The organism is Acidobacteriota bacterium (assembly GCA_003225175.1).
Classification (GTDB): domain Bacteria; phylum Acidobacteriota; class Terriglobia; order Terriglobales; family Acidobacteriaceae; genus Gp1-AA112.
In genome coordinates, this window is sequence record QIBA01000047.1 from 1 (window position 1) to 57,671 (window position 57,671).

46 protein-coding genes and 1 other RNA gene (1 of these 47 running past the window's edge) are annotated in these 57,671 nt (G+C 55.3%); 18 read left to right on the forward strand and 29 right to left on the reverse strand.

Annotated elements, in window-relative coordinates:
* Both DMG62_12550 and DMG62_12555 read right to left on the reverse strand, forming a co-directional pair.
* Nucleotides 1-289: hypothetical protein (locus DMG62_12550; protein ID PYY22554.1), on the reverse strand; the 289-nt coding region annotated here is incomplete at its 3' end.
* Nucleotides 290-741: 452 nt separating this feature from the next.
* Nucleotides 742-1,791: a hypothetical protein gene (locus DMG62_12555; protein PYY22555.1), complete on the reverse strand. Its 1,050-nt coding sequence runs from the start codon at nucleotides 1,789-1,791 to the stop codon at nucleotides 742-744.
* Between DMG62_12555 and DMG62_12560 the strand changes: the two genes are divergently transcribed.
* Nucleotides 1,790-2,077, forward strand: a complete 288-nt coding sequence (locus DMG62_12560) for a hypothetical protein (GenBank protein ID PYY22556.1) — start codon at nucleotides 1,790-1,792, stop codon at nucleotides 2,075-2,077. The genes DMG62_12555 and DMG62_12560 overlap by 2 nt on opposite strands.
* Nucleotides 2,078-2,379: 302 nt before the next feature.
* Here DMG62_12560 and DMG62_12565 read toward each other — a convergent pair whose 3' ends face one another.
* The 14 genes from DMG62_12565 to DMG62_12630 all read right to left on the reverse strand — a co-directional run bounded on the left by DMG62_12565 (nucleotide 2,380) and on the right by DMG62_12630 (nucleotide 19,051).
* Nucleotides 2,380-3,282 (reverse strand): hypothetical protein, encoded by a 903-nt coding sequence (locus tag DMG62_12565; GenBank protein ID PYY22557.1) that lies wholly within the window; start codon nucleotides 3,280-3,282, stop codon nucleotides 2,380-2,382.
* 681 nt (nucleotides 3,283-3,963) lie between these two features.
* Nucleotides 3,964-6,129 carry an acylase gene (locus DMG62_12570; GenBank protein ID PYY22558.1) on the reverse strand — a complete coding sequence of 722 codons (2,166 nt, stop codon included), beginning with the start codon at nucleotides 6,127-6,129 and terminating at the stop codon, nucleotides 3,964-3,966.
* A gap of 78 nt (nucleotides 6,130-6,207) precedes the next feature.
* A complete protein-coding gene (locus tag DMG62_12575) occupies nucleotides 6,208-6,969 on the reverse strand; it encodes an ABC transporter permease (GenBank protein ID PYY22559.1) in 762 nt (253 codons plus the stop codon).
* Nucleotides 6,970-7,000: 31 nt separating this feature from the next.
* Nucleotides 7,001-7,948: a daunorubicin ABC transporter ATP-binding protein gene (locus tag DMG62_12580; protein ID PYY22560.1), complete on the reverse strand. Its 948-nt coding sequence runs from the start codon at nucleotides 7,946-7,948 to the stop codon at nucleotides 7,001-7,003.
* Nucleotides 7,949-8,079: 131 nt separating this feature from the next.
* A complete protein-coding gene (locus tag DMG62_12585; GenBank protein PYY22561.1) occupies nucleotides 8,080-9,846 on the reverse strand; it encodes a hypothetical protein in 1,767 nt (588 codons plus the stop codon).
* A 112-nt stretch (nucleotides 9,847-9,958) separates the two neighbouring features.
* On the reverse strand, nucleotides 9,959-10,954 hold the full coding sequence (locus DMG62_12590; protein PYY22562.1) for a glycerol-3-phosphate dehydrogenase: 996 nt from the start codon (nucleotides 10,952-10,954) through the stop codon (nucleotides 9,959-9,961).
* A gap of 37 nt (nucleotides 10,955-10,991) precedes the next feature.
* Entirely contained in the window at nucleotides 10,992-11,621 is a 630-nt protein-coding gene (gene plsY / locus DMG62_12595; GenBank protein PYY22563.1) for an acyl-phosphate glycerol 3-phosphate acyltransferase, read from the reverse strand.
* A 16-nt stretch (nucleotides 11,622-11,637) separates the two neighbouring features.
* Entirely contained in the window at nucleotides 11,638-12,183 is a 546-nt protein-coding gene (gene thpR, locus DMG62_12600; protein PYY22564.1) for an RNA 2',3'-cyclic phosphodiesterase, read from the reverse strand.
* Between the two features lies 1 nt (nucleotide 12,184).
* Nucleotides 12,185-13,426, reverse strand: a complete 1,242-nt coding sequence (locus DMG62_12605) for a competence/damage-inducible protein A (protein ID PYY22608.1) — start codon at nucleotides 13,424-13,426, stop codon at nucleotides 12,185-12,187.
* Nucleotides 13,427-13,461: 35 nt separating this feature from the next.
* Nucleotides 13,462-14,517, reverse strand: coding sequence for a gluconolaconase (locus DMG62_12610; GenBank protein PYY22565.1), 1,056 nt, complete (start codon nucleotides 14,515-14,517; stop codon nucleotides 13,462-13,464).
* A gap of 42 nt (nucleotides 14,518-14,559) precedes the next feature.
* Nucleotides 14,560-15,066 carry a phosphatidylglycerophosphatase A gene (locus DMG62_12615; protein ID PYY22566.1) on the reverse strand — a complete coding sequence of 169 codons (507 nt, stop codon included), beginning with the start codon at nucleotides 15,064-15,066 and terminating at the stop codon, nucleotides 14,560-14,562.
* Nucleotides 15,047-15,277, reverse strand: coding sequence for a DNA gyrase inhibitor YacG (locus tag DMG62_12620; protein PYY22567.1), 231 nt, complete (start codon nucleotides 15,275-15,277; stop codon nucleotides 15,047-15,049). Before DMG62_12620 ends, DMG62_12615 begins: the two co-directional genes overlap by 20 nt.
* Before the next feature lie 2 nt (nucleotides 15,278-15,279).
* The gene (gene rimO / locus DMG62_12625; GenBank protein ID PYY22609.1) at nucleotides 15,280-16,815 is read right to left on the reverse strand and encodes a 30S ribosomal protein S12 methylthiotransferase RimO; all 1,536 of its coding nucleotides are present in this window, start codon (nucleotides 16,813-16,815) and stop codon (nucleotides 15,280-15,282) included.
* Nucleotides 16,816-16,864: 49 nt separating this feature from the next.
* Entirely contained in the window at nucleotides 16,865-19,051 is a 2,187-nt protein-coding gene (locus DMG62_12630; protein PYY22568.1) for a hypothetical protein, read from the reverse strand.
* 193 nt (nucleotides 19,052-19,244) lie between these two features.
* Between DMG62_12630 and ffs the strand changes: the two genes are divergently transcribed.
* Nucleotides 19,245-19,342, forward strand: an RNA gene (gene ffs / locus DMG62_12635) — signal recognition particle sRNA small type.
* A gap of 66 nt (nucleotides 19,343-19,408) precedes the next feature.
* Nucleotides 19,409-20,410, forward strand: coding sequence for a 3-oxoacyl-ACP synthase (locus tag DMG62_12640; GenBank protein ID PYY22569.1), 1,002 nt, complete (start codon nucleotides 19,409-19,411; stop codon nucleotides 20,408-20,410).
* A gap of 14 nt (nucleotides 20,411-20,424) precedes the next feature.
* Here DMG62_12640 and DMG62_12645 read toward each other — a convergent pair whose 3' ends face one another.
* Both DMG62_12645 and DMG62_12650 read right to left on the reverse strand, forming a co-directional pair.
* Nucleotides 20,425-21,066 carry a membrane-associated protein gene (locus tag DMG62_12645; protein ID PYY22570.1) on the reverse strand — a complete coding sequence of 214 codons (642 nt, stop codon included), beginning with the start codon at nucleotides 21,064-21,066 and terminating at the stop codon, nucleotides 20,425-20,427.
* A gap of 17 nt (nucleotides 21,067-21,083) precedes the next feature.
* Complete coding sequence (locus tag DMG62_12650) at nucleotides 21,084-21,938, reverse strand: hypothetical protein (protein ID PYY22571.1); 855 nt, start codon at nucleotides 21,936-21,938, stop codon at nucleotides 21,084-21,086.
* 233 nt (nucleotides 21,939-22,171) lie between these two features.
* Between DMG62_12650 and dprA the strand changes: the two genes are divergently transcribed.
* From dprA to DMG62_12670, 4 genes are all read left to right on the forward strand, one after another.
* Nucleotides 22,172-23,344 carry a DNA-protecting protein DprA gene (gene dprA / locus DMG62_12655; protein ID PYY22572.1) on the forward strand — a complete coding sequence of 391 codons (1,173 nt, stop codon included), beginning with the start codon at nucleotides 22,172-22,174 and terminating at the stop codon, nucleotides 23,342-23,344.
* Nucleotides 23,345-23,409: 65 nt separating this feature from the next.
* Nucleotides 23,410-25,992: a type I DNA topoisomerase gene (locus DMG62_12660; GenBank protein ID PYY22573.1), complete on the forward strand. Its 2,583-nt coding sequence runs from the start codon at nucleotides 23,410-23,412 to the stop codon at nucleotides 25,990-25,992.
* Between the two features lie 496 nt (nucleotides 25,993-26,488).
* Nucleotides 26,489-26,965, forward strand: coding sequence for a hypothetical protein (locus tag DMG62_12665; GenBank protein ID PYY22574.1), 477 nt, complete (start codon nucleotides 26,489-26,491; stop codon nucleotides 26,963-26,965).
* Between the two features lie 181 nt (nucleotides 26,966-27,146).
* Nucleotides 27,147-28,634, forward strand: a complete 1,488-nt coding sequence (locus tag DMG62_12670; GenBank protein PYY22575.1) for a betaine-aldehyde dehydrogenase — start codon at nucleotides 27,147-27,149, stop codon at nucleotides 28,632-28,634.
* Nucleotides 28,635-28,698: 64 nt separating this feature from the next.
* On the opposite strand, the gene DMG62_12675 is transcribed toward DMG62_12670, so the two are convergent.
* The 3 genes from DMG62_12675 to DMG62_12685 form a co-directional block, all read right to left on the reverse strand.
* Entirely contained in the window at nucleotides 28,699-28,914 is a 216-nt protein-coding gene (locus DMG62_12675; protein ID PYY22576.1) for a hypothetical protein, read from the reverse strand.
* 189 nt (nucleotides 28,915-29,103) lie between these two features.
* Nucleotides 29,104-31,521 carry a hypothetical protein gene (locus DMG62_12680; GenBank protein PYY22577.1) on the reverse strand — a complete coding sequence of 806 codons (2,418 nt, stop codon included), beginning with the start codon at nucleotides 31,519-31,521 and terminating at the stop codon, nucleotides 29,104-29,106.
* Nucleotides 31,521-31,760 carry a hypothetical protein gene (locus tag DMG62_12685; protein ID PYY22578.1) on the reverse strand — a complete coding sequence of 80 codons (240 nt, stop codon included), beginning with the start codon at nucleotides 31,758-31,760 and terminating at the stop codon, nucleotides 31,521-31,523. The genes DMG62_12680 and DMG62_12685 overlap by 1 nt, the downstream gene beginning before the upstream one ends.
* 36 nt (nucleotides 31,761-31,796) lie before the next feature.
* Between DMG62_12685 and DMG62_12690 the strand changes: the two genes are divergently transcribed.
* The 9 genes from DMG62_12690 (at nucleotide 31,797) to DMG62_12730 (ending at nucleotide 44,027) form a co-directional block, all read left to right on the forward strand.
* Complete coding sequence (locus tag DMG62_12690) at nucleotides 31,797-32,669, forward strand: isoprenyl transferase (protein ID PYY22579.1); 873 nt, start codon at nucleotides 31,797-31,799, stop codon at nucleotides 32,667-32,669.
* A gap of 51 nt (nucleotides 32,670-32,720) precedes the next feature.
* Entirely contained in the window at nucleotides 32,721-33,659 is a 939-nt protein-coding gene (locus DMG62_12695; GenBank protein PYY22580.1) for a CDP-archaeol synthase, read from the forward strand.
* Between the two features lie 29 nt (nucleotides 33,660-33,688).
* The gene (locus tag DMG62_12700; protein PYY22610.1) at nucleotides 33,689-34,906 is read left to right on the forward strand and encodes a 1-deoxy-D-xylulose-5-phosphate reductoisomerase; all 1,218 of its coding nucleotides are present in this window, start codon (nucleotides 33,689-33,691) and stop codon (nucleotides 34,904-34,906) included.
* A 31-nt stretch (nucleotides 34,907-34,937) separates the two neighbouring features.
* Nucleotides 34,938-36,302, forward strand: coding sequence for an RIP metalloprotease RseP (gene rseP / locus DMG62_12705; protein ID PYY22581.1), 1,365 nt, complete (start codon nucleotides 34,938-34,940; stop codon nucleotides 36,300-36,302).
* A 425-nt stretch (nucleotides 36,303-36,727) separates the two neighbouring features.
* Nucleotides 36,728-38,443 carry a type IV-A pilus assembly ATPase PilB gene (gene pilB / locus DMG62_12710; GenBank protein ID PYY22582.1) on the forward strand — a complete coding sequence of 572 codons (1,716 nt, stop codon included), beginning with the start codon at nucleotides 36,728-36,730 and terminating at the stop codon, nucleotides 38,441-38,443.
* Between the two features lie 54 nt (nucleotides 38,444-38,497).
* Nucleotides 38,498-39,610 carry a type IV pili twitching motility protein PilT gene (locus DMG62_12715; protein PYY22583.1) on the forward strand — a complete coding sequence of 371 codons (1,113 nt, stop codon included), beginning with the start codon at nucleotides 38,498-38,500 and terminating at the stop codon, nucleotides 39,608-39,610.
* 47 nt (nucleotides 39,611-39,657) lie between these two features.
* The gene (locus DMG62_12720; GenBank protein PYY22584.1) at nucleotides 39,658-40,866 is read left to right on the forward strand and encodes a pilus assembly protein PilC; all 1,209 of its coding nucleotides are present in this window, start codon (nucleotides 39,658-39,660) and stop codon (nucleotides 40,864-40,866) included.
* 112 nt (nucleotides 40,867-40,978) lie between these two features.
* Nucleotides 40,979-42,649 (forward strand): hypothetical protein, encoded by a 1,671-nt coding sequence (locus tag DMG62_12725; protein PYY22585.1) that lies wholly within the window; start codon nucleotides 40,979-40,981, stop codon nucleotides 42,647-42,649.
* Nucleotides 42,642-44,027, forward strand: coding sequence for a Fis family transcriptional regulator (locus DMG62_12730; GenBank protein ID PYY22586.1), 1,386 nt, complete (start codon nucleotides 42,642-42,644; stop codon nucleotides 44,025-44,027). Before DMG62_12725 ends, DMG62_12730 begins: the two co-directional genes overlap by 8 nt.
* Before the next feature lie 43 nt (nucleotides 44,028-44,070).
* On the opposite strand, the gene DMG62_12735 is transcribed toward DMG62_12730, so the two are convergent.
* The 5 genes from DMG62_12735 to ilvD are packed head-to-tail and all read right to left on the reverse strand — an operon-like array spanning nucleotide 44,071 to nucleotide 49,517.
* Nucleotides 44,071-44,445, reverse strand: coding sequence for a cupin domain-containing protein (locus tag DMG62_12735; GenBank protein PYY22587.1), 375 nt, complete (start codon nucleotides 44,443-44,445; stop codon nucleotides 44,071-44,073).
* Between the two features lie 13 nt (nucleotides 44,446-44,458).
* On the reverse strand, nucleotides 44,459-45,532 hold the full coding sequence (locus tag DMG62_12740) for a ketol-acid reductoisomerase (GenBank protein ID PYY22588.1): 1,074 nt from the start codon (nucleotides 45,530-45,532) through the stop codon (nucleotides 44,459-44,461).
* A gap of 15 nt (nucleotides 45,533-45,547) precedes the next feature.
* The gene (locus DMG62_12745) at nucleotides 45,548-46,114 is read right to left on the reverse strand and encodes an acetolactate synthase small subunit (GenBank protein PYY22589.1); all 567 of its coding nucleotides are present in this window, start codon (nucleotides 46,112-46,114) and stop codon (nucleotides 45,548-45,550) included.
* Nucleotides 46,115-46,116: 2 nt separating this feature from the next.
* Nucleotides 46,117-47,826, reverse strand: a complete 1,710-nt coding sequence (gene ilvB, locus DMG62_12750; protein ID PYY22590.1) for a biosynthetic-type acetolactate synthase large subunit — start codon at nucleotides 47,824-47,826, stop codon at nucleotides 46,117-46,119.
* A gap of 20 nt (nucleotides 47,827-47,846) precedes the next feature.
* Nucleotides 47,847-49,517, reverse strand: a complete 1,671-nt coding sequence (gene ilvD / locus DMG62_12755) for a dihydroxy-acid dehydratase (GenBank protein ID PYY22591.1) — start codon at nucleotides 49,515-49,517, stop codon at nucleotides 47,847-47,849.
* A gap of 396 nt (nucleotides 49,518-49,913) precedes the next feature.
* On the opposite strand from ilvD, the gene DMG62_12760 reads away from it, so the two are divergent.
* Complete coding sequence (locus DMG62_12760; GenBank protein PYY22592.1) at nucleotides 49,914-54,314, forward strand: glutamate synthase large subunit; 4,401 nt, start codon at nucleotides 49,914-49,916, stop codon at nucleotides 54,312-54,314.
* Between the two features lie 41 nt (nucleotides 54,315-54,355).
* Here the strand turns inward: DMG62_12760 and DMG62_12765 are convergent, their stop codons facing one another.
* From DMG62_12765 to DMG62_12775, 3 genes are all read right to left on the reverse strand, one after another.
* Nucleotides 54,356-55,657 (reverse strand): glucose/galactose MFS transporter, encoded by a 1,302-nt coding sequence (locus DMG62_12765; protein PYY22593.1) that lies wholly within the window; start codon nucleotides 55,655-55,657, stop codon nucleotides 54,356-54,358.
* 92 nt (nucleotides 55,658-55,749) lie between these two features.
* On the reverse strand, nucleotides 55,750-56,022 hold the full coding sequence (locus tag DMG62_12770) for a hypothetical protein (GenBank protein PYY22594.1): 273 nt from the start codon (nucleotides 56,020-56,022) through the stop codon (nucleotides 55,750-55,752).
* 83 nt (nucleotides 56,023-56,105) lie between these two features.
* A complete protein-coding gene (locus tag DMG62_12775; protein ID PYY22595.1) occupies nucleotides 56,106-57,212 on the reverse strand; it encodes a hypothetical protein in 1,107 nt (368 codons plus the stop codon).
* A gap of 64 nt (nucleotides 57,213-57,276) precedes the next feature.
* Here DMG62_12775 and DMG62_12780 point away from each other — a divergent pair, with 64 nt between their 5' ends.
* A protein-coding gene (locus tag DMG62_12780) for a hypothetical protein (protein PYY22596.1) crosses the window boundary here: on the forward strand, nucleotides 57,277-57,671 show its 5' portion. Its footprint extends 229 nt past the window's final position; the window shows 395 of its 624 coding nt (coding positions 1-395); it begins with the start codon at nucleotides 57,277-57,279; its stop codon lies off the right edge, out of view.

A 57,671-nucleotide genomic window follows, 5' to 3' on the forward strand; every position in this document is an offset into this window, starting at 1 on the left:
CACATTTCGCAGGTAGATTACTCAGAATCGGCCTCCGGCTCTGTGTCAGAAATTGAATTGCAATGGCGAACGTTCCGTCCTCAATTGTCGTTTCGCCTGACTCGCCTGACTTTGCCTTCGGATAATGAAGCTGCACGCGAACTCTCGAACCACGTGCGGCTCGCTCAACTCGTCCCTTCACAGTGATCGTATAGATCGCACATTCTGCGTATCCACGAGAAACACAGCCCGCCAGACTAATCCATAAAGTCCAAACAATGAGGAGCAGGGGCACGGATCGCATCGACATGAGCTTCACTCCTTGAGCATCCGCTCTAGGCACCGCTACCTTTTGTTCGGCATATTTTATGCGAAAGAAGGCATGCTAACGATTCGTTCTGCCATAGTTGTTGTTAAATCGCCATTACACTCACGACAAACTGCTTTTGATCGTTTCCTTGGTGGATAGTCGGCTACCCGGAAGTTGCGATTGAACGGAGAGTAAGTTCCGTGTTGCCCGTTACTCGCCAGCAAAGCTGGAATCAGGTTCGTTCATCGTAATCGAGTCTGGCAGAGCCTTGGCTGCCGCGCCGCCTGACCTACTGTCATGTCTTACCACCACGGTGCACCAGGAGACGGGTAACCAGCCTTCCCGTTTTGGGTTTTGCTTCAGACTTCCATGTAAAGGGTGGCCCATCCTCGCGCGCTGTTCGCGAGGTGGGATTCGAGCGTGGTGAAACCCGGCGAGCGAGTTTCGTGCTCCTATGCGATTTTTTGTCTGATTCTCCGCGTTGACTTTGTGTGCTGGGGTGCGACGTCCGTGGCTTGGAAGGCGCGGATGGATTCTTCCAGAAGCGCCTGCAGGTATTCGCCGATCTTCAGCGTCTCGGGTATGAGCGTGCTCAGATTCATGACCAGCAGGTTTTCCTGCAAGACGGCGCCAATCACCCGGTTCAGGATGCGCGTCTCGGTTACCAGAAGCGGTATGGTATAGCGCTGCCGCGCGCGATCGGCGCCATGCACTGCTGCGGCGCTCAGGGATTCGGCTGCGACATGCGTTTCCCCGGCTTCAAGGGCATTGGCGAGGTCATTCAACAGCAGCGGCAAACGATCAATGCGTTCTTCCTTGCTGATCGGAACTGCGGAGAGCCTTGGGTCTGCTTCGACCTCCTCAAGCCAGCGCTGAATAATTTCGTTGGAGTTTTCGAGGACTACATGCCATGCCTGCTTGCAAGGCGCCTGGCCGCAAACGCGCGGATGGCGGGCTTTCTCCTTGAGCGTAGCGATCAGCGTGGGAATGTCGGCAGGCTTGGTGAAGTAATCGTCCACCTGCTTGCGGATAGCTTCGAGCGCCGTTTGGAAATCCGGATATCCGGTCAGAATGAATGTGGCGGCGCTCGGCTGAATTCGGCGCATGGCGCTGACCAATATGAATCCATCGGCCGGGCTGCCGATGTTCAGATCGGTGAGCAGCACGTCGAACTCGCGATGGCTGATGAGCTCCAGCGCTTCCGGCACCGATGCCGCCACCGTTACGTCGAACCCCTGCTGTTCCAGGATCGCGGGAAGGGTCATCCGGATCGCTCTTTCGTCATCAACGAATAGCACGCGTGTCTTGGGAGTTTGCAAATCTTGGTTCTCAGTTCTCACAATCGGGTTAGATGCTTCCAGTGCTCCTGCCCAAAAAAAATAATTGCTCGGATGTTTGCGGCAGCCTCTTGCCCGCCGCTGATTGCTGATTGCCGGGTACTCCGTCGGGTGCCTTTGGCTTACATCCGCGGTTGAAGGCGCGCCAGACGAAGTCTTGTGCATGATCACGGCGAAGGCGGGCGCGGTTTGCAGGAGTTACGCGCTCCGGATTGTCGTGTCCGGAGCAATGATCTTTCAACACCGAACCTGGTTCGGTGCTACCACGGGTCAAGATTACCAGTCAACGAAAATTTCATTTTGGAACTCAGGCGGCTCGGGCAGAGTGCTCGTCGCAGTCATTGGACGCTGGCGCGAGCAACGGATGCGAATTTCAGAATTCACTGCTTATTCACTGTTATTCACTGTTCTTGGGGGCGGGGAAAAACTGCGAATTTCCGTAATCCCTTGACGCGGCAGCGGGTTACGCGGAGTTGTCCGTTGCTCGCCACCCTTTTGTAAAAAAATTCGCTGTTAAATTCGCTGATAAATTCGCTGTTCCGCGAACACCAGTGAATTCGGCCAGTTTGAAACTCAGTCCGTTGCTCTCAGCAGGAGGGGTCGTGGAGTGTTTGGATTGCAGCTCGCGTAAGCTGCCGGCGCTTGGTTAGAAGTCGTGTGATGTCGGAGAAGCGAGTGCGCCACGAGATGGCGCGAGGTTGGGCCGTCCTTATTTCACTAGCCGGCAGGCATCTGCACTCAAAGGATTATTGCCTAAGACTCAGATCCGTGAGCAGCCTGATAGCGAGAGCGACGGCGCTCGACGACTTGTTTTTGCAACACTTTCTCCACCATCCGCTCAACCTGGGGCATGAAGGGTTCCTGATTGAGAAGCGCAACCTTTCCGCCGCTGTGTCCCATCTGCAGGGCTACTTCGTTCCAACGTAACAGAGGCGAGGTGATGGGAATTTGAATCGATTCGCGTGAGGGCTCAGGCTTCAGCAGATATCCGACCCAGATCAGCAGCGACGAGTAGTAAGCCATCGGCAGGAATTGTGACCAGAGTGGGAACTTGCTGATGTGCGAGGCGGCTAATGCGCTGTAGACAACGATTGTGCAAAATGCATCGAACCCGAATCCCAGGGCGAACCCAAATACCCGATTGCGCATGGAAACGCCTAGATGCTGAGAGCCGATGAACAGAAAGATCAGTAGGGCGCATTCCATCACGCCGACAATGCGCTCGAAGTCGTGGACACCGGTCGCTAACCAACGGTGTGGGGCTCCAACTGAAGAAGCTGGGTTGCTGATGAAGACCAGAAAGCCGATGAAGAAGACAGACCCAGCAGCCCATTTGAAGACGATCTTTGCCAAATCCTGAAGTCCCGCGAAGGGCGTGAATGCGGCGCAGAAAATCTCGTAGAGAACTGCGAGGGCAGCCATGTTCGCCAGTGCCGTGCCTACCCAGTACACCGAAAAGTACGGCCACGAAGAGAATCCAAACTTGCGATAGCAGACAAAGCGAACCACGTTGAGCAGGGTCAGAAGGATGAGGTAGGAAGCAAAGAATGCAAACTGCTTCAACAACTTACGTCGATACAGCAAATAGACGCAAAACAGCTGGAGAATCGGGCAGGACAGCCAAATCAACGTTGCTTGAAGTGTTAGGCCGGGCATTGTCCAAGCTTGCGAGGAGGATATTCCCTTGCCCGGCCTATCTTCAAGCAGAAAGTAAGGGCTCGCGTAGTGCCCCTGGAAGGCGCTAGTTGACCAAGCAACCATCCGGCGGGCAGATCGGCACCGGGTCGCCGCCAGCGTTGCCTGGTCGGTTTTGCGAAACTCCGGCAGTGGCGACCACTACTCCTAAAGTGAGAGTTGCAAGTAACAAGCGAAACTTCTTCATAATGTTTTCCTCCAAACAACAAGCAGGTAACCCGCACACATGCACTGGAGGTTACCTACTTGCCGACAATATCAACCCCGATGCGAGATTCCCAACAGGTTTTTCCTCCAGAGCTTCATGCAACGAGTCTGAAGAACATGGCCTCCCGGGCTCAGAGCTATAGCATTTTTCGTTGACAATTCCATTTCGGCAGATGACGCAGATGAACCCTCGAAAGGGTTGTGAAATCGAGCGATTAGCGCTCTACAAGGCTTTTAGAATCAAATTCTTGTAAATTGGTGGCCGCGGATGCGGCAGGCTTTCCACTGAGGTGAGAAATTTCTAATGGCCTGGAAGCCTGAGATCAGATTGCGAGTGCTGATGGTCAGAAAAACCGGTCCAAGCCAGCTCGGCTAATCGTATCAAGATGGTAATTTTGGGTCGATGGTCGACCCAATGCTCAATCCTCTCAGGAATTAAGTCCCCGGGTGGTATTCGCGCTCGGTATGACCGGCCAATTGTGAGCGGTAAAAGTAGACTTCGCGCAGGTTCCCGGTGCTGTAGCGCGTTGCCTCATCGTTGAAATGAGGCGACGAGGGATGGCCGCTCTCACCGCCGGCAGTGACCGCTTTGGCGCGTACGCGGTCTCCAAATTCCACAACTGCAACAAAGCTGTTGCCGCTGGTGCCGTACCACCTCTTTGTTCCCGGATAAGCGCGTGCTGCGAAGGACGCCAGCGATCCCCAGCGCGAAGAGGTGAAGCCGACGGGAATGCTAGGTTGCGAATCAGCGAAACGCTGAACAATGTCACCATTAAGCCGCTGGTATCGGTTGATCTCGCTCCAGGGAGTCTTCCAGCTTCCGAACTCAGTCGCGAGTCTGTCGGATGCCGCAGCGAATGATTCCAGGAGCTGCTGCGGCGCTGCGGCGCTGACCGTATCGGCAGTCAAGCCCGTCTTTCGCGCGTCAATGTCTAATCGTCTTTGGACATCCTCGCCCCAGAAGACAGCCAACGATGTAGCAACAGATGAGCTCGACCAGCGAAGGTCCCACTTGCGCAGAACTTCGATTTCATCTGCCAATCTGGCTTTCAAGGGATTGTCGTCAGCCGCATTCTCCCAAGCTTTAACCAAGGCTGGAATCGGCTTCTCAAACCAGGTCAGATAGCTGTCGTATGCCGCGGCTATGAGGGAATCGAGAGTGAAGTCCCTGGTTCCCTGTAACACCCGGATGGCGTGCAGTCCACGGGCTGATTCACCGCCGGTTTCCACGTATGCAGGATAGTCTTCTCGTTTTGGGCTGCTGGGGCCGGCAGCGGACCATGGCCAATTGTTGCAGTTATACAGCCAGCCGCTTTTTGGGTTCAGCAGATGCGGCGTTTCATCAAGGGAAAGAACTCCATGCCATTCGGTTGCAGGATTGCTTCCGTCCACCGGCTTGGTCCAGTCGAAGCCGGTATCCCGTTTTGGGATGAAGTTGCCGTGGAAATATGCGATGTCGCCAGCGGAATCGGCGAAGATGGTGTTGTTCGACGAGTTCGCCTGAAGTTCCATCGTCCTCCGAAAAGACTGATAGTCCTTCGTCTTTGTGCGGGTATAAGACTGGATCAGCTGCTTTACTGGTTCCTGCAGCAACCTGATACTGATCCACTTTCCACCGATCTCGCCGATGATTGGCCCGTGGTGAGTGCGATAAATGGTGAACTTCCTGGTGGCTAGACCGTGGTCGGTTTTATAGGGCACGGCGATTTCGGTTACCACGACAGGTCGCTCTTCATTCCCATATTTGTAGTAGAGCCGATCCCCCTTTTTTTCCACGGTCTCCAGGTACTCGTCGATGGCGTCAACGCCACTCGAAGTATGCATCCAGCCAGTGTGCTCGTTGAATCCCTGATAGATGAAGAATTGACCCCAGGTTGCGGCGCCGTAGGCATTCAGTCCTTCGTCGCTCACCATCTGCAGTTCGGACCGGAAAAAAAACGAGGTGTGCGGATTGATCAGCAGCAGAGCGTGATGGCTGAGAGTGTTCGAAGGCGCAATCGCCATTCCGTTTGATCCTGTCGGTTCCGCGGGTTCGGCGTTGTCGGGCAAGAATGCGTCACTCACTTGGGTCTTACCGTAGAACGCCTCAAGCTGCTTAAGGTTCACCCGCTCTATGTCGCCACCGATGCTTCCTTCGGTGAAGGTGAGCGCCATCCATGGCTCAAATCGCTCGATGACTCTCGGTTTAACTTCCGCATGCTTAAAGAGGTAGTAATTCAGTCCGTCGGCGAACGCTCCCATGAGGCTCTTCAGCCACTCGGGACTCGATGTGTATTGCGACTTCATCGCATCCGGATCGATAAAGAGCTTCATGCGCAGGTCCTGGTATATCTTTGACTCACCTTCTGCTTCCGCGAGCCGTCCTATGGCATTGATGTAGTTAGTCTCAACGCGATTGAAGTCGTCCTCGGCCTGCGCATACATCGCTCCAAACACGGTATCGGCATCGGTTTTTCCGAAGACGTGCGCGATTCCCCAATCGTCTCTCACGATGGTCACGTTGCGTGCCCGTCGTTCCCAGCGCGCAAGCTCATTTTTTTCCGGTGCTGCAGTGGCAAGACAGGATGATGCTATGAGGAGGACGAAGAGAATTTTCTTCATTAGGCTTGAGGCTCCACGAATCGACAAACGTCCATTCAATATCACAGTGAGGCGGGTAGACAAATCTCAGACGGATCTCTAGCTCAATATTCTGGCTAGAAATCCTTTCATGCCAATCGATGTGAGGAGCGCAAGGGAAACCGTCAGCGCTAAGAGACTGGCCCAAACTGGCATATGGGGCAGGGAAGGCGTCAATGCGGTTCGCAGGCCCTCGCTCATGTAGACGAGGGGATTGAGCAGAACCACGATTTGCAGCCAGCGTACGTGCGCAAGCAGCCCCCAGGGGTAATAGACGCAGCCTAGAAACGTTACGGGAACCACGATAATGCCGAAGATCAGTCCGATCTGCTGCGGTTTCACGGAGACGCCGATTGTCAGACCGACTGCGCCTGAGACGAGACTAGCCAGCAGCACGACTACTATTAAAGTTGCCCAGTTAGCAACGTGCACGTGAACTTGTTTGGCCGGAATGAAGTAGACCAGCGGAAAGATCACAATGGCGGCGAAAATGCTCTGGATCGCGCTGAACACGATTTTTTCAACCGCGACCATTTGGACGGGCAAAGGTGACATTACCCGGTCGTGAATTTCGCGCGTAGCTCCGATCTCAACCGATAACGGCAGCGCTGTGGCCATGATTCCCTGAAAGAAGATGCCGACCGCGATTAATCCAGGAAGGATTACTGTGCCAAAGCCAACTCCACCAGGGCTTTGGAATCCTTGTCCCATTTTGGGGAACAAATACGTGAAGACGAACACAAACATCAGCGGGTTCATCACTGTGCGAATCAGGAAGGCAATGAACTCTCGGCGGAGCACGCTCAGGTCGCGCAGCAACATACCCCAGAACGCCCGCCATCGCAGGGCAGAACTATTCACGCAGGTCCCTCCCCGTGAGCTTGATAAAGACCGTCTCCAATGAGGTTTCGTTTACCGAGATGTCGCGGAGATTATTTCCAGCAATCTCCACGATGCGGGGCAAAATTCCGTCACTGCCTGTGGTAAATACGCGAAGGCCTTCGGAGAAGCTTTCGACCGAGGCCACTTCCCGTAGTTGCTGCAAGCGAGCCGCGAGGGCAGAGCCATCGGCCTGACGCAGATGCAGCTCAAAAATTTTCTGCGCTCCAACGCCGCGCTTTAGTTCTTCGGGAGTATCGCAAACCAGGATCTTTCCATGATCGATGATAGCGACTCGGTCGCAGAGCTCATCGGCTTCTTCCATATAGTGCGTTGTAAGCAGGATGGTGATCCCTTGTTGCCGAAGCGTCCGAATGTTGTCCCACAGCGCGAGACGTGATTGCGGGTCGAGGCCGGCGCTGGGCTCATCAAGAAACAGGATTGTGGGATTGTGAGCGATGGCGCGGGCGATTTGCACGCGTTGCGCGAGGCCACCTGAGAGCTCCCGTACAAATGACTTGCCGCGTTCACTGAGCTTGAACATCTCCAGCAACTCGCTGGTGCGTTTGGACGCTTGCGAGCTGCCGAAGCCGAAATATCGGCAATGGAAGTAGATGTTCTCCCAGATTGTGCACTGCCGGTCGAGGGTGTTGTATTGCGGCACCACGCCCATGTAACGACGCGCTTCAGCGGGATGAGCTATGACGTCGATGGCGGCAACCTGAACCTTTCCTGAAGTAGGAAGCGAACGCGTGGTGCAGACGCTGATTGTGGTTGATTTACCGGCTCCGTTTGGTCCAAGCAGCCCGAAGAGTTCTCCGGTCGCGACGCTTAGATCGATGCTCTTAACAGCTTCGATCGGTACTTTGCCCGTATATGTCTTGTAAAGCTTTTCGATGCTGACGATGGGTGCAGTGGTCACGACGCTTTGCCAGACTCGCTCAATTGTAAAGCCTTCAATCGACGAGATGAGATAACAGATCGAGACGCGATTTCGAACTCTGCGACGAGAACCGACTAGAGCACAGCTTCCCTGGAGGAACTGCTCGGCAACTAGACGCTCTCGCCAGCAACCGCTGTCTGCACTTGCGGGGTCACAGCCGCGACGCGACGAAGACGGAAGTCTCCTCGTTCGAATACTGTTGTGAGTGCGGCTACAACGCGAGGATCAAATTTTGTATTCACCAGCGAGTTGATAATGCGCACGACGTATTCCGGGTCCATGGCGGCCTGGTAAGGACGATTGGTGGTCATTGCATCGAAGCAATCGGCAACCATGATGATGCGGGGCGTGAGCGGAATTTCGTCGCCCTTGAGACCATGAGGATAGCCTCGACCATCCAACGATTCGTGATGCAGTTCAATTCCGGGAATCATTTCCTTCAGCATCTCGACCGGCCGAAGGATCGCGGCGCCTTTCGTCGTGTGCGTCTTCATGATTTCGTATTCATCGGGGGTGAGGGCTCCGGGCTTCTTGAGGATTCGGTCCTCGATTCCTATCTTGCCGACATCGTGTAACTGAGCTGAGATGCGGATCTTTTCGATTTCCTCCTCGGGCAGCCCGAGTTCCTTTGCAATCAGCACTGAGTAGCGAGTCACGCGGTCGGAGTGACCGCGTGTGTACGGATCCTTTTCGTCAACCGCGCCCGCAAGCATCTGAATAGAACTCATAAAGAGCGTCCGATTTTGTTCGGCGGCGCGCTTCAGGTCAAGCACGAACCGTTCCAGATCAGAAGTCATGGTGTTGAACGTGTCGGCGAGCTCGCCGATTTCTGTGCGGCTCTTCAACTGGACACGTCGTGAGAAGTCTCCTCGGGCAATGGCGCGGCTGGATTCGGTGAGGGTCTGGAGAGGGATAGCGAGTTGCCGCGCAGCAAAGATTCCGAATCCAACACTTAGCAAAATTGCTAGTGATGCAAACAGTCTTGCCTGATGCTGCATCTCGAATACGCTTTGATATGCATCAGCCTGTGTCTTCTGAGCAATGACTGCCCACTGCAGCGACGGAACCGGGCTGAATGTCCCAAGCATGTCGACAATGTGTTTGCCCCGCATCATTGCGAATTCGCTAGTGGCAACCAGTCGCGCGTGCGCGCCCTGATCAACGAAAGTTCTCACCAGCAGATTGGTGGTCATTTCCTGGCCGGTTGCATAGTGGCTGTCGGCGCCTGCAACCAGTCGTCCCTGGTGGTCAACTACGAATGTTTCCAGCCCTCCCTTACTGGCATCCCTGAGGCTATTGATCAGATATTGCAGATCAACCACTACTCCGATCATTCCCAGGAAATGGTCGTTGCTGACGACGGGCGAGCTGACCAGCATTGTTGTGCGTTGATCCTTGCCGGATCCCACTGTGAGCGCTTGCCCGTTGTAGACGCGGCCCTCTCGAGCTGCCATGAAGGCATGCTCGAGTTCGCGCTGCACAAATGCGTCGGGAGCGATGCGTCCTGCCGAAACACCTTTCCCTTCATCGTTTAGAAGCGTGGCGTAATCGAGGATATCGGACGAAGAGGTAAATCTTTCGACAAGCGCTCGCAGTTCAGGAGTGTTGACATGGTCCGCAGTAAGATTCCCGCCGCTGGTGACCAACACAGCCGCAGAGAGATTTCCGAGAGAGCTCTGCAGCGTGACTTGACGATGTTCCACATCGTCGCTGAGTGACTTTGTAACCGTATTCTGCAGTAGCTGCTCGTTGATCTTGAGTCGTTCACGATTGATCGCGACAACTTGAGTGCCATAAAAGTACAGCGGCACGACGCCTACGAGGATCAGGACACCAGAAATCAGGTAGAGCAGCGGTATACGGTTGGGTAGGCGCATGGACTTTCGGAAATTGGACGGAATTCTACCTTGATTATCTAGAAACTCCGGATGTCTAACTACGTTCTCAGGCGTTTTACTGATTACTTCGGGCCAAGGTAGATGTGAGGTGTCATTCTTCTTTGCCGGGCCGACTCATGAGTTCCCGGATTGCGTCTTTCGGCGATTTCTCTTCGTGCAGCAGGGCATGTATCTGCTCGGTGATAGGCATCTCGATGCCGTAGCGGGACGCCAATCCGAGTGCAGCATCGGTAGTAAGCACTCCTTCCGCGACCATTCCGTGCATGCCGGCCATGATGTCCCGCAGCTTGCGGCCGCGTCCCAACTCAACGCCGACAGTACGATTGCGCGACAGTCCTCCGGTGCAGGTCAATACAAGATCTCCCATGCCGGCGAGTCCGGAGAGGGTTTCCCGGCGAGCGCCGCAGGCTACAGCGAGGCGCGTGATCTCTGCCAGACCGCGTGTTATCAGCGCTGCGGCGGTGTTGTGGCCGAAATTAAGGCCTTCGACAACTCCGGCGGCGATTGCGATTACGTTCTTCAGCGAGCCGCCAAGTTCCACCCCGGGGACATCATCGGAGGTGTAGATGCGGAACATCGGATCGCTAAATTCTCGCTGAACCAGGGCCGAAACACTTGCATCAGTCGAGGCAACAGTGAGCGCCGTTGGATCTCCTCGCGCGACTTCTTTCGCAAATGTAGGCCCGCTTAGCGCGGCCACCCCCTTTATTCCGGCTGCATGCGTTGCGATTTCAGTCATTCGCTTGTAGGTGCCGTTCTCGATCCCCTTGGTTGCGCTTACCACGATCTTCGCGGTTGGTTGCAGGGCCTTGATTTGCTCATAAAGGCATCGGGCGTGATGTGATGGCATCACGGTGAGAAGTATTTCTGCCCTGCTGAGAGCGTCCGCGAGAGAGTTTGTTACGTGTACCGCTCCGGGGATTTGACAGCCTGGAAGAAATAGCGTGTTGCTTCTCTTCTTCTCAATGGACTCGCGAACTTCGGGCTCATAGGCCCAAAGTTGGATCTGATGCCGGCCGCCTCGCGCGAGCACGATCGAGAGTGCGGTGCCCCACGCTCCCGCTCCGATCACTGCGATGCGGCTCAAGCGCTACTCCGTGCCGGTACAGGAATGGATCGTCGCATTAGCTCTTGTGGAACTGCAGGCGGTTTTCGGTCCCATCAAGTAGACGTCTTATGTTGGCCTTGTGCTTGAGAATGATCAGTAGGGAAGCGCCTAACATCACGGCAAGGCCTGCCGGCGAAGACTGGTTACGATAAAGAAAAAACGCGAGCAGAGGGAATACCGCGCTGGCGATAATGGAGCCGAGCGAAACGTACCTGGAGATCAAAACGGTCACGAGAAAGACGGCGAACACCACGAGAATGGCTCGGGGCGCCAATCCGACGAAGGCTCCTACGGCAGTTGCAACCCCCTTGCCACCGCGAAATCGCAGCCAGGCAGGAAAGACGTGTCCGAGAATTGCACACAAAGCCGCGAGCGACGCGGCTAGTCCAAGATCGATTCCCGCGACCCGTAGGCTCACGAGTGATGCAAGGAGTACGGCGAAATAACCTTTCAGCGCATCGAGGAGCAATGTCGCGACGCCGAGCTTTGCCCCTCCGGAACGCGCAACGTTAGTGGCGCCAATGTTCCCGCTCCCGGTGAGCCGGACGTCTTTGCCGAGCAGCACCCGAACAAGAATCAATCCGAAAGGGATTGAACCCAACACGTACGCAACGAACGCTAAACCGAAATAGACGGCGATATGCATGCGGCTTCAGCAGAGATTAGTGCAGCGGAAAACTGGCAATCTTGCTGTATGAAGCGCCTTTCGGCGACAGCTTGCTTTCATACAGATGGAATTCCTTTGCGGTCATTGTACCGAAGCTCGGGTTCAGATCTGGTAACACCGTATTGACGTTTCGTGTCCGGCTCCTCTCCATGAAACGCGCAAGCGTCACGTGAGGAGTGAAGGCGCGCTTCTCGCGTTCGAATCCTAGCAAAGTTAATGCTTCATCAGTACCTTCAGCTAAACTTGCAAGCTCCGGGCCAGAATGAAGCCCGACCCAGAGAACACGTGGCGATTTCGGATTGGGAAAAAACCCGATATTCCTCACGGAAAGCTCAAACTGCCGAGCCTTGACCTTCTGCAGAGCACTCTCGATGGAGACGCGTCGCTCATCAGCTACATTACCGAGAAACTTCAGGGTAACGTGCAGTCCTTCTGGACGGACCCAACGCGCGTTAGCCAAGCGATGCTTAGCTTGATTGACGAACTCCGAAATGCGATTGCGAATTTCTGGAGAGACCTCGATGGCAACAAACAAACGCATTTCAAAGCAGCTTTCGCCGCACAAGATCGAGTCCGGTGAAGCTTGCCCAAAGGCGGATGCGTTCGCGATCTCCGGGCATTCGGCGTTCTACAACTTCGTGCTCATTGCCGTCTGAAATTGCGACGTATACCAGCCCAACAGGCTTTTCCGGAGTGGCGCCCGTGGGACCGGCGATTCCCGTGATTCCCACTCCGAAGGTGGCTTTCGTGCGCTCTCTTATTCCTTGTGCCAAGGCGATCGCTACCTCGCGGCTTACGGCTCCGTGCTCCGCGATTAACTTTGATGGAACTCCTGCGAGCTTGGTCTTCAATTCGTTTGAATACACCACGGCGCCGCCAAGAAAGTAACGCGAGCTGCCGGGGACAGACGTGATGCGTTCCGCCATCATGCCGCCGGTACACGACTCCGCGACGGCAAGCGTCGCGCCACGCATCTGCAGGAAATAACCAACAATCTTTTCGATCGGTTCGCCACTGCTGGAGATCACACAATCGTCTAATTCTTCCTCGATCCTGTCGGCCAGTTCTTCCACTCGATGATCGGCTTCCGCCTGCATATCTGCGCGGCTTTGAAGATGGACTTGAACTTCACCGCCGTGCGCGAGGATTGTCGTTTGCACATCCGGAACCCTCGTGTAAATAGGAGCGATGCGAGCGTCGCATGCCGATTCACCCATTGCGATACGCAGGAGACGTTTCGCAATGAATTGCGGTGGGAGAACCTCCTTCAGCCTCGGGAAACATTGAGCATCGAACAATGGCTTCAGCTCGTGCGGCGGCCCGGGGAGGAGCATGACGTAGCGACGATCGCCCTCCCAGTTCGTCTGCAACCATTGCGCCGGCGCTGTTCCGTTGAGATTACGCAAGAGAACAGCGCCATCGAGAACGTCCGCCTGACGAGAGTTGTTATCGGGCATCTGCATGCGACGTTCTGCGAAGCGCTTGTAGAGTTCAGTGATAATTTCCGGATCGCGGTGCAGTTCGATCCCCAATGCCTCAGCAACTGACTCTCGGGTGAGATCGTCTTCCGTGGGGCCGAGTCCGCCCATGAAGATCACGATCTCGGCACGAACGATAGCGATGCGTGCCACCGAAACCAAGTCGGAGCGTGAATCACCAACAACCGTCTTGAATCGAACTTGCACTCCGAGTTCGTTGAGTCTCTCGGTCAGAAATAGAGAATTCGTGTCTTGGCGGAATGGGGTCAGCAGCTCCGAGCCGATGGCGATAATCTCGGCGTTCACGTTTGCAGTATAGCTTTCAGAGTTTGGCTTCCTGATCAGGGCAAGAGCGGAAGCCCCTGGATGTTCCACGACAGGTGAAATACAGCCGATGTAGTGGCGAGTACCGCCGCGCGGCCTGGGGCGAAGCATAGCCCAACAAGATTCTGACCGGAGACGCAGAGTGTGGCCTGCTTATCTGGCGTTATGCGCACGATGCCACGCTTTCCAGTGAATGACGCAGCTACGTACAGATTCCCGCTGGCATCAAATGCCATCCCCTGAGGACGACCAAGCCCGCGGAAAAAGAGCGAGCCGTCGCCGTGCGGATCGATGCGATAGATGGCGTCATAGCTCGAAGTAGTCGGGCCGGTCACATAAAGACTCTGATCGGGTCCGAAGGCTAAGTGATAAGCCGAGACGCTGGGCTCGAGAGTGGCAAAGACGAAGGTCTGACGGTCGCGAGCAATCTTGAAGATCGTGCCACTTCGATCGCCAACATACAGGTTCTGTTCGCGATCAAACGCGATGCCGGTCGCAACTCCCATTCCTTCGGCGTAGGCCGACATAGTTCCATTTGGAGCCACACGATAGACAGTACCGTTCTGCCGCGACGAGACGTACATCTGTCCCTCTCGATCGAAAGCGACGCCGTGGGCATTCATCAACTCAGCGAGAAATGGTTTTACGTGATAGCTGGTGTCGATCTTGTAGATAGAAACGGGTACTTTTTGTCCGCGAGATCCGGAGAAGGTGACGAAGAGACTTCCTTCGTGATCGATGGCGGGATTGGTGACCGGGTGAAGATTCTCCGCGATAGGCACGGCTACCTTCAGATCGAAGCCGTTGCTCGTAGCCTCATCGGGTATTACGACGACAGGACCGGAGTTGGCGCCTTCGGGAACTCTCGCAACTACGAAATCGTCCGACGAGATCACCACACCGCCTGGCTCATCGCCGAAACGTACTATGGGACGGCGCATCTCTTGAGGACGCAGGCCACTGCCTGAGATGCGTACTTCGCCGCCGGGAAGAGCGAATTGTGGAGTGACGGATGCGATATACGGCTTGCCGTTCAAGCTCTGCTTTCCCCGCAAGCGATCTGAGATTCCCATATTTGCACAGCCCCGCTCATCGCTCGCTTCAACGGCATCGCCTCAAAGCACAGGCCAGAACTTCATCAAGGCGGCCAAAACCAAGAGCGCGTAACCACCGGCACCGACATCGTCGAGCATAATGCCCGTACCGTCTGGCAGCCGTTCGAGCGCGCGCAGCGGCGGCGGTTTCAAAATATCGAAGCAACGAAAAAGTATAAGGCTCGCTAAAAGATATTTCCAACGAAGCGGCGCGATGATGAGCGGAATCATCTGTCCCGCCACTTCATCGATCACGACAAATCCTGGATCTTTCACTCCGCTCTCTCTCGCAACCACGCTGCTTGCAGGGATGCCGATCGCGACGATGGCACAAGTTATGGCAACTGCAACGACGAAGAGATGACTCGACATCGTGCGTGACAACCCCCACCAGAGAAGCACGGTGACTACCGACGCCCATGTGCCGGGACCTGGACGAAGTTGCCCGACCCCCAAAAAAGTTCCCACCAGCCAAGCCCAATTCGTATGCGGAGTAGACGATTCTGGCTTAGTGGCGCTTGTGCTCATTTTTATCCGGCTCGGACTGTGGACGCTGATCGATTTCTTCGAGCAACTCCGGATCGAGCACAGGCGAGCTGATGCGGTAGCCACCACTCGCCCATTTGCCGAGGTCGATCAGCCGACAACGATCGCTGCAGAAGGGGAAACACTCGTCAGTGCGCAAGACGATAGTCTTGCAAGTGGGGCAGCGAAGACCGAGAGCTTTCTTGCGAACCATACCTATAGGATGCGCGCGACAAGATCATACTCGTGCGCCTCGGTAATCTCGCAACGGTAGAATTCCCCAACAGTGAGCGATTCGTGAGAACCGAAGTCGTTGATGAAGACCTTGCCATCTATCTCAGGAGCGTGCATGGGAGTGCGTCCTTCCCAAAGCAGATCTGTCTCGTCCGAGGGCCCTTCCACAAGAACATCGAATTCACCTCCGACGAGCTGCTTCTTCTTGCGCTTGCTAATGGCTTGCTGAATGCGCATCAATTTCTTTCGGCGGCGCTCGATTTCAGCAGTAGGGACTTTGTCTCCTAGCTTGAAAGCCGCTGCGCCATCTTCGTTGGAGTAACTGAAAACTCCCATCCAATCGAATTCAGCTGCGCCGACAAACTCACACAGCTCCGCAAATTCGGATTCGCTTTCACCCGGAAAGCCAACAATGAAAGAAGTGCGCAGCGTGAGGTTCGAAATTGTCCGGCGCATCTTTTCTATACTCTTAAGAAAAATGTCAGCTCCGGCTCCACGCTTCATCCGTTTCAGCACCGACGTGGATGCATGCTGCAGAGGAACGTCGATGTAGGGGCAAATCTTTTCGTGCGCCGCAATCGTATCCAGCAGCCGGCCGGTGATCTTGTTGGGATACGCGTAGAGAAAGCGGATCCAACGCAGTTCATCGATTTCCGCAAGCCGGGCGAGCAGCAAAGCGAGACCGTCTTTGATGCCGAGATCTTCGCCGTAGCACGTTGTGTCCTGACCAATCAGAGTCAGCTCTCTCACCCCATTCGCCGCCAGACGTCGCGCCTCTGCGATGACCGATTCGAAATGCCTTGAGCGGAACATTCCTCGGAGCTGCGGAATGATGCAGAAGCTGCACGGATGATCGCAGCCTTCCGCGATCTTCATGTATGCAGACGTCTTTCCCGTTGCAAGCAGCCGGGGAGTGTTCTCGTTATATAAGTAGTTGGGCAGGTCCGCGATTGCGCCCTCCCAATCAGCGCGTGAAAAACGTCCATCGGCCTTGCGCGCTCTGCCTTCCGGTCGCGAGTGTGTCTTAACTGCGCTTGGCGCTCGATCGATCAGAATCTTGAACGGTGAGTCCGCTTGAGTCGGAGCAAGCGGTGCGGGTGCAATGCCCGCCGCTGCGATGATGTGTTCGAGTTCCCCAGTGCCGACGACGGCATCAATGTCTGGAATATTTTTCTGGATCTCCGAGCGGTAGCGTTCTACGAGGCAGCCGGCCACGATGAGCTTCTGCGCTCTTCCGGCAGCCTTATGCTGTGCCATCTCAAGAATTGTGTCGACGGATTCCTGCTTTGCCGAATCGATGAACGAACACGTATTCACAACGATGATGTCGGCTTCATCGACGCGAGTGGTGATCTTGGCTCCAGCCTGATTCAAAAGCCCCATCATGACTTCGCTGTCGACCAAGTTCTTCGGACAGCCAAGGCTGACGAACCCTACCTTCTTGATAGCTCTTGAAGGCCTCGAATTGGGGCTATCTGAAATAGCAGGAGAGATTTCAGGACAAGCTTCTACGGGCATGCAATCTTTCAATTTTACCATTCCGGGCTGGCAGGCCCCACCAGGCAATTCATTTCTCCTTCGAGGCGGCTTCCATTTCGCGGTACAGCTCCGGCAGCTTTTCAGCGTCTTCAGGCGAATCGCCGAACCTCGCGCGCTCATAGTGCGCAGTGAAGCGCGCTGCAGATTGGCGGATAGTCTCCTGGCGAATGGTCTTTAGGAACTCATGGGAAGTCTGCGCGGGATTCTTTCGAATACCGCGCTTCGATAGGAGTCTCAGCACGCGCGTGTACCAGATGGTTGCTGCCGTATGCGGCTCGAGCATCGGCTTCTTCGCGATTCTGAATCGCCGAAGCACACGAAAGCCTCTCGGTCCCAGCAACAAAAGCATGGAGAGTGCGAGACCACCACCGAGCCACAGTGTCCACATGCGCTGGTGCTGTTCGAAGTGATTGCGCACCGCCCTAGCCTGGCGCAACAGACCTTCATAGAAAGACTGAGCGCCGTCGTGAAGGGAATCAAAGCGCATGCGGCTTTGACGTACGAGCGTCGAGCCCAGCAGGGTTTGATGTCCAGTGTCGTAGTTCACGACCCACTCGTGCCAGAACTCGCGCATGGCATCCATGTAGAGATACACGCGATTCCAGGAACTATGGTCGACTGAGGACGAGCTTGGAGTTGGGTCGAATGTGTACCATCCATAGCCGGGAAAGTAAGCCTCTACCCAGGAATGCGCATCTTTGGCTCGCACGATATAGCTTTCCGTTAGGTCGTTGTACTCACCACCGCGGAAGCCGTTGACGAGCCGCGATGGAATTCCAAGCGTCCGCAGCATCACGGCCATCGAAGACGCGAAGTACTCGCAGTGCCCCACTTGGCGTTCGAAGAGAAAGTTGGCTATCGGATCTATCGGGGAAATGGATGGCAGCTGCAGTGTGTAGCCATAGTGGCTCGCGAGATAACGCTCGATGTCCGATGCCTTCTGAAACGGCGTCTCGTGGCTCGCTGTAATCTGCTGGGCGAGGTCTTTGATGCGAGGATCAAGATTCGCCGGAGGCGTCATGTAAAGCATCTCGCTCAAACCTATCTGGCCATTTGGCCGCAGATTTTTCGGCATAGGCGGCGGGAGCTCCGAAGTCACCATGTAGTCGCTGATCCCGCGTGAGTTATCGGCATTGAAGATTGAGCCGGTTGAGTCGATGCTGATCGATCGATACCTGCCATTGATCGATTGCGCTTCCGGAAGCACGAAGAAGACGCGTGATCCGAAGGGTTCCAGCGAAATCTTGTAGTGCACGTGCTCGCCGTGTCCGGCCAAGAGTCGCGGGTTCGATGCTGTGAGTCCCAGAGCCCAATTTGAATTCATCGCCTGGGGCATACTGTTCTCGCGCGGATTGCTCCATAGCTTGCCATCGAATTTTGTGAGCGCCACGCCACGCCACCGTAGGTCATTCGGAACGCGGGTGCCGGGTGCAAATTTGACATGCATCATCACGACGCTGGATTGCTGCAGCTCTCCAATTTCTCCGAGTCTCACCTCTTCGCTGAACCCTGTGGAGAGATCGCTGCGAGAGCTCAACGCGCTGAGGTATCCGGCAGAAGCCTTCCGTGGAATCAGAAAGAAGAAGGCGATTGTTCCAACGACGATGCTCACCACTAGGACGATGCACGCTCGCGCGACGGACCCTGGTAATCGCCGCAGATCGCGCAGCTCCCGCGTTTCCGTCGGAGCGGATGGTTCAGCAACGATCCAGGATCGTCGCATCTCCATGCTCACAAAGGTCATGACTGCGAGCAGCACAAATACACAGAACAGCGCGAAGAAGAGAGAATCCACCGTGAGCACAGCTGCCGCGAGAACCATGCCAAATGACAACATTCCCAGATACACGTAATCGCGTTCGCGATGGACGGAAAAAACTTTCACAATCGCGGCGAACAGCAGCATGTGGATCAATGAGCCGATGAATGTCTGCGAGATCAGGAAGTAGTCGACGGCAAAGAAAAAGACATAAATGAGGGTGAAGTAGGTAGTCCACCGTTCGGGAAGAGTGACATTTACGTGCCGAAGCAGGAGATAACCCTTTGCCAGCAGTGCAGAGACGCCGAGGATCAGCGATAAGAGATCGAGCCTGCCGGTTCCAGCAAGGATCGCGAAGCCGGTGAATAGAAGGAAGTACAGAGAAATTTCGAAGAATCGTTGAATAACGGGGTGCGCGCTTCGCGCGACACTTGGCGCGTCAGAAGACATCGGCATTGAGCCCAGTTTACCCCGGAAATTTCAGGAGCAAGTAGTTCCTTAAGGACGTCGTTCTTGATGTCCGCTCAATTGGGGGAGTCTCCCGTCCAGCTGCTCTGAATCTTGTTCGCTCATTTTCACCGCGCGCTGCTGTCGTGCCTGGAACCTGCGGAATCTTGGCGGAAGCGAATGTTAATATCGGAATGTCAGATGCCGGGTCCCGCGCGATGTAATCCCGTGAACCCCGCCAGGTCCGGAAGGAAGCAACGGTAATGGGCCAGTGCATGTGCAGTGGGCTCCCCGGTATCTGGCTCGCTTAGGTTTTGCCGACCGTCAGAGCTGCTTTCGACGGCCAACTCACTCCTGGAGAATGGTTTGAGACAGCTTCAGCGGGCCAAAATCAGTGCCCTCGGAACCTACGTTCCTCCCCGACTTCTCACCAACGCCGACCTTGAAAAAATGGTCGAGACCAACGACCAGTGGATCCAGGAGCGCACCGGAATTCGCCAGCGTCATCTGGTGGACAAAGGAGTCGCTACTTCAGATATCGCCTGCGAAGCTGCGCAGATAGCGCTTAGAAATGCGGGAGTTGCTCCATCCGAAGTCGAAGCAATTATCGTTGGTACGGTCACGCCAGACATGCTGTTTCCTTCCACGGCTTGCCTCGTTCAATACAAACTGGGAGCGCCGGGCGCTTGGGGGTTCGATCTCTCCGCCGCATGTTCTGGATTTGTTTACGCGCTGCAGTGCGGAGCGCAATTGATTCAAACTGGATCACACAAGAAGGTGTTGGTGATCGGCGCCGATGTGATGTCTGCGATTATCGATTACACCGACCGCGCTACCTGCGTGATCTTCGGCGACGGAGCTGGCGCAGTGCTCCTCGAGCCCGCAAGCGATCGGGAAGATTTTGGACTGATCGACTTCATGCACGAAGTCGATGGATCCGGTGTTTGCTCCTTAAACATGCCCGGCGGCGGCAGCTTGCACCCAGCAACGCATGAAACCGTAGATAAGAAGATGCATTTCGTGCATCAGGATGGTGGTGCAGTCTTCAAATACGCCGTCCGCAAGATGGCGGAATTCTCGGAAAAAATTCTTACTCGAAATGGATTCACGGGGACCGACGTAGTCGCCTTTATTCCTCACCAGGCAAATAAACGAATCATTACGGCGACGGCTGAACGGCTGGGCTTGGCATCAGATCGCGTCATCATCAATATCGGTGAGTATGGAAATACCACCGCCGGAACTATTCCTCTGGCCATGCAAAGCGCTCTGGATGAAGGCAAGCTGAAAAAAGGTGATCTTGTGCTGCTCGCGTCGGTTGGAGCCGGATTCACGGTGGGAGCCACGCTTTTGCGTTGGGCTTACTAGCCGGCCGCCGCTGTTTACGCTGCCTTCTTCTCTGCCGAATGCAGCATCGGCAATCCTTTTTGCTTCCGGCGCCACAGGTAAGCTGCCGTTGCGAGTCCCCCAAGTACGGCTAGAACGATCAGTGTCCAAATGATCGGCCGCGAATACAGCTGCATCGCCCGAACAATCGACTGCCCATATTTCCGTCCTAGCCACGCCACAACGCCGTAACGAACAAGCCTTCCGCCGGCGTATGCCCCGAGAAATTTCGTTTTGGGAACTTTCATCACTCCAGCGGCCAGCAGAAATGGTGAGAGCGGAAACGGTGGTGGTAGGAAGGCTGGAACGGCTACAGCCCCAACTCCATACTTCTCACTCCAGCGATATACATTCTTCACTTTCCTTTCGGGAATGCGCTTCGCAAGTCCCTCTTTTCCGCCTTTCACTCCGATGCCATAAGTGATGTAAGCACCGAGCGAGGAGCCGATCGTCGCTGCCAGAACATAGATCCACCAGTTATGTGGGGAAGATCCGACGAGGAGAATGAGCAGGAGATCAAGGCTTCCAGGAGTGGGCACAACCGATGCATCCGCCAAACCGAGCAGGACTTCGCCGATTGGTCCTAGCGCGCGCAGTTTTGCCCACACTCCACCCGCGATAATCAGCCCGGAGAACACGCGCGTAACCTAGCTGGTTAGACGCGGTTTTCAGAAGTCGAGTTGCGGAATGTGAGTTCCGGAACCAGCTGCAGCTCAGGTGCGGAGGGAAGTACTCCGTAAGAAGCTGCAAGTTCGAAGAACAGTTTCATACCCGATATGCTTTCGGTATCGAGGTAATAATAGATGTTATCTCTTAGATAGCTGCTTACAGCATTTTGGGAAATCGAGAGCTTGGGTGACCACTGATCTGCGATTTCGGGGATATGCTTCAGCCCTTTGTCACGGGATTCGCGAAAGACTTCTCCCACTCGACTGAGTTCCTCCTCCGGCGCAGCATCTTCACGCACCGCCCAGAACGCAAAGACGAAAGGTTTTCCAGTCATGTTCCACCATTCTTCTGCCAGGTCCCAAGTTTGATATTGCGCCCGATCTACCTGCAGAGCAGGGTCTCCGATCAGCAATGCAGCGTCGTACTTCTGCAACATGGCATCCAGTCCTGGCTCCGCGGAAGCGAACGTGACATCCCGATTCTGCATTCGCAGAAGCACCTGAACCAGCGCTGCAGATGTGCGCGATGATGAGTCCAGAGCCACGCTCCGGATTTCGCTGAACCGTTGCCGGCTTATGAGAAGAATCGAACGGACTGCACCCTTGCTCGCAATAGCAGCATCCGGAAGAACACGCAAAGAGCGAATGGTCGTGTACGCAGCAACGGGAATAATTCCGATATCAGCAGAGCCTTCCTCAAGCAGCTGTGCGCAGCGTGAGGGAATCGTGTAATCAACCTGGAATTGTTTGCGCAGCTCGGCAGATCGCGAGCCCTGTTCGAAGTCCCACATCAGCGGAGCGGTGTTCAGATAACTGATGGCAGAGACTCGGAGTCGAGACATTCATGGAAATAGTAACAGGCAAAGAGGATCGGCTGATCGGGTGAAGTGAAAGGCGAAGTTGTGATTTCGTCATTGCGCGATTTAGTGAGTCCAAAAATCGCAGGAATCATTCGACTGCGAAATAACCGGACTTTAACTTCACCCAATCACCCGATGGCCCGATCACCCGATTCACTTTAGTTCCTTGACACTCTGACAGTCCTACCTGTATCGTCCGCGTCCAGTTTGCTCCGATGACTGATTCCGCAGCGGTTTCTCGTTCCATTCAGCCAGATGTCGCCACTCTGCAGTGGCTTGCGCTGACGCTTACGCCTGCGATGGGTCCCATTCGGGGACATCGGCTTGTTCAACAATTTGGTGGTGTAGAACGCGTATTTAGCGCCTCGCTCACGGAACTCGAGGCGGCGGGATTGCCCGCAGCCTCGGCGCAATCGATCGCGCTGGGGAAGTCCTTCTCGCAAGCCGAAGAAGAATTTATGAAGGCGCGCGATGTTGGTGCGGAGATTATTTCGTTTGAAGACGAGCATTATCCCGCCCGGCTGAAGCAGATCTACGACCCGCCTTTGGCACTCTATGTGCGTGGAAATGGTGAGCTGCTGGCTGAGCCGAGCATGGGAGTGGTCGGAACTCGTCATCCTACGCCGTATGGCATGGGCATGGCCGAACGGTTATCGAACGATCTTGCGTCCCGTGGGCTCGTGATCGTGAGCGGCATGGCGCGAGGTGTCGACACTCACGCTCATCGCGGAGCGCTCAACGGCAAAGGCAAAACGCTTGCGGTCTGGGGCACTGGAATCGACGTGCCGTATCCGCGCGACAACCGGCGAATTGCCGAGGCGATCATTGCTGCCGGAGGAGCACTGGTCACTGAGTTTTCGGTGGGGACGTTTGCAGCCCCGCAGAACTTCCCGATTCGGAACCGAATTATCAGCGGCCTATCGCTGGGAGTGCTGGTAGTCGAAGCTGGCGAGTACAGCGGAACGCGCATCACGGCTCGTTGTGCGCTGGAGCAGGGAAGGGAGATTTTCGCCGTCCCGGGCAATGTTACAAATCGAAACTCGTGGGGACCTAATACGCTGATAAAACAAGGGGCTAAGCTCACGGCAACGTGGGAGGATGTGTGGGAAGAGCTCCCCGTCGACATCAAGCTGCAACTCGAGGCAAATTGGCGGGTTGAATCCCCGAAGCCGGCTGAAGCATCTCTATTCGCGGATTCGCAGCTGTCGCCGCACGAAAAGCGCATTTTCGCGCTGCTGAAGCCCGACGAGGTTACCCAGCTCGACGTGATTATTGAAAAGCTGGAGGGAGAAATCTCCTCATCGGAAATCTTTTCAGCACTCTTTGAGCTGGAACTGGCAGGCAAAGTCAAACAGCTTCCAGGCAAGAATTACGTTAAGACGTTTTGACCAGTTGGCCGATATCTTTCGGCTTGTGATAGTTTCGCAACAGACTTTGCATTAAGGAAAGAACATTGTCCAAAGCTTTAGTCATCGTTGAGTCGCCGGGCAAGGCGAAAACGATCAATAAGTATCTCGGCAAGGATTACGAAGTCGAAGCCTCGCTCGGCCATGTTAAAGATCTGCCGAAGAGTCAGATCGGTGTCGATTTCGATAACGACTTCGAAACCGAGTACATCGTCATTCCCGGTAAAGAAAAGGTCTTAACGAATCTGAAAAAGAAGGCTAAGGGTGCGTCCGCCATTTACCTCGCGGCTGACCCGGACCGGGAAGGCGAAGCTATTGCTGCGCACTTATACGAGGAACTTGGAGAAGCAAAGCCCAAGAAGAAGCGCGGCGGTGGTATTCCCATTCATCGCGTGACCTTCAACGAAATCACTTCAAAGGCAGTGAAGGCCGCGTTTGATCATCCTCGAGAGATCGACTGGAATCTGGTTGACGCGCAGCAGACGCGTCGCGTTCTTGATCGCATTGTTGGCTATCAGATTTCTCCGCTGTTGTGGGACAAGGTTCGCCGTGGACTCTCAGCCGGTCGTGTGCAAACTGTCGCTCTGCGTTTGATTGTCGAACGCGAACGAGAGATCAAGGCGTTTGAGAAGAAGGAATACTGGACAATCGACGCGCATCTCTCGGCAGTGAAGCCGCCGGCTTTTGATGCGCGTTTTACAGGAATTGGCGGCGAGAAGACCGAAGTTCCGAATGGGGAAGTATCCGAGAAGATCACAAATGCGGTGCGCCAAGCGCAATGGAGCGTGCGTTCTGTCGAGAAGAAGGAACGCCGCCGCAGCGCGGCTGCACCATTCACGACGAGCAAGTTCCAGCAGGACGCCTCGCGCAAGCTGCGTTTCAGCGTGAAACGAGCGATGATGCTTGCTCAGCGTCTGTATGAAGGTGTGGAACTGGGGGATGAAGGATCGGTAGGTCTGATTACCTACATGCGTACCGATTCGATGCGTGTTGCGCAAGATGCGCTCGACGAAGTGCGCGAACTTGTTGCCTCGAATTTTGGCAAAGAGTTTCTTCCAGAGTCGCCCAATATTTACAAGTCGAAGAAGGACGCGCAAGAGGCGCACGAAGCGATTCGTCCGACATCTGCACTGCGTCACCCTGACTTGGTAAAACAGTATTTGCAGGAAGATGAATTCAAGGTTTACAAGCTCATTTGGCAGCGCTTTGTCGCTTCACAAATGATGCCCGCTGTATTCGACCAGACCTCAGTTGATATCGACGCCGTCGCGGATCGCACTTACAACTTCCGCGTGACAGGTTCTGTGCTCAAGTTTGAAGGCTTCCTCAAGGTTTATGAAGAATCGAAGGAAGTCAAGGACGAAGAGGATGAGGCGCTGAAACACAAGCTGCCGCCGCTGGAAGCAGATCAGAAGCTCACACTGAAGGATTTGAAACCGGAGCAGCACTTCACCGAACCTCCGCCGCGTTACAACGAAGCCTCGCTCGTAAAGGAATTGGAAGAGCGTGGCATCGGTCGTCCATCGACATATGCCGCCATTCTGGGAACCATACAGGAGCGCCAGTACGTGCAGAAGATCGGCGGCAAGTTCATTCCAACGGAAATCGGTCTCGTCGTAACCGACTTGCTGGTGAAGAACTTTGCGGAGATCTTCGATCCGGCTTACACAGCTCGCCTCGAAGAGGAACTCGACGAAATTGAGGAGGGCAAAGAGAAGTGGACCGACGCGATGTCGGAGTTCTACAAACGCTTCCAAAAGGACCTGAAGTATGCGCAGAAGCACATGGAGAATGTGAAGCGCATGGAGAAGCCCACTGATGAGAAGTGCGAGCGCTGTGGCTCGCCACTCGTCCTGAAGTGGGGCAAGTTCGGTTCATTCTTCGCCTGCAGCGCGTACGACAAGGAAGATCCCAATAGCTGCACGTTCACCAAAGAGAACGTCATCGATCTACCCGATCTCGAAAATGCCGACCTGCAGGAAACTACGCAGGAGGAATACTGCGAGAATTGTGGACGCACGATGGTCCTGAAGCGAGGCCGTTTCGGTCAGTTCATGGCTTGCACCGGATATCCAGAGTGCAAGACGACGCGCCGTCTCGATCAGGGCAAGAAGGTTCCCGACGTTCCGCTGGAGGAGATTTGTCCGAAATGCGGCCGCAACATGGTGCTGCGTCACGGCCGCTATGGCGAATTTGTATCTTGCAGCGGATATCCTGAATGCAAGTACGTGAAACAGAACTTCATCGGAGTGAGCTGCCCGCTATGCGCGACGGAAGGACGCAAGGACGGCGAGTTGGTGGAAAAGAAGGCCCGGCGTCGCGGCAACATCTTCTACGGCTGCTCGAATTACCCAAAGTGCGAGTTCACTTCCGCATACAAACCTGTTGCCGAGGAATGTCCGGAGTGCGGCAGCCCATATCTGCTTGAGAAGAATTTGAAAGCAGGTACCTTCCTGGTGTGCCCGAACAACAAGCGCACGGCCTCGGAGGAGGAAGAGCCTCAGCCGAAACGCAAGAAGAAGCCGGCAAAGGCCAAACGCGAGGCTGCGGCTGAGACTACCGAAGCCCCAATCGTCAAGTGCGACTACTCGAAGCAAGTCGCCACCAAGGAACCTGTGGCAGTGGCGTAACGCGCACTTCTGTTTTTCTAAGCGACTAAGGTCGCCAATGCTTCGCGGTTTTCATTTCGCAGGTACTTTACTTTCTTACTCCTTTGCCGCTGGCCTGGGAGCGGAGGTCCAGTAACTCCGGATCGGTTCAGGTCTTGAGGGCGAAGATAAACCGATTTAGCCTCGTCCATTCGGATTCAGAGTACCCCCATAGGCCAAATTGCCTCGAACGCTAGCCGCCATCTCAGCGAAATTTGCAAATCCGATAAAGTGCGCCGTGAAAGCGCGTCCTGATACGTTCTAATAGAAGATGTCTGTGCAGTTTCAGCTTCTGATCCTCAGTGCCTCATTCGGCGTCAATTCGAGCATTTTTGAGGCACTCCAGATGCACTTTTGAGGCACATTCAAAGCCAGTTTGGGGCAGTTTTGTACAACTTATCAGCGCATGACGGTGCCTGGAGATGCGGAAATCGGTTACGATAGCGATCGCCCATCCATATTCAAAAGGAGTTCCGCAATGGCTGATCAGACTCTCTCTCCAGGTATGACCAACAAAGCAACGCACGGCGATGTCGACATCATTTTGCGCTTGTATCAAATGCGATGCGAACCGGTGATGCGCGAAGCCCGCAAGTTCATGACTTTCGACTTCTGGCCGAGCAGTTTTGAGGAGCTTGGCAAACTCTTCGGCGCCGGAGGAAAGGAGTTCGCTTACTTCCGCCAGGTAACTTCCTATTGGGACATGGCGATGTCATTCGTGGCACGTGGTGCGCTCGATCAGCACCTGTTCCTCGACAACTGCAACGAAATGATCTTCAACTACGTGAAGCTGAAACCGTTTCTCTCCGGATTACGCGAGACGGTCAACCCAATGTTCTGGAAAAGAATTGAAGATTTCCTTACCAGCTCACCTGAGGCACAGCAGAAGGTTGAGAGCATCACCAAAAATGTGGAGCGCGTCCGCGAGCAGCGTAGGAAAGCTGCGGCGGCTTAATCCCCAAAGACAACACGAAGGTCACGAAGGCGCACAGCGAGACGTCACGAAGCTCCTTCGTGTCCTTGGTGAGCACTTCGTATCCTTCGTGTTCGCTCTTCCCCCGGCTGTGCTCCCCGGGTACTACCGTCCAGTGGTAAGATGCCCCAGTTCCTTCCAACCTCACTTCTGAGGAGGCAGTATGGCAACAGCAACTCCGCTGCAGATGCAAGATGCAGTCAGTCAATTCTTAGCAACCCCAAGGAAACTTCTAATCGACGGCAGATGGGTCGCTGCTTCGTCGGGTAAGACATTTGATTCCATCGATCCCGCAACAGGTGAAGTCCTCGCCCGAGTGGCTGAAGGCGACAAGGCAGATATCGATGCCGCGGTAAAGGCGGCGCGCCGCGCATTTGAGAATGGTCCCTGGACCAAGATGTCGGCGAGCGAGCGTGGTCGTATCATCTGGAAAATCGCCGATCTGCTCGAAGAGCACACTGAAGAATTCGCCGAACTTGAAACTCTGGACAACGGTAAGCCGATTTCGGTCTCGCGCGTTGCCGACGTTCCGCTCGCCGTCGATCTATTTCGCTACATGGCAGGATGGTCAACTAAGATCGAGGGCAACACGATTCCCATTGCGGGACCATTCTTCGCCTACACTCGACGTGAGCCTATCGGAGTCGTCGGACAGATCATCCCGTGGAACTTCCCGCTGCTGATGGCGGCATGGAAACTTGGACCTGCGCTCGCGACTGGATGCACCGTCGTTCTCAAACCGGCCGAGCAGACTCCTCTGTCTGCAGTGCGTCTGGGGGAACTGGCGATGGAAGCTGGACTTCCTCCCGGTGTGTTGAACATTGTCACCGGCTTCGGCGAAACTGCCGGCGCTGCGCTGGCAGCCCATCCAGATGTGGACAAGATCGCCTTCACCGGCTCTACCGAAGTCGGAAAGTTGATTGTTCACGCTGCCGCCGGAAATCTGAAGAAGGTGACTCTCGAGTTGGGCGGCAAGTCGCCGAACATCGTTTTTGACGATGCCGATGTGAACAAAGCGACTGCAGGCGCTGCCAACGCGATCTTCTTCAATCACGGACAATGCTGCTGCGCCGGCTCTCGTCTCTTCGTGGAAGACAAAATCTTCGACAAGGTAGTCGAGGGTGTGTCGGAATCGGCGAAAAAGATCCGTGTGGGTCCAGGTATGAACACCGACACGCAGATGGGACCGCTGGTTTCCGAAGAGCAGTTCCGGCGCGTGTGCGGCTACATGGAGGCAGGCCTGAATGAAGGTGCGAAGGCGGTGGTTGGTGGGAAGAAAGTCGGCAATCGTGGTTATTTCGTTGAGCCGACGGTTCTGGTCAACACCAATCCCAAAATGAAAGTGGTGCAAGAGGAGATTTTTGGGCCGGTGGTTACAGCGATGCCTTTCAAGAGTGTCGGCGAGATCGCCGCCGAAGCCAACAACACTAGCTATGGACTTGCGGCGGGCATTTGGACGAAAGACATCGGCAAAGCCCACGCTCTAGCGAATAAACTGAAGGCCGGTACGGTGTGGATCAACTGCTACAACGTCTTCGACGCGGCCATGCCTTTCGGCGGTTACAAGCAATCCGGATGGGGCCGTGAAATGGGTAAAGAAGCTCTGGAGCTCTACACCGAGACCAAAGCGGTTTGCGTGAAGATTAACTGAGCTGGATTCCTATAATAGGAAGAGGCCGGAAGAGTCCTCCGGCCTCTTTGTTTCGTATCGTAAGTTATTTACCCTCAATTTGGTTAGCGCCTTTCATCCAGCGCCCTGCGCCCATAGCAGCTGATGTGTCGGCTGTTGTTGTGGCGCGGGGGATCTGCTGTTTTCGCTGCTGATCAAACGGCAGACCCCAGCCCGCCTCAGATTCAATGGGCAAATGCGGCTGCCATGCTACGGCCTGAGGGGTGACATCAGGTATTTTGACGTCGTTCGTGGACCTCAAGCTGAGCTGAAGCCCTCGAAAAATGCAAGTAGATCCTTAGCTCTTAGCAAGTCTCTTCAGGACTGAGCGATACTTTTGCATCACTTTCCTTGCGACCCGCAGCTTGTGCCCCTGAGTCTCCGGTGCTCCACGGAAGCGTTTCCCGACTGCTTCTTAAGCCGCTGTTGCTTCTTGCTTTGCGAGTGCGCATCATTCCGCTCGCAGCGTCTGCATAGGATCGATCGAGGCGGCCCGCCGAGCTGGAATCCAAGCGGCCGGCAAAGCGCCTGTAATCAACAACACGCAAGTAGCACCCAATACAAACGGATCTGTGGGCGAGACGCCATAGAGTAGATCGCGAACCAAACGAGTAGAAAGCAACGCTCCGAGCAGACCAACTAGGCATCCAAGTGCGACCTTCCGTACGATTTGAGCCGTGATCCACCGCTTTACGCTCTGTGGTTGAGCGCCGAGGGCGATGCGCACTGCGATCTCCGCTTTTCTAGATGCGACGGCATAAGCAGCCACGCCGAAAACTCCCAGAGCTGCAAGAAACAAGGCCAAGCCAGCAAAGATCGATAGCAGCAGAGTGAGGAACTGCCGCTGGCGCAGGCTCTGCGACAAGTAGTAGCTCATCGGGTGAATGCGGACTGGAACTTCTTTGTCGATAGTGTGAATTGCGGTTTCGGCGGCGGCTGCGATGCTTTCCGGATTTCCGCTGGTGCGCACCAGCAGCACCATGGTGCTGTGTTGTCCTTGGGCTTCAGGGACAAACATTTCAGGTTCCGTTTCAGCATCGAACCCGAACTGCTTTACATCGTCCACGACCCCGACGATCTGCAGCAGGTCACCGGCCTCGCCTCGACCGCCAAAGCGAAGCATATGTCCTACGGCGTCCCCAGTCGGCCACCATTTGCGCGCGAACGTCTGATTGACGACCGTAACGTGAGCTGAGGATGCGTTATCTGTCGAGAGAAACGTCCTTCCCGAAATAGTGCGAATTCCCGCAGCGCGAAAATAGTTTTCGTCTGCAACGTTGTGCAACGCAATCGGCAGATTCGGATCATCAGGCTGTATTCGGCCCGGAATGGTATAGAAGTAGTCTCCGCATTCGCCAACCAATGGTGGGGTGCATACGTTTCCGACATCAATCACGCCGGCGACGGCTCGCAGCCGATCGACTGCCGTAGAAAAGAAGCTCTGACTTGCTTGTTGCGCCTTGTATTTCTCGCCGGTGAGTACGATATCCAGGCTCAGCAGGTGCTCGGGTACAAAGCCTGGATTCACTGCGAGCGTCTTTCGCAGGCTCTGAAGCAACAGTCCAGTTCCGGCAACCAGCACAATCGTGACCGCCACCCCGGCGACGAGCAGGGAAGAGCGAATCACTTGCCGGCGATGTCCGGCATAGGCAGAAACTGAATGACTGCGTAATGCCTGCTCCGGGGCGATGCGCAAGGTAGCCCAGCCGGGGAGCACGCTGCAAACAATGGCGATGGCCGCGGTCACGGCAAAGCTAAACGTCAATACCGGCCATCGGATCGCCGTGTCTCCAAGGCGCGGAATATCTTGCGGCCCCAACCTCAGCAAGAACGGCAAAGATGCATATGCGATTAGAACGCCGGAGGCTCCGGCGAATACAGCCAGCCAAAGGCTCTCGCCCAGGGATTGCTGAAAGATGCGATATCCGCTCGCACCGAGAGCAGCGCGAACGGCATATTCCCGTTCCCGGTCGGCACTACGCGTTAGCAGCAAGTTGCTGACATTGGCACAGCCGACGAGGAGGACGATCGCTACCGCCGCCATCAACAACGAAAGCACCGGACGAATGGACTTGAAGTAGTTTTCCTGCAGACGATACATCAGCACCGAATGATCGCCATTGGTGGCCGGATACTCAGCTGCGATCCGCGCTGCAATTCCCTCCAGTTCAGCGCGCGCTGCATTCTCGGTAACTCCAGGACGCGGACGAGCCAGCACACTGATACTTCCATGCGCCGTCCGATTATTGAATGAAGGATCGGCAGCCTCGGGACCAAGCGGCACATACATGTCTTCGGGACGGCTGAGGAAGAAGTGAAACTCTGGCGGCATCACTCCGACGATGCTGTATGGTTTGCCGCTCAGGTTTACCGACGATCCAACTATTTTGGAATCGCCGTGAAGCTGATTTTGCCAAAACGAATGGCTCAGCATCACGACTGCCGGAGCGCCCGGCTTGTCCTCATTGGCACTGAATAGTCGGCCAAGAAATGGACGAGCGCCGAGGAGAGGAAAGAACTCGGCGGTCACTCTTGCTGCGCGCGGCAAACTGGTGTGGGTTCCGTCGAAGTAATCGAAGTGCTTTAAGTCGTAGGCCGCGAGTCCTTCAAAAGAATGTTGCTGCGCCCGCCACTCTTCGAAGTTCGGCCAGGCAACGCTCATAGCTTGCGCCTTCGCGGACTCGCGGAAAACGTACAGTTGTTCGGGATGCGGAAAGGGCAGGCTGTTGAGCAGTACCGCCTGGATCACGCTATATACGGCAGTCGTAACTCCCATGCCAAGAGCAAGCGTGAGAACCGCTGTAAGTGCGAAGCCCGGTGAATTGCGCAGACGGCGAAGGGAATAACTGAGATCCCGGATGATCATCATCAATACTTCTCCAGACAGCTTTCTCTCGGCTGGTGTGCATTTTCAGGGCCAGGCAGTTGCGATGCAAGTAGTTGTTTGTGGGTAGTGATTGGATAGATGTGGAACCGCAATGTTCCGAAAACAGCACCCAGTGTTCGAGCGCGAACACCGGCCTGGCAATCGGCTTCAACCCAGTGAAAGTCGAAGATTCCACCGAGTGCTCCGTTGCACAATCCGGCGCTAATGAAAGCCCATGACATTCCGCAACCCTCTGTGATAACTTACTACTTTGCGTCATGAAGCACTTGCAAGAAAACAGTAGCAACGTCGATGAGCTGTCGGCAAAGGAGCGAGCGGTTTATTCGCGCCTCAACCCTGGCCACGTGCCGCAGCACATAGCGATCATCATGGATGGGAATGGACGCTGGGCGAACCGGCGACACTTGCCCCGGTTTGTGGGACATCGTAGCGGAGTTCAGACAGTACGAGGCGTAGTAGAGACTGCGGCGCGAATCGGTTTGTCTTACTTGACGCTATACGCGTTCTCCGCAGAGAACTGGAAGCGACGCCCGCGCACGGAAGTAGATTTTCTGATGCAGTTGCTGCGTCAGTACCTCAAGCAGGAAGTTCCGCGTCTGAATCGGAACAATGTGCGCCTTACGTGCATTGGCCGCATCCATGAGTTGCCGAAGACGGTGCAGGAACGACTGAAGTGGGCTGAAGAGGCGACTGCCGGCAATACAGGCATGGTTTTGACACTGGCGCTCAACTACGGAGCACGCGCAGAGATCGTGGACGCCTTCCGCGCAATCATCACTGCGGCCAGGAACAATGGCGGGATCGATCATCTCCACATCGATGAAGAAGTCGTGAGCCGTCATTTGTATGGCACGATGCCAGATCCCGATTTGGTAATTCGCACGAGTGGCGAGCTACGCGTCAGCAATTTTCTACTCTGGCAGATCGCGTATGCCGAAATTTATGTGACTGGCAAGTTGTGGCCTGATTTTGAAGGCGTTGATCTGCTTGAGGCTATCGCCGACTATCAACGTCGCGATCGGCGCTACGGTGGGCTCAGCGCTTCCTCCAACGGACGTGCTCAGCGCGTCTCTGGAAACGGTACTCGGCCGGATGATTCGCTCGCCAGCGAGCTGGCCCTGCACAAATAGACACCTTTCAATCACTTTCGCGCGACTCCTCGGGATGATTTAATTTCTGCAATGCAGCGCGTTCTCACCGCAATTGTCCTCATTCCTCTCGTAGTGCTGGCGGTTTTCAAAGCGCCGTTCTGGCTGTTTGCCCTCATTCTCGCCATCATCGCTTTGCCATGCGCAGATGAGTACTTGAACATTGCGGCTGCGCACAATCTGAAGCCGTTGCGGACACTCACGTACGTCGCTGTGCTCGCAGTGCTCGGCTACTATTATGTTTCGGTTGTGATCCGTCAGGTGCGTCCCCTGGGTTTACCAGGTTTGCAGACGCTGCGCGATCCCTGGACGCAATACCAGATTCTGCTCGTCATGGTGAGTCTCATGCCTTTTGTGTTGCTGGTGGCCGCTATGCAAACAGAAGACTTGCGTCAGGCGCTTCCTTCCGCGGCGGTGTCATACATCGCGCTGCCATATATCGGTATCACTTTGGGATTCCTCCTCTTTACTCGCGGTCTAATCCCGGATGGAGCATTCGCGATTCTTTATTTATTGCTCGTGGTGTGGGCAGGCGATATCTGCGCCTACTATGTGGGAGGCGCAATCGGTCGGCATCGATTGGCGCCGCGTATCAGTCCTGGCAAATCATGGGAGGGCGCGGCTGCGTCGATAGTTGGCAGTATGATCGCTGGAACCTTGATGTTGGTTTATAACCGTCCTATCGCCGAAAGGCTTTACGACTGGAAGCTATTGGCAGGTGAGAGCGTCCTTTCGGCGAAGCCGAGTCCCGCGCCCAATGCCATCTGGATGGCTATCTTAGTTTCGGTATCAATCAACATCGCTGCTCAGCTTGGGGACCTTGTGGAGTCAATGATGAAGCGCGGCGCCGACATCAAGGACTCGGGAAGACTACTTCCGGGACATGGCGGCATACTCGATCGAGTTGATGCCTTGCTGCTGGCGTCACCAGTACTGTGGTACTATTGTTCTTTCCGCAAAATAAACTTCTAGACGTGAGTAATCCTCTCAATCCAGCTTCTCTGCTGGAAGTTTCTCCCGATTCCAAGCGCCGGATAGCCATCCTTGGTTCCACGGGATCCATCGGCGTCAGCACGCTAAAGATCGTTGAAGCTTACCCGGAACGCTTTAGCGTGACATCACTTGCGGCCGGGAACAATGTTGAAATTGCATTCGAGCAATGTCGCAGATGGCAGCCCAAGCTGATTTCAATGGCTACCGAGGAGCGAGCGTCTGAGCTGAAAAATCTGCTCAATGCGGTAGGTCTGCGGATTCCCGTTCTTTCCGCCGCGGCCGGCACAGTTCAGGTTGCCACTCATCATGACGCTGATTTTGTGGTGAGCGCCATCGTTGGTGTTGCTGGTCTGGAAGCGACGTATGAGGCAGTCCGGGCGGGGAAGTGGGTTGGACTGGCAAACAAAGAGTGTCTGGTAGCGGCTGGTGAATTGATTACCACCGAGGCTCGACGCCAGCAAAAGCCGCTACTCCCAATCGACAGCGAACACAACGCGGTCCACCAGTGCATGCGTGGAGGCAGTCTCGCTGAAGTCACAGCGGTGTGGCTGACAGCTTCCGGTGGCCCATTCCTGAACACCCCAAAGTCTGAATTCAGCAACATCACTGTGCAGCAGGCGCTCAATCATCCGACCTGGAAAATGGGGAAGCGGATCACCATTGATTCTGCAACTTTGATGAACAAGGGATTCGAAGTCATCGAAGCTTGCCGGCTTTTCAATCTGCCTCCCGCGCAGGTCAAGGTGATTGTCCATCCGCAATCAACGATTCACTCTTTGGTGGAATTCCGCGACGGCAGCATTCTTGCTCAACTGTCGGTGACAGACATGCGGCTTCCCATCCTGTATGCATTGACCTATCCGGAGCGGCTGGAATCAGGGTTGAAGTTCGACTTAACCAGCTTAAGAAAGCTCGATTTCTGTGCTCCTGATATGGAGAAATTCCCTTGCCTCAAACTAGCGTACGAAGCAGCCGAGGCCGGGGGAGCTAAAACCATTGCCCTCAATGCAGCCGATGAGGTTGCAGTTGCAGCGTTTTTGGACGGTGTGATCGGTTTTGAGGAGATCCCCAGGACAATAAAACGGGTGCTGGACGAAACTACTCCATCGCATCCTGAATCTATTAAACAAGTACTGCAGATTGATGTCGAAGCAAGGGCCTTTGCTGCCGAGGTGACAGGGTTCGAAAAGCCCTCATTCCCAGCATTGGGGGTGTACACTCTTTAAGCTCCGGCCTTGGAAACATTGAAATCTTAAGATGCAAACATTGACTAGTTTTCTTGTAGGTACCGCGTATGCAGTTGTGGCGGTAGCGTTTGTGCTCGGAGTGATGATTCTAGTGCACGAATTCGGCCACTACGCGGTGGCAAAGTTGTGCGGCGTTCGCGTGGACGTCTTTTCTCTCGGATTTGGAAAGCGCCTTTTCGGGTTCCGGCGCGGCGACACTGATTATCGGATTAGCGCGCTGCCTCTCGGCGGCTACGTCAAGATGGCAGGCGAAAATCCTATGGATGCTCGTACTGGGGATCCAGGTGAATTTGTCTCTCATCCGCGCTGGCAAAGGCTCCTCATCGCCGTTGCCGGTCCAACGATGAACATCCTGCTCGCGGTTGGAATTGTCACCGGCGTATTCATGGTGCACTACTCGCACGACTGGTATCTCGATCAACCCACGCGAGTCGGATGGGTAGAGGAGAACTCTCCTGCCGCAAAAGCGGGTCTGATGCCGGGAGATTTGATTACGCAGATCGACGGAGTCTCGAATCCACTTTGGGAAGACACCAAGGCAAAGATCACGATTAGCCCGCAACAGCCACTACCAATCACACTGAAACGTGGCGATAAGAGCATTTCTTCGACGCTAATACCTGATACTTATGGTCCGAGCCATGCCGGAGAAGCCGGCCTCGAACCTGCCGGTGGGATTACCGTCGAGGGCATGGAAGAGAATATGCCTGCTTACAAGGCGGGGATCCGCAAGGGAGACGAGATCCTTGCCATTAATGGAACGGCACTTCATTCCATCGGTGAGTTAACTCACTTCTTGCAGCAGGACAAAGGCAAGCCCGTCGAGGTGACGGTAATGCGCGCCGGCAAAACCAGCAACTATCAAATGACCCCAGTGCTGGCCCCGAATGGCGAGGGCGCGGAGCGATACCGGATTGGTTTCTCGCCCGGCGTACGGCAGCACATTGACCGGCTGACTTTCTCGGAAGCTTTAAGCCGATCGGTAGAGACAAACAAGAAATACGCTTTCCTGTTAGTGGAACTCGTCGAGAAGATGGTACAGCGCAAGGTTTCAGTCAAGATGATGAGCGGTCCCATCGACATCGCGAAGGTTTCGGGTGAGGCTGCTCGCGAGCCAGGCTGGACGCCTCTGCTTCTCTTAATGGCAGGCATCAGTTTGAATCTCGGAATCTTCAACCTGTTCCCAATTCCTATTTTGGATGGCGGTGTGATTCTGCTGCTGCTGATCGAGGGGTTGATGCGCCGCGATATCAGCCTGCACATCAAGGAACGAATTTACCAAGCAGCATTCGTCTTCCTGGTGCTGTTCGCGGCGATGGTGATCTTCAACGACATTACAAAGAGCCTCCCAGGATTATCAGGATTGCTGCGATAAGCTCGCCACATCAGAGCAAACGAGAACCGGTCTTTTTCGAGGCCGGTTTTGTTTTTTCGATCAGCACTCAGCAGTCGGCACTCAGCATTCAGTCATAAAATATTCCTGGTGGTTGACGCCAGATCGTTTCCCTCAACGTGTAGTGCCGTACAACCGCCTGAATGACAATGCTGATTGCTGAGTGCTTCTGTACATAACGATGGTGTCTGTCCTTAGTAACTAAGTAGTTTTCCTTCTTCCGTTTGTAACCTTTCTGCGTTGACAATAAATGTCACCTCGCACATTCTGCGATTCATTGCCTATCTGTTAAGACAGGTTCGTGGAGCGCGTAACGATCAGCAGAAACCGTGCGGTTGCTGTCGCGTTGTCCAATCCATTTAGGGAATTGTTGAGGCCGGTGCGATCCGGTCCGGGGAAGCGAGAGTATGTCTCAACGACTGGGCGATCTCCTGGTTCGGGAAAAGGTCATTAATCATGACCAGCTGACTCAGGCGCTTAGGAAGCAACGAGAAACCGGCGGTCGCCTTGGATCCGTGCTGGTAAAGATGGGCCTGCTCACGGACGAGGAGGTCACGAACTTTCTCAGCCGCCAGTACGGCGTTCCGGCTATCAATCTGCAATTTTTTGAAATCGATCCTAATGTCATAAAGCTTATCCCGCAGGAAACCGCGCGCAAACACCAAATCCTTCCGCTTAGCCGAGTCGGCGCGTCGCTGACGATTGCCATGGTGGATCCGACCAACGTCTTCGCCATGGACGATATCAAGTTCATGACCGGCTTTAACATTGAGCCGGTGGTCGCTTCCGAAACCGCGATCATGGAGCGGATCGAGCAGGCGTACGCCGGGCCGGAGGCGGAGCAGGAGAACCTCGAGGACATCATTTCCTCCATGGGCGAAGAGGCCGAGCTGGAGCTGCAGGCGGACGCCGAAGAGCTTAATGCCTCTGACTTAGAAAAGAGCGCGGAAGAAGCGCCCATTGTAAAGCTGGTGAACTTAATTCTTACGGACGCAGTCAAGCGCGGCGCCAGTGACATTCACATCGAGCCATATGAAAAGGAGTATCGAGTTCGCTTCCGCATTGATGGTGTATTGCAGAACATCATGCAGCCCCCGTTGAAGTTGAAGGATGCAATCACTTCTCGTATCAAAATCATGTCGAAGCTCGATATCAGCGAAAAGCGTTTGCCGCAAGACGGCCGCATCATGATGAAGATGAACCTTCACGGCCGCAGGAAACAGCTTGACTTCCGTGTGAACTGTCTGCCTACGCTGTGGGGCGAGAAGATCGTTCTTCGTCTGCTCGACAAAGAGAATCTGCGGCTCGACATGACAAAGCTTGGCTTCGAGGCCGAGTCTCTCGCGAAGTTCCAGCATGCTGTACTGAAACCCTACGGCATGGTGCTAGTAACTGGCCCTACTGGTTCAGGCAAGACCAACACACTCTACTCGGCCATTTCACTTCTTAACAAACCAGACACCAACATCATGACTGCCGAAGATCCGGTGGAGTTTCAGCTTGCCGGTGTCAACCAAGTGCAGATGAAGGAAGCGATTGGGCTGAACTTCGCTGCAGCCTTGCGAGCCTTCCTGCGTCAGGATCCGAACACGATCCTGGTCGGAGAGATTCGCGACTTTGAAACTGCTGAAATCGCGATCAAGGCTGCTCTTACGGGCCACCTTGTGCTCTCGACGCTGCACACCAACGGTGCTCCCGAAACCATCAGCCGACTTATGAACATGGGCATTGAGCCCTTCCTGGTTGCGACTGCTGTGCACTTGATCGTTGCTCAGCGATTGGTGCGTCGCATCTGCACGAATTGCATCGAGCCGATGGAGATAAATCCGCAGGCGCTGCTCGACGCCGGCTTTACGCCGGAACAGTTAAAGACCGCGAAGGTCTCGAAAGGGAAAGGCTGCTCGGCATGCAATAGCAGCGGATACAAGGGACGCGCTGGCCTTTACGAAGTAATGGTGATCGATGACGACATTCGCGAACTGATCCTGGTTGGCGCGTCTGCTGTGGAGCTTAAGAAGAAGGCGATGGAGCACGGCATGATCACGCTTCGCGGAAGTGGTTTGCGGAAGGTGGCGGACGGCATGACCACATTGGAAGAGGTTGCTCGTGAAACTGTGCACTAGTAGCGGCAAGTTGGAAGAAAAACTGATTGAGCCTGGACTCGAACAGAGGAAGCAATGACTGCGACGCTAAGTGATCTGTTAAAGAAGATGTTGGAGATGAACGGAAGTGATCTTCACATCTCCACCAATTCCCCACCACAGGTGCGAGTGCATGGCCATCTCCAGCCTCTGGATATGCCGATGCTCACTCCGTCAGAAACAAAGCAGCTGGCCTACAGCGTGTTGACGGACGCGCAGAAGCACCGCTTTGAAGAGAATCTCGAACTCGACTTCTCGTTTGGACTGAAGGGACTGGCGCGCTTCCGCGGCAATCTCTTTAATCAACGCGGAGCGACGGGCGCTGTCTTTCGCGTGATCCCGTATGAGATCAGATCGTTCCAACAACTAAACCTTCCTCCCATTGTGGCAAAGCTGTGTGAAAAGCCGAGAGGACTCATTCTGATTACGGGTCCTACCGGGTCGGGAAAATCGACTACGCTCGCGGCCATGATCGACAAGATCAACACCGAGCGTCACGATCACATCATCACCATCGAAGACCCGATCGAGTTCGTGCACCAGAACAAGAACTGCCTCGTCAATCAGCGCGAGGTCCACTCTGATACGAAATCATTCAGCGATGCCTTGCGCGCAGCGCTGCGTGAAGATCCTGACGTCGTGCTGATCGGCGAGATGCGCGATCTTGAGACGATCGAGTCAGCGTTGCGTATCGCTGAAACGGGCCACCTCACTTTCGGCACCTTGCACACGAACTCAGCCGCTTCCACGATTAACCGTGTAATTGACGTTTTTCCCTCGCACCAGCAATCCCAGATTCGCGCCCAGCTATCGCTGGTTCTCGAAGGGGTGCTCTGCCAATCGCTGTTGCCAAAGATCGGCGGCCAGGGGCGCAGCTGTGCGATGGAGATTCTCGTACCGAACGCGGCCGTACGCAACTTGATCCGCGAAGACAAGATTCACCAGATTTACTCAGCAATGCAGTCTGGGCAGGACAAGTACGGAATGCAGACGTTCAATCAGTCTTTGGCGAGTTTGTATTTCAGCAAGCAGATTTCGCTTGAAACAGCATTACTGCGTTCGTCAATGCCAGACGAGCTGCAGGAGATGATCAATCGCGGACAGGCGGCCGTGGGGGCCAAGGCGGCTCCAGCCGCGGGACGCAAATAGGAATAACGGGGATTTTATTCTCCGTACGATAAACGCAGGAGAGAGCGATGCCGATCTACAAATTTTCAGGAGTCGATGCTTCCGGAAGCAGAGTTGCCGGCGAGCGCGAGGCCACGAACAAGCAGGTGCTCCAGGCGAACTTGCGCAAAGAGCGCGTAGCCAACATCGTGATTAAGGAAAAGGGCAAGGAGTTTACTCTTCCCACGCTCGGTTCCGGCAAGGTCCCGGTAAAGGACATCGCCATTTTCTTCCGGCAGTTTTCGGTCATGATCGACGCCGGTCTGCCACTTGTGCAATGCCTGGAAATTCTGGCGGCTAATCAGGAGAATCCCGCCTTTCAAAAGTCGCTCACAGGCGTCCGAGTGACCGTGGAAGGCGGCTCGACTCTCGCCAACGCCATGCGTCAATACCCGAAAGTCTTTGATGATTTGACCACAAACATGGTGGAGGCGGGTGAGACCGGCGGTATTCTGGACGTCATCCTCCAACGCCTGGCTACGTATGTAGAAAAGGCCGTCAAACTGAAATCTGCGGTGAAGTCAGCCTTGATCTATCCAGTTTCGGTTATTACGATCGCGGTGCTCGTCGTGGGCGCACTGCTCAAATTCGTTGTTCCCATTTTTGAAAAGCTGTTTGCTGGATTGGGTGTCGATCTGCCACTCCCAACACGAATCGTCATTAGTTTCAGCCAATTTGTGCAGAACTTCTGGTGGGTTGCTATCGTAGGTTTGATCGCAGCGGTCTTTGGCATCAAGCAGGTTAGAAAAGATCCCAAGGGCAAGTACCTCACCGATAACCTGCTGCTCAAGCTGCCTGTCGTCGGAGTATTGCTGCGAAAGATCGCCGTGGCCCGATTTACTCGAACTCTAGGTACGCTTATCACCTCCGGAGTCCCCATACTTGAGGGACTCTCAATTACTGCTCGTACCTCCGGCAACGCTGTACTCGAACAAGCGCTTCTGAAAGTGCGCAAGGCAATCGAGGAAGGCCGCACCATCGTTGATCCTCTCAAAGAATGCGGCGTGTTCCCGAACATGGTCACGCAGATGATCGGCGTTGGCGAAGCGACTGGCGCGATGGACAACATGTTGCAGAAGATCGCCGACTTCTACGAAGACGAAGTCGATGCCGCCACAAAAGACTTGCTGACGATGCTGGAGCCGTTGATGATCGCATTCCTGGGCGTCGCGGTCGGCGGGATCGTCATCTCACTCTATATGCCGCTCTTCTCCATGATCGCGAAGCTTTCGGGCTAATCGAATCCGGGCGGAGGCGGGACACCGCCTCCGCCCAAACTTTTATTTGTTTATGCACGGTTGTAAAAATTTCGCATAACCCAAGGCCCGGGTCGTTCATTCTTAGATCCCCATGCGTACATTCGACGAACGAACGTGGTTGAGCTGGCTGGTGAAGGTGAGGATCATTATCATCACCTTCCTGCTTGGTATCGGGCTGGCCATCATTCGGCTTACCCACACCAATGTGTCGGAGTGGGCGTTCGTCAGTGTCATTCTGCTCTGGTACACGGTGGGCGTGTTCTTCCTCCTGCTTTACTCAGTCTGGGAAGACTTTGCCCTACAAGCGCGCATTCAGGTAATCAGTGATCTTGCGCTCACAACCGCCGTCATCTACATCACCGGCGGAATCGATACCTCTTTCAATTTTCTTTACCCGCTTGTCATCATTGTCGCCAGTATCCTACTTCCGCGCTGGTGGGCGTACCTGGCGGCAGCTCTTTCCTTCATTGCATTCGGCGCAATTCTCGATCTCTCGTACTACCAGGTGATTCGCTCCTTTTCGGTGTCTCGTCCTGATCTGCAGTCAGTTCAGCTCGTGGTTGGCGTCAATTTCTTCGCCTACATGGCTATTGCCTACCTGGCCAGCAATCTAAGCGCGAAGCTGCGGCAAGTCGGCGTCGAGCTGCACGTAAAGAGCGACGAGCTGCAAGATCTCCAGGTGATGCAGGAGAACATCCTGCATTCGATGCGTGGCGGACTCATCACCACCGATCTCGAAGGCCATATCAATCTCGTGAACCAGCCGGGGCTGAACTTTCTCGGGCGCAAGCTGAGTGACATGCTGGGGACTCACATTTCAACGGTCTTCATTGATCCCATGCCTGAGGAGGATTCCTATCCAGTGCAGGATGAGTTGCGGGCGGCTACTCCAGATGGAGAGAAAATCTTCGGCCTTACAGTAACCCCACTCACTATTCACGATGGTGAGATTGTTGGTTTCGTTTACACCTTCGCCGATCTGACGGAGGTAAGGCGTCTGGAGAATGAAATTCGTCAGCGAGATCGGCTCGCTGCGATTGGACGTCTCGCGGCCGGCATTGCGCACGAGATTCGTAATCCGCTGTCATCGATCGCGGGCTCAGTGCAGGTCCTCTCCACGATGGCGACGCTCAATGAGGAGCAGCAAGTCTTAGTTGACATCGTGCGCCGTGAGTCGGAGCGCCTGAACAATATCATCTCCGACTTTCTTTCCTATTCTCGCGAGAAAAACTACAAATTTGCCCAACATGACTTGCTGCTCTTACTCGACGACACACTCCGCTTAATGGAGAACCGGCCTTCTCGCGGCAGTGCCGAGTATCGCTTGGTTCGTAACTTTGAGGCGCGTGAAGCATTAGCTCTCGTTGACCCTGATCGCCTGAAGCAAGTTTTGTGGAACCTATGTGATAACGCATTTCGCGCCATGCCTGACGGAGGTTCACTCAAAATAACTCTGAAAGCGCGAGGCAGCAATTGGGCGCTGTCGTTTAAAGACAGTGGTGTTGGTGTGCCGCCAGAGCAGCTCGAAAAAATTTTCGAGCCGTTTCAATCCAGTTTTGAGGGAGGTACTGGCCTTGGATTAGCCTTGGTCTACCAAATTGTTCAGGCTCACAAAGGACGTGTTTATGCGGTTTCTACCCCCGGAGAAGGCGCGGAATTCGTAGTGGAGATCCCACAGGCCATGGCCCTGCCTCGGGCGCTTACTGTTGCCGAAAAGAGAGTGCGCGCCTCTATGGCTTTATCGGAGAGAGTGAATGGCTAACGTTTTAGTCTGCGACGACGAACGCTCGATTCGCGAGTTGCTCGATATCGCACTACGGAAGGAAGGGCACAAAGTCGAGACGGTAAGCTCCGGCGAGGCTGCACTGCGAAAGATGGAAGCGGCTCGCTACGACGTGATCGTCACCGACATTAAGATGCCGAAGATTGATGGCATCGAGGTGCTGAAGCACGCACACCGCTTGTCGCCCGAGTCGGCTGTTGTCCTGATTACTGCGGCGGGCGACTTCGATTCCGCCGTGCAAGCTGTCAAAGCAGGCGCTTTTGACTACATTCAGAAAACGCCAAACGCGCTTGTAGAGGAGGTAAGAGTCTCGATTGGGCGCGCGGCGGAGGTCATCGAACTGCGTCGCCAGAATCAGGCTTTCCGCCGCGACGCCGCCAGCCGTAATTCGATGGACAATATCATCGGATGTAGCCCGGCAATCAATACGCTCAAAGAAACGATCCGTACGGTAGCTTCGACGGGCAGCACAATTCTGATTCAGGGAGAGAGTGGAACCGGTAAGGAGCTCGTGGCACGGGCCGTCCATTCGTGTTCGCAGAGAGACGGACAACCGTTTGTCTCCGTCAACTGTGGCGCCTTTCCCGAAACGCTACTTGAGACCGAACTTTTTGGATATATGAAAGGCGCTTTCACGGGCGCGAATCAGAATAAACAAGGCCTTTTTGAAGTCGCCAGCGGCGGAACTATCTTTCTGGACGAAATCGCCGAGATGAGTCTCGCCATGCAGGTGAAACTGCTACGCGCCTTGCAGGAGCGCACGATTCGTCCGGTGGGTGGAACATCTGAAATCCCCGTGGATGTTCGTGTGATCGCCGCCACTAACCGCGACCTGCAGGAGATGGTCGAGCAAAAGACGTTCCGCGAGGACCTCTACTACAGAATCACAGTGATTCCGATCGAAGTTCCTCCTCTACGGGCTCGACAGGAAGATATCCCTCTGCTAGCCAACCATTTCCTCAAACGCTATGCGCCCGCAGCCGGGAAAAACATTTTGCGCATCTCTGATGAGTCCATTGAGATGCTGATGGCATATGACTGGCCCGGGAATGTCCGCCAGCTGGAAAACACGATTGAGCGCGGTGTCGCGATGGAGATTGGTGAAGTGCTGAACGTAATCGCTCCTGGGGAGCGTTCCAAGGCTCGAGTTGCAGCTGAGGCAATGGGGGCTCTATCCCCAGAGTCGGTGGCAGTGCCTGCCGATGGAATCGATATGGAAGCTTACGTCGCCGACCTTGAGCGTTCCATGCTGCAATCAGCGCTGCGGCAGTCAGGCGGCGTACAGACTCGCGCAGCGGAAATGTTGAAGCTCTCGTACCGCTCCTTCCGCCACTTGATGAAGAAGTACAACCTTTAGACCTTCCCGAAACGGTAATCACCGATCTCTCGGGAACCCGCTTCTACACGGCCCACAGGCTCTCGTCTTGATCGGAATGCAGTCCGCGATCCTCGCCCGTGATCCAGTCCTTGCGTTGAGGTGTACACACATCGATTGCGACGACGTCTTCCAGCACTTCGGACGAATGCTCAACGCCGCGCGGGATCGTCAAGACCTGATTCGGAAGCAGCGTCACTGCGCCTGTCGGTAATTGGAAGCGCCAGGAGCCTTTGAGGAGGAAAATGACCTCTTCCTGGTCGTGGCAATGAGGTCTGGTTACCGATCCTTGTTTTGCCTCTAGTCGCGCGAGTGTCAGGCTCTCTCCAGTTGCTACCTTTCGCCGATATTCGCGTGTCAGATAGTCGGGACGCATCTTGTTCATGTCATAGACTGCCATAATGGTTATCCTTCTAGACTGCTACCGCCTTTTTTTCATCCTTTGTTTCGGCTGGGCTTTCCGATCGATTCTCCATTTGATCGGGACCGATAGTCGTGGGATTGACGAACGGCATCATGGAACGCAACTTCGCTCCCACCTGCTCAATTAAGTGCTCGCGCTCGCGGCTGCGCACCTGATTGAACCAGGGCCGACCTTTTTCGTTCTCCGCAATCCACTCCCGTGCGAAGTCCCCACTGCGTACATCGGCGAGCATTTGCCGCAGTGCCGCATAAGTCTCTTTTGTGACAACCTTCGGGCCGCCCGTGTAGTCGCCATATTCAGCCGTATCGCTTACTGAATAGCGCATAAAGTTGAGCCCGCCCCGGTACATGAGATCGACAATCAGCTTGAGCTCATGCATGCACTCAAAGTATGCGATCTCCGGCTGATATCCAGCTTCGACCAGCGTTTCGAATCCGGCTTTGATCAGAGCGCTCACGCCGCCGCACAGGACAGCCTGTTCGCCAAAAAGGTCCGTCTCTGTTTCCTCTGCAAAAGTCGTCTCGATGACCCCGGCGCGCGTGCAGCCGATGCCTTTTGCGTAGGAGAGAGCCAGAGCTTTGGCTTTGCCGCTGGCATCTTGATGCACAGCCAGGAGTCCAGGTGTTCCGCCGCCCTCTGCGAAGACTTCGCGCACACGGTGACCGGGCGATTTTGGCGCGATCATGATGACGTCGACGTTAGCTGGAGGCTCGATGGTCTTGAAGTGAATATTGAACCCGTGTGCGAACAATAGCGTCTTGCCGGCCGACAGAGCAAGCGCGATAGCCTCCTGATAGAGCTTTGGCTGCACGGTATCGGGTACGAGGAGGACCAAAATGTCGCCCCATGCAGCCGCGTCCTTTGGAACCAGCACCTCGAATCCGGCCTCGCGCGCCTTCGCTCGTGAACGGCTTTGGAGCTCCAGCGCTATTCGGACTTGAACTCCACTGTCGCGAAGGTTCAACGCGTGTGCATGCCCCTGGGACCCATAGCCGAAGACCGCTACTTTCTTGCCTCTTATCAGTGCCAGATCTGCCGAGTTTTCGTAGTAGATGTTTGCCATTGAGAATTTCCTTTCTTAGGAACAGTTACGCAATAGGTTGAGGTGATCTGAGTTCCAAAATGGTGCAGCACCCTTAGGGGTGCGCGCCCCCGGAGCAAAGACAGGAGCGCTTCCTCGAGTCATGGCGACGCGGCCCGTGCGCGTCATCTCAAGAATTCCGTACGGACGGACGCCTTCGACTAGACTGTCAATCGCGTCTTCCGGTCCCGTGGCTTCGATCACCAAGGACTCAACGGCAACCTCAAGAACTCTGGCGCGGAATGCTTCGACAACGCGCATTACTTCCGGCCGCACGTCCTGCGAAGCGGCCACCTTCACGATCACTAATTCGCGATGGAGCGACGGAACCGAGGAGATGTCATGGACGTGAAGAACCTCGGGCAGTTTGTACAAGTTGGCCTCGACAAGCGGTGCTCCTTGAGCATCGATCCCGACTACGACCGTCATTCGCGAAATTTCTTGCAAGTGTGTGTGTCCGACAGTCAGCGACTCAATGTTGTACCCTCGCCGCCGGAACAGCGATGAAACCCGGTTCAGAACGCCCGGATGATCGGCAACGTAGACAATAAAAGTGCGTACCATGTTCATGCCTCCGATGCCGCGGTCTCGACGAGCGGACTCGGGCGGCGAATCATCTGGTGCAGAGCCGCTCCGCTGGGTACCATGGGAAATACCGAGTCTTCCTGTTCCACCATGAAATTGATTAGTGCAGTGCCTCGACGCTTTCGCGCTTCGCGAATCATTGGTCCAACCTGCTCTCGATTGCGCGCCGTGAGCCCCAGCAATCCGAACGCTTCGGCTAGTTTGGCGAAATCTGGACTGAGTAGGGGCGTTGCGGAATAGCGGCGGTCGTAGAAGAACTCCTGCCACTGTCTCACCATGCCCAGATATCCGTTATTGATTACAGCGATATTCAGGTCAAGTTCCTCCTGCGCTGCTGTGGCCAGTTCCGCCATTGTCATTTGGAATCCGCCGTCCCCTGCGACGACCCAAACTTCGGAGTCGGGGCGTGCGAACTTCGCGCCGATGGCTGCCGGTAATGCGAATCCCATTGTGCCGAGTCCGCCGGAAGTAATCAGTGAACGCGGCCGTTCGTGCTTATAATACTGGGCTTCCCACATCTGGTGCTGGCCTACATCCGTGACCACGATGGAATTGCCATCGGTCTCGCGCCACAGATCATGAATGACATGCGCGGCATAGAGATGACCATTATCGGGCAGCCTCTGAATATCGCGGACCGCAGAGTCTCCCTTGAGCCCATCCAGGTAATCGAGCCAGCTGTGCCGATCGGCGCGTGCTAAATCGGGAATGATTCGGGTAAGAACCTGGCGCAAGTCACCGAGCAGAGGGACGTCCACGCGAACATTCTTGTTGACCTCCGCCGGATCGATCTCAACGTGAATCTTCTTAGCCTTCGGCGCGTATGTTTTGAGCGTGCCGGTTACGCGGTCATCGAAGCGCATGCCAAAGGCGAGGAGCAAATCCGCTTCCTGGATGGCGTGGTTTACCCATGCCTCTCCATGCATGCCCATCATTCCGAGATTGAGAGGATGCGAGGCAGGAAAGCCTCCGATACCGAGCAGCGTCATGGCAACCGGGATCGAGGCGCGCTCAGCGAACTCGCGGAGTTCGTCCATTGCGTTCGACAGCAGAACTCCGTGACCGGCGAGAATCACCGGACGCTTGGCTGCATTGATCATTGCAATCGCGGCGGCATGCTGATCAGAATCGAAGTTCTGTTTGCCCTCTGTTATTGGCAGGGGAGTGTAGGTGGAGCGGTCGAACTCGCAGGAAGACTGCTGCGCGTCCTTAGTGATATCCACCAGCACCGGACCGGGACGCCCACTGCGGGCCAGATGAAAAGCCGCACGCAGTGTAGGCGCGATATCTTCTGCTCGCTTGACGAGATAGTTATGTTTGGTGATCGGCAGAGTGATGCCAGTGATATCGGTTTCTTGAAATGCATCGGTGCCAAGGAATTTGCTGCCTACCTGCCCGGTGATGCAAACGATCGGCGAGGAATCCATCATGGCAGTAGCGATTCCAGTCACCATATTGGTGGCGCCGGGACCGGATGTCGCTATTGCAACACCCACGTCGCCTCCAGCTCGCGCATATCCGTCTGCCATATGGGTAGCGCCTTGCTCGTGGCGAACGAGAACGTGGTGAATTTCCGGGTACCCACAAAGCGCGTCGTATGCAGGAAGGATCGCGCCGCCGGGATAGCCAAAGACGTGCTTCACTCCTTCTCCGATCAAGCACTCCCACAGGATTTGCGCACCGGTTCTCATGGTTTCTTCACTTCCTCCGCCTAAATCGTGACCGCGCCGCGCGAGGCCGACGATACCTGGTTTGCGTACTTCGCCATAACCCCAGTTCCATATCGGGGCTGAGGCGGCTTCCAGGATGCGAGCCGCTGTTTCAATTCCGAATTGGAAACATCCACGCGCAACTCGCGCTTCTTCAGATCGAATACGATCACATCGCCTTCACGCACTGCGGCTATGGGTCCGCCATTCATAGCTTCGGGAGCGACATGGCCAGCCATCAGCCCATGAGTGGCGCCGGAGAATCGTCCATCGGTGAGTAACGCGACCGAATCGCCGAGCCCTGCCCCCACAAGTGCTGCGGTAACGGCGAGCATCTCGCGCATACCCGGACCGCCCTTCGGTCCTTCGTAGCGAATCACGATTACATCGCCCGTCTTGATCCGGCCGCTCTGCACAGCAGCGAACGCCAGCTCTTCGCTGTCGAAGACGCGTGCTGGTCCTGCGTGATGTTGAAAATCGTGACCTGCGACTTTCAGCACACAGCCTTCCGGGGCGAGATTCCCTTTCAGAATCACGAGCCCGCCAGTCGGTTTGAGCGGATTGTCTGCGGGACGCACTACTTCCTGGTCGGGGGTTTCGACCGCGTTCTTCGCCTCTTCTCCGATCGACTTGCCTGTAACCGTTAGCGCGTCGGAATGTAGCAGGCCGGCTGCCGCCAGCCGTTGAGCGACAAGCAGAGTTCCTCCTGCTTCAAACAGATCAGTAGCTACGAACCTGCCACCTGGCTTGAGGTCTGCAATAAGTGGAACGCGAGAACTGATGCGTTCAAAGTCATCGATTACAAACGGAACATCTGAGGTATGGGCAATCGCGAGCAGGTGAAGAACAGCATTCGTGGAGCCGCCGGTGGCTGCAACGCTGGCGACGGCGTTCTCGAAGGCTGCGCGGGTAAGAATCTGCTTCGGCAGACGTTGCCCGGCCACGAGTTCCATAACGAGACAGCCTATTGCCTCCGCCTGGCGCATCTTCGATGGATGAGTCGCGGGAACGCCTCCGCTCCCCATCGCTGCGATTCCAAGAAACTCGCAGACCATGGCCATCGTGTTTGCGGTGAATTGACCGCCACACGCGCCGGCGCCAGGACAAGCCTTGTCCTCGATTTCCTTCAGATCCGAATCCGCCAGCTTGCCGCGGCTGTGAGCGCCGACCGCCTCAAAGACATCCTGAATGGTGACGTTCTTGCCGCGAAAAGATCCTGGAGCGATGGAACCACCATACAGAACGACTGATGGAAGATTCAGTCTCGCGACCGCCATTACCGCGCCCGGAATGGTCTTGTCGCAGCCGACCAGGACCACGAGGCCGTCGAAGTGATTCCCGCGCGCTACCAGTTCAATCGAGTCGGCGATAACCTCACGGCTCACAAGAGAGGTACGCATGCCCTCTGCGCCCATGGTGATACCGTCGGAGATGGAGACGGTATTGAACTCCATCGGAGTCCCGCCGGCTTCACGTACCCCGCGCTTAACCCCAGCGGCAAGCTCACGCAGATGATAGTTGCACGGACCAATTTCCGTCCAGGTATTCGCAACGCCAATAATGGGACGACGAAGGTCTTCGTCTGTGAATCCCACTGCCTTGAGCATGGCGCGCGCAGGAGCCCGGCTTGGTCCTTCGGTAATCGCCGCGCTGTTTCGTTTCCCCTGGTTCATTACAAAACCTCGAACTCTCCCTAAAACACTTGAGGCCATCATCCGCTGAATGATGGCCTCGAACTCTGTTGCTTCTTCAGGCCATCATCCTGTTGCCATAAGCAAAAGGAGGAGTGTAAGCAGAGAAATTCGAACGACAGTAAGCACAGACAAAACCTCACTTCCACGGAACCCTAAACCATTTGTGCTTACGCTGAAATTCATGGAGACATCTACCCGCTCAATGGATTGGAACTATAAATGTCGCTTATGAAGAAGTCAACAATATAAGCGGAACCTCCTGCCCGAGCTGCTCATCGACTTTCCTGATGCGCACTATCTGAAGTTTCGATTGGAACCCAGAACCGGCTGCCTATACACCTGAACAGTAAGCTAGGGCGCAGTGTCCCCTGTGAAATTTCTGATAAGGCGGCAGATGTGCAGCAAGGCTTGTACGATCCCCGGTTTGAACACGACTCCTGCGGTGCAGGTTTCATTACGCGAGTCTCCGCCGTGCCCTCCTTCGAAGTGCTCCAGATGGGATTGGAAGCTCTCTCGCGTCTAGCGCATCGAGGCGCGATTGCAGCCGATGGACGGAGTGGAGACGGAGCCGGCATTACCGCATGCCTGCCGCAAGAATTGTTTAGGGCGTTTCTACGCGAATGCGGTTTGCGAATCGGCGGTACTCAACCCCTTGCTGCGGGAATGATCTTTGCCAATCTGGACGAACTTGCCGTTAGCGACGAGATTCTCCGTTCCGCTTTGGAACAGGAGCAACTGAGTTTGCTCTGCTGGCGTGACGTGCCGGTCAATGAAGAAGCGCTTGGAGCGACCGCGCTCGCTTCTATGCCTGTCATCCGACAGGCCCTGATCACTCCGCTGGTTGCGATGCAGATTAACGAGCTGGAAGCCCGGTTATATCGTGCGCGCAAGATATTCGAACGAGCAAACCTAAATTCCTACATCGCCTCACTGTCGGCTAAGACGATTGTCTACAAGGCACTCTGTACGGGAGCCCACCTACGCGAGTTCTATCTCGACCTACAGGATGCTAATTTTGAGACCGCCTTCGTAGTTTTCCATCAGCGTTACGCGACCAATACACATCCTTCGTGGTGGCTGGCGCAGCCATTTCGCCTGCTCGCTCACAACGGAGAGATCAATACTATCGGCGCCAATCGCACTTGGATGAAGGCGCGCGAAAATCAACTTCCACCGCACTGCCTGCCGATGCTGCGGGAAGGCGGCTCGGATTCCTGTCACTTGGACGAAACTGCCGAAATGTTAGTGCGAGGCGGACGCGACGTGCTGCACAGCATCGCGATGCTGGTTGTGCCTGCATGGCAGGCCCATCCTGCGTTTCAGGATCTCGCTGGCTTCTATCGCGAGCATGCTTCGATGATGGAACCATGGGATGGTCCTGCAGCCTTGGCGTTTACCGACGGTCGCTATGTTGGCGCCGCCCTTGATCGGAATGGCCTTCGTCCGATGCGCTACGCCATCACGAATGACAATGTGGTCGTTGCTGGATCAGAAGTCGGTCTGTTTGACTTGGACGATCAATGCGTCTGCGTGAAAGGCCGTCTTGGTCCGGGGCAGATGCTGGCAATTGATCTGGAAGAGCACTCGGTTCTCGAAGCGGAGGGAATCAAGCAGCATCTTCTGAAGCAAAGCCCAAAGCGGAACTCACGGTTGTTGAGTGTGCCGGCGGTCTCAGCACGGATTGAGCCGATTGCGAACGAGCGCTTGCAATCCTTATTCGGCTTTACGCGCGAAGATCTCAAGCTGGTCATCAGCCCCATGGCGCGCGAGGGTAAAGAAGCGGTCTGGTCTATGGGCGACGACACGCCGATTTCTGCTCTCGCGCGTGTTCCCAGATCGTCTTATAGCTACTTTCGACAGCGGTTCGCACAAGTCACTAACCCGCCGATTGATCCATTGCGGGAAGACCTGATGATGTCTCTTCGCACCCTGCTAGGCCGCAGGCCATCGTGCTGCGACGATGATGAATCAGTTGCGACGCTGTTGAACTTTGCCTCGCCGGTGCTTAGTGAGTCTGAACTTCAGGGCATTCGCGTTCAGCCGCTCGTCAAGGCCACTGAGCTGCAATGCACGTCCCCGGCGCTCGCCAGTTTGGAGCAGTCCCTCGACGAACTTTGCCGTAAGGCAGAGCGTGCGGTGGCGGAAGGCACTGAATTACTCATTCTGTCTGATCGGAATGCAAGTCCGGGAGATCTGCCGATTCCGATGGCGCTTGCTGTCGGTGCCGTGCACCATTGCCTGATTAAGGCCAGCCTACGCATGAGTTGCGACTTGGTTGCTGACAGCGGCGATGTTTGGGACGTTCATCACGCGGCCGTGCTGATCGGTTATGGCGCCGGAGCGATGTGTCCATGGCTGGCGCTTCGGAGCTGCGAGTCTCCGCAGAAATTGCTGGAAGCGTTAGCCAACGGCTTGAAGAAGGTGATGTCCAAATTGGGCATTTCCGATGTAGCGAGTTATCGCGGTGGACAGTTCTTTCAAACCATCGGTTTCGATGAGCGGATCGCGCAAAAATGCTTCACAGGCACTCCGAACCTGCTGGGCAAGATCAGTTTCGAGACAATTCAGCAGGAGCTTATCCGCCGCGCTCAGCTAGACGACAGGCACGAGGCCGAACTCAACATCCTGCAGGATTACGGCTCAATCCGGTATCGCAAATCCGACCACGCCGACCAGCACGGATGGGCTCCGCCAGTCGTGCGCGCGATGCAGACCGCCGTAGGCGTAGCTCGCGGCAAATCGGAACTTACGTCAAGCGAAACCGCGTGGAACGGCTTCCTGAATCAGACTGATTCGCTTAAGCCCCACAATCTTCGCGATCTGCTCGAGTTCGCTCCTGGGACTACTCCGATGTCGATTGAGGAGATCGAACCAGCAGCTAAAATCGCGCGCCGCTTCGTCACGAGCGCGATGTCTCTGGGTTCGATCAGTCCCGAAGCGCATCGCACTTTGTCTCAGGCAATGAACCTGCTCGGAGGCAAGTCAAATACGGGCGAAGGCGGGGAGGATCCGGAGATTTATCGCATCCAGCCCGACGCGAACAACAAGGTCAAGCAAGTGGCATCAGGCCGCTTTGGAGTCACCGCCGAGTACCTGGTGCAGGCTGAAGAACTGGAGATCAAGATCGCCCAAGGTTCGAAGCCCGGAGAAGGGGGACAGCTTCCTGCCGCCAAGGTGACTGAACTCATCGCCCGATTGCGCCATGCACAACTGGGAATGTCGTTGATCAGCCCTCCCCCACATCACGACATTTACAGCATCGAGGACCTGGCCCAGCTGATTCACGACCTGAAGCAAGTGAATCCCAAGGCTCGCGTCGGCGTGAAGCTGGTGTCTGAAGCGGGCATCGGAACTGTAGCTTCCGGCGTTGCTAAGGCCTATGCCGATTACATAGTGGTTTCAGGACATGCCGGAGGAACTGGCGCATCACCGCTGAGCAGCATCAAGCACGCAGGCGCGCCCTGGGAACTCGGACTGGCCGAGACGCAGCAGACGCTGATGCTCAATGGACTGCGCAGTCGCGTCCGTTTGCGAGTCGATGGTGGCTTGCGCACGGCGCACGATGTTGTAGTCGCCGCTCTCCTTGGAGCAGAGGAGTTCGCTTTTGGCACTGCAGCCTTGGTGGCAATCGGATGCGACATGGCGCGCCAGTGTCATCTTGATACTTGTCCGGCCGGGATTGCCACGCAGCGACCTGAACTGCGCGCCAAATTCCGCGGCAAGCCGGAGCATGTGGTCGCCTACTTCATGCGCCTTGCTGAAGACGTGCGGCGACTGCTCGCGGAGCTCGGCCTGCGCTCTATTTCCGAAGCGGTCGGCAGGTGCGACCTGCTGCAACAGGTCTCGACTGACGGGAGGCTCGATCTCTCGCGGTTGCTCTTCCGGAGCGAGGGCGATGCGCCCCGGTGCATGACGCCTCGAAATGACCGTCCGTCCGATCACGAGCCGTTCGGACTAGGTCTGAGCGCCGAGATCGCCGCCACTGTTCGCCGTGGCCAAAGCTTTGATCGCGAATTCCAGATTGGGAATCAGAACCGCTCAGCCGGTACTGCGATTGCCGGAGAGCTGATGCGTCAGTTCGGCGCGCGAGGGCTAAACAGCAGCGAAGTTCGTCTCTTATTCCGAGGTGCCGCTGGTCAGTCCTTCGGCGCGTTTTGCGTTGAGGGAATGGAACTCACACTTGAAGGCGAGGCAAACGATTACGTTGGCAAAGGGCTTTCCGGTGGCGCAATCATTCTTAAGCCTCGGGGAGCGGCGGTGACCGCCTCCAACGAGAACGTGATCCTCGGCAACGTGGCTCTGTACGGCGCTACCTCTGGACGCCTATTCGCCGCAGGACGTGCGGGAGAGCGTTTTGGGGTTCGGAACTCCGGTGCCGTCGCAGTCGTGGAAGGACTCGGAGACCACGGCTGCGAATACATGACCGGCGGCTGCGTCGTCGTGCTTGGCGACATCGGATGCAATTTCGCCGCTGGAATGACAGGCGGAAAGGCCTATATCTTCGACCCCGCGAATCTCACAGAAACTCGGGTGAACACGGAGTCGGTCGAAGTAGGCATTCCCTCCTACCAGCAGCTTCATCAATTGGAGATGCTGGTGCGTGTCCACGCCCTGCTTACCGAAAGTGCCTGGGCACAGCAACTGCTTGCTACATGGCTGGAGTGTAGCCGGCTGTTCCGGTTTATCGCACCACGGCAGACAGCGAAGGCGGCTTGGATCGCTCCAAATGTTCTCGCGATTCCCGAACTGGGACCGCCAGCGTTTCCGCAGGCCTGATCTGGCCGGTAAGGACGCAGCATGCTGCGTCCTACCAACGCTTAGGCCGCTGTCGCGGCGGCTCTGTGCCTCGAGCCCCTGAATCCGTAGTACGCGATATAGAGATAGCAGATCACCGGCAGAATGAACGCATGGTGAATTCCAATTCGATCCGCAAGCAGGCCTTGTAGCTCGGGAACAATTGCTCCACCAACGATCGCTGCGATCAGCAACGCAGAGCCATCTCCTGTTAAGGGTCCGAGTCCGTCGACACCTAGTGTGAAGATGCTCGGGAACATGATCGAATTGAAGAGGCCGACGAGCAAAATCGTCCACATGGCGAAGTGGCCGAAGCTCAACATCGACGCAGTTACGAGCAAAGCCGCTACGATCGCGTTAAAGCCAAGGAGTGCGCCTGTACTAATCTTTTGTAAAAGTGCCGAGCCGATAAAGCGCCCTACCATCGCACCGCCCCAGTAATACTTCAGCATGTCAGCCGCGTCTTGCAGACTGAGTCCACCAATATCGGAGCGGTTGAAATAATTAGTCAAGAAGCTGCCGATCGAAACTTCGGCGCCGACGTATACGAAAATGGCAACGGCACCGAGAACCAAGTGTCGATACCGCCAGACCGAGTCATGCACCACTCCGTGGGCCTCAGCAGACTGGATCCTCGGCAGATTGAAAAACCCGATAATGACCGCCAACACAAACAGCGCGACTGCGAGTCCAATGTAAGGTCCCTTTACTGATGCTGCCTGCGCCACGCGATAGTCATGTAACTGCTGGGTACTCATCGTTCGCAGGACTTCGACTGCGACCGGAGCTGCCACAGCTCCGAGGATTAACTTGCTGCCGAAAGTAGGCGCCACAGTCGTGCCCAGCGAATTAAAGGCTTGTGTCAGATTCAGGCGGCTCGATGCCGTTCGCGGTGGTCCCAGCACCGCCACATACGGATTTGCGGATGTTTGCAGGATCGTCATGCCCGCCGCTAGCGTAATCAGGGCAGCCAGAAACAACGGAAACGAGGGAACTGCGGCTGCCGGCACAAACATGAACGCGCCGAGTCCCATCGTCACCAAGCCCGCGACCATCGCCTTCTTGTAGCCGAAGAAATCAATGATCTTGCCGGATGGGAACGAAAAGACGAAATACGCGGAGAAGAAGGCGAACTGCACGAGCATTACTTCCGCATAGTTCAGATCGAAGATGCTCTTCAAGTGAGGGATTAAAATGTCATTCAGGCAAGTGAGAAAACCCCACATGAAAAACAGAGTGGTGACCATCGCCATCGCGCGGTAGTTCGTGCTCTGCGGCGTGGTCTGGATTGGGAGAACGGTCGTGGTTCCGCTAGTCGCAGGCATTCGGGGTAGATGTCCTTTGTTTCAGCTAAAGAAATATAACCGAGAATACGAACCGAAGTTGGGGATTTCGTCGAAGCAGGAATACCGAATGCCTATGCTCGTTTCGCTGCACTTATAGCTGTTGTGACTCCGACACTCGTGTTCATCCAGCGAGCTACCAGGGTTTGGACGCAGGCCTGTCCGCACAGGTGCTTCACGTCGGTGTCGTGTGCGCTCATGTTCTCCCAGGGATAGACCTTCAGCAGGGGACGCTCGGGAGCATCCTCGAATGGTCTGTAGCGTTCGGTCCAGGCAAGCCACCAATGGTCCACGCTACCTTTCTGCTTGCCGCAAATCTCGCAATGAAAAGTTTCGGTCCAAGTCATGGAAGTATCTCCACTAATCTAACAAAGTAAGTGAGACGCAGCATGCTGCGTCTCTACTGGGCTGAGTTACGGCCTGGCATACGTTACGGCCTGGCATACATAGCGCGGCTGGCAGCATGCTCTCGCGCGCTGCATACGTCCTTTGCATCGCCAAGCACAATCAGGACTAATCCCGCATGACAGGTGACGTTTTCGGGAGGATTCACCCAAAAGCCGTGCTTCTTTCCATCATGGTATGCATCTTTGATTGCGAGGGGTAATAGGTTGTAGCTACCGCGCAATTGCAAGTCGGCCACGCGCTTGCCAATCCAGATTGAGTTTTCAGGGATTTCGATTTCCTCGATCCGCAACGTGCGGCTCTTGTCCTTGAGCATGAGGTCAAGGAAGTTCACTACATGGGGACGCAGTACTTCGCTGGCAATGCGCATGCCTCCGATCTGGTTCGGAGAAACGGTGGAGTCGGCTCCGGCTTTCGTCAGTCGCTCAGCAAATTTCTGGTCAATGCAGCGGGCTACGATGCGCAAGTCGGGGTTTTTCTGCCGGGCTAACACCGTGATGATGAGGTTTTCTTTGTCGGAGGCCAGCGTGGTGATCATGCCTTTGGCGCGGTCGATGACGAGCTTGTCGAGCATGTCGGCGTCTGTGGCATCGCCAACGAGATACAGCATCTCGCGGTAGAGACCGCTGTCGTCATTCACCATTCGGTTGATGTGATCTTCATTGGTCTCAATCACCACAAACGGAGCATGAGTCCTTGCCAGCTCCTCAACTGCGTGGCGCCCAGTGTCGCCCAGGCCGCAGACGATGTAATGATCTCTTAGCTCGTTGATACGCTTAAGCATCCTACGTCTCCAGAAAATGCTGGTGATCTCACCTTCGACGAGGAAGGCGGTCACCACCGAGAACACATACAACATGATCATCACGCCGAAGACGATCACGAAGATGTTGAAGGCCCGCAGCATTGGGTTGTGGGCGGTGTCGACGATCTCGGTATAACCGACGCTCGACAGCGTGATGATCGCCATGTACAGGGCGTCGAGTAGCGTGACCGAGGGACCTCCGAGAATCCGATAGCCCGTTACGCTGATCGCCACAACGATGAAGAGGAAGATGAAGGCAATCCTGAGTTGTCGGCGGAGTTCCATTAGGGCCGGGTACGGGTGGGGAAAGTAGCTGAATCTTAGCATGAAAGAGATGCTTTCCCGTTCAAAAGCCTTGTCTTGCGGTGCTTTCAGGTATGTTGCTTAGCGCATGGCTAGCGAAGCTGACAGCTTCTCTGATGACCTCACCGGATTCGTTCTCGCCGGAGGCGCCAGCCGGCGGATGGGTCGCGACAAGGCCCGGATTCCATGGGAAGACGGTACCTTGCTCACCCACGCCATCGAGCAAATGAAGTGCGCGGCTTCAAAGGTCTTCGTCATTGGTGCGGTGGTGCCAGAGAACTTGCCGGTGCCGGTTCTGCCAGACAAGGTTCCAGGTCTCGGGCCGCTGGCAGGAATTGAAGCGGCCCTGAGCAATTCCGCGACTCATTGGAATCTGGTACTGGCAGTTGACTTGCCGTTGGTTACGCCAGCCATGCTCAAATGGATCTCAGATCTCCGAACTGGCGCCGTGGAGCGAGCCCTGATCCCCCGCGTGAAATCACG

Coding starts and splice junctions, on each gene's coding strand:
- DMG62_12670 (PYY22575.1), top strand. CDS start 27,147: ATGGCAACAGCAACTCCGCTGCAGATGCAAGATGCAGTCAGTCAATTC.
- DMG62_12665 (PYY22574.1), top strand. CDS start 26,489: ATGGCTGATCAGACTCTCTCTCCAGGTATGACCAACAAAGCAACGCAC.
- DMG62_12615 (PYY22566.1), bottom strand. CDS start 15,066: ATGAGCACAAGCGCCACTAAGCCAGAATCGTCTACTCCGCATACGAAT.
- DMG62_12650 (PYY22571.1), bottom strand. CDS start 21,938: ATGTCTCGACTCCGAGTCTCTGCCATCAGTTATCTGAACACCGCTCCG.
- DMG62_12730 (PYY22586.1), top strand. CDS start 42,642: ATGGCTAACGTTTTAGTCTGCGACGACGAACGCTCGATTCGCGAGTTG.
- ilvD (PYY22591.1), bottom strand. CDS start 49,517: ATGAACCAGGGGAAACGAAACAGCGCGGCGATTACCGAAGGACCAAGC.
- DMG62_12570 (PYY22558.1), bottom strand. CDS start 6,129: ATGAAGAAAATTCTCTTCGTCCTCCTCATAGCATCATCCTGTCTTGCC.
- DMG62_12690 (PYY22579.1), top strand. CDS start 31,797: ATGAAGCACTTGCAAGAAAACAGTAGCAACGTCGATGAGCTGTCGGCA.
- dprA (PYY22572.1), top strand. CDS start 22,172: ATGACTGATTCCGCAGCGGTTTCTCGTTCCATTCAGCCAGATGTCGCC.
- DMG62_12715 (PYY22583.1), top strand. CDS start 38,498: ATGACTGCGACGCTAAGTGATCTGTTAAAGAAGATGTTGGAGATGAAC.
- DMG62_12725 (PYY22585.1), top strand. CDS start 40,979: ATGCGTACATTCGACGAACGAACGTGGTTGAGCTGGCTGGTGAAGGTG.
- DMG62_12740 (PYY22588.1), bottom strand. CDS start 45,532: ATGGCAAACATCTACTACGAAAACTCGGCAGATCTGGCACTGATAAGA.
- DMG62_12765 (PYY22593.1), bottom strand. CDS start 55,657: ATGCCTGCGACTAGCGGAACCACGACCGTTCTCCCAATCCAGACCACG.
- DMG62_12630 (PYY22568.1), bottom strand. CDS start 19,051: ATGCCGATGTCTTCTGACGCGCCAAGTGTCGCGCGAAGCGCGCACCCC.
- DMG62_12555 (PYY22555.1), bottom strand. CDS start 1,791: ATGCACAAGACTTCGTCTGGCGCGCCTTCAACCGCGGATGTAAGCCAA.
- DMG62_12720 (PYY22584.1), top strand. CDS start 39,658: ATGCCGATCTACAAATTTTCAGGAGTCGATGCTTCCGGAAGCAGAGTT.
- pilB (PYY22582.1), top strand. CDS start 36,728: ATGTCTCAACGACTGGGCGATCTCCTGGTTCGGGAAAAGGTCATTAAT.
- DMG62_12745 (PYY22589.1), bottom strand. CDS start 46,114: ATGGTACGCACTTTTATTGTCTACGTTGCCGATCATCCGGGCGTTCTG.
- DMG62_12585 (PYY22561.1), bottom strand. CDS start 9,846: ATGCGCCTACCCAACCGTATACCGCTGCTCTACCTGATTTCTGGTGTC.
- thpR (PYY22564.1), bottom strand. CDS start 12,183: ATGCGTTTGTTTGTTGCCATCGAGGTCTCTCCAGAAATTCGCAATCGC.
- DMG62_12775 (PYY22595.1), bottom strand. CDS start 57,212: ATGCTAAGATTCAGCTACTTTCCCCACCCGTACCCGGCCCTAATGGAA.
- DMG62_12685 (PYY22578.1), bottom strand. CDS start 31,760: ATGTCATGGGCTTTCATTAGCGCCGGATTGTGCAACGGAGCACTCGGT.
- DMG62_12560 (PYY22556.1), top strand. CDS start 1,790: ATGATCACGGCGAAGGCGGGCGCGGTTTGCAGGAGTTACGCGCTCCGG.
- DMG62_12735 (PYY22587.1), bottom strand. CDS start 44,445: ATGGCAGTCTATGACATGAACAAGATGCGTCCCGACTATCTGACACGC.
- plsY (PYY22563.1), bottom strand. CDS start 11,621: ATGCATATCGCCGTCTATTTCGGTTTAGCGTTCGTTGCGTACGTGTTG.
- rseP (PYY22581.1), top strand. CDS start 34,938: ATGCAAACATTGACTAGTTTTCTTGTAGGTACCGCGTATGCAGTTGTG.
- DMG62_12695 (PYY22580.1), top strand. CDS start 32,721: ATGCAGCGCGTTCTCACCGCAATTGTCCTCATTCCTCTCGTAGTGCTG.
- DMG62_12770 (PYY22594.1), bottom strand. CDS start 56,022: ATGACTTGGACCGAAACTTTTCATTGCGAGATTTGCGGCAAGCAGAAA.
- DMG62_12680 (PYY22577.1), bottom strand. CDS start 31,521: ATGATGATCATCCGGGATCTCAGTTATTCCCTTCGCCGTCTGCGCAAT.
- rimO (PYY22609.1), bottom strand. CDS start 16,815: ATGCCCGTAGAAGCTTGTCCTGAAATCTCTCCTGCTATTTCAGATAGC.
- DMG62_12620 (PYY22567.1), bottom strand. CDS start 15,277: ATGGTTCGCAAGAAAGCTCTCGGTCTTCGCTGCCCCACTTGCAAGACT.
- DMG62_12565 (PYY22557.1), bottom strand. CDS start 3,282: ATGCCCGGCCTAACACTTCAAGCAACGTTGATTTGGCTGTCCTGCCCG.
- ilvB (PYY22590.1), bottom strand. CDS start 47,826: ATGAGAACCGGTGCGCAAATCCTGTGGGAGTGCTTGATCGGAGAAGGA.
- DMG62_12575 (PYY22559.1), bottom strand. CDS start 6,969: ATGTTGCTGCGCGACCTGAGCGTGCTCCGCCGAGAGTTCATTGCCTTC.
- DMG62_12610 (PYY22565.1), bottom strand. CDS start 14,517: ATGGGAATCTCAGATCGCTTGCGGGGAAAGCAGAGCTTGAACGGCAAG.